Raw genomic sequence first — 56917 nt, forward strand, 5'->3', positions numbered from 1 at the left:
GAGGATAAGGAGGTCTTCCGTTGCCACGCTTAGGGTAATAGGGCTCGATTACGGCCTCTAAGCGTTTCCATGGAATCAGAACCTCCATTCTTTCAAGAAAAATTTCCCTACGAGTTCTGCGTCGCTTCTGGCTGAATTCACTGTCGGAAAAAGAGAGTTGTTGGTCCATGACTACCTCTGATCAAGCTGCTGAGATTATTATCTCATGATCAGGGACTTATTCGCAGGTTCCCTAAAGAATCGCACTCTAAACTCCCTTTCACTTCTGCTTTATTAGCCACTTCTTCGGACTAAACCTATGAGTAGTAGAGGAGAAAGAGTCCATTAAGTTCCTTATTCAGTAATTACTCATAAGAAACAAGCTATTGTCTGGAACTCTATTTGAAAATCACTGTCTAAAACCTGCTCGATGTTTGAATCGATAGTCTGCATCTGGTAAAAAAGCAGTACATCCCATCTTTTCAGGAGATTGCGCCAACATGAACAACTAATACCTGTCATCCAAATAACGTTTCTTTTTCTTTGGATCTACAGGGTTAGTGGGCGCAGCTTCGTCATTATCTGACTCCCTTTTTACACAATAAATCTCATGGGATAGTTGCGTCTGGTGCCCCTGTTTATGCAGGAGGCCATATGGCAATCACTATAAACTCCAAACCTTTATTACAAGCCAGTTGCCTAACGTATCAGTTTGAAAACGGCGAAACTCTTTTCAGCGACCTTTCTTTTACCTTGTCGGCTCGGTTAACTGGGTTAGTGGGACGAAACGGTGTCGGCAAGTCGGCTTTGGCCAGTATTTTGTCAGGTCAGAAAGCACCTTCATTGGGCAGTGTGGTTATTAATGGGTCGTCAGAATACCTTGGTCAGCTCCCTTCACAGTTAATCAACTCTGAGCAAACTCTGGCTGAGTTCTTAGAGATAGAACCTGTTCTTAATGCGCTCAGGAATATTGAGCTGGGACACTGTAATCAACAGTGGTTCGATATCGTCGGAGAGCAGTGGCAGCTGGAGAGTGAGATCGCTGAATTGCTCAAAAGTTTGGGCTTACCCGTAAATACATCCTTGCTCTGTAATGCTCTGAGTGGTGGGCAGTTAACCCGATTACAGTTATGGAAGCTGTTACGCTCAGAAGCTGAATTGCTGATTCTTGACGAGCCCTCCAATCACCTGGATCGATCTGGGAGGCAGTGGCTGGTGGATGAAATACAGAACTTTAAGGGCTCTGTATTATTGATCAGCCATGATCGTATGTTACTGAGAGCTATGGAACAGATCTGGGAATTAAATTCTCTGGGCCTGAGTCAATACGGTGGCAACTATGACCATTATTTTGAGCAAAAGGGTCAGCAGTGTGCTGCTCTGGAAAAGCAGCTGGATTGCGCCAGTAAGGTGCAGAAACAACTGCAGCGCCAGATACAGGCCAGTAAGGAAAAGGCGGACAAGAGAGCATCCCAGGGCGAGCGAGAGCGCAAGAAGGGTGGCATGCCCAAGTGGTGGTTCAATGGCAGAAAGAGCAGTGCACAAGCCAGTGCAGGTAAGCGGAGCAGAATGGCTCAAAGTCGTACGGAGCAGTTACAGAAAAAATCCGATGATCTTAAATCGCAATATGAAGTGCATAAGAGACAGAAACTGTATCTGCCCTCTTCGAAGGATAACTCTCCGACCTTGATGACTATGGAAGAGCTGGTGCTTCCATACGGGAATCCTGACCCTATCACTCTTGTGTTAAATGGTCATGGTCGGTTGCATCTGGAAGGCCGTAATGGCAGTGGCAAGTCGACACTGATGAATGTTCTGCTAGGCAATCTGGATTACTCGGGTCATCTCAGGATCAATACGAACCTGTGTTATCTGGATCAACACTTTTCGTTTCTGCAGTCCGACTCAACCGTTCTGGATAATTTGATGGATTCATGTGAAGGCATGAAGGCAACTGATGCCAGAGTGCTTCTTGCGGGTATAGGCTTTCGTCAAGAAAGTGTGTTTCGAAAAGTTCGGGTGCTCAGTGGTGGTGAAAAAATGAAACTGGCTATGTTGATGGTCAGTCATCAACACGGGCAGCCTGTTTTATTGCTGGATGAGCCGGATAATCATCTGGATTTGGATTCAAAACGGATTCTGGCCGAGGCATTAAGAGCCTATCAGGGAGCCTTCATTCTGATCAGTCACGATGAAGATTTTATCTCTGAAGCAGGGATCAATCAGAAGCTGGTTCTTTGAAGTTTACTGGCAGAGAAACAAACCAGCGAATTTCGCTGGTTTGTCATCTGGCAATATCAGCTATTCAGCCAAAGTCGTATCAGCATACCCAGTTTGGTGGTGAAGCCCGTGGTTACGGTTTCTATTTCACCGTTTCGGATAACAAAAATGGAAGGCGTTACACTGACGTTCCAGTCTCGACTGACGCTGCCATCGTGATCATTTATGACCGGGAAGCGAAGCTCTTTGACACCTAGATATTTCGCTACACGCTCATTATCGCCTGAGGCCAGTGCCACAGTCACCACCTGATAATTTTCACTGAGGTCACTGACGGCGGGGCTGACCCAATGGCAGACCCGGCACCAGCTGGCCCAGAAATACAACAGGACTGGGCCTTTTTCAGAAAGACTTCGCAAATCGACCTGTTCACCGTTAATGGGCATGGCTCGCAGCTCCGGCGCTATACCTGTGGGCATATCTTTCTGAAGATAGGTATTGTATGCCGTCATCACGGCAGCCCCGATTAACAGTGTAAAAAAGGCTTCCCGAATGATTTTTCCGAGTCGTTTGCTCATTGGTGTCCTGTGTATAGATAGAAACGGGTGTTAAGCCAGTGCCTTCTGGATCAAACTTAATGCTTCATCGGGCAGATCCAGTGCAAGGGCTTTCTGGTGAGCCTGTTCCGACATTTTGGCCCAGGTCTTCTGGACTATACGAATAATTTTCTCTTCCGGATGCTTGGCTGCGAAATTAAGGAAATCGGTCTCAATAAAAACCAGACAGGCGCAGTCTTCCAGTGTCTGAGCCTCTGCATTGCGCTTGAGACCCAGCTTGCGAATAATAGTTTCTGCCTGCTGGCAGCTTTCTTCACTGTAGCCTTGGTCTTTCATAACCTCCACAGCTTTGCGGGCATGCAGTTTCCCCAGTTCAGTCCGCCACTTCAGATAGCCAGGGCGATCCATGGGAAATTCTGAGCGGGCTATCTCCCAGCGACAGAGGTGTTGACTGCGAACAGCAATTTGTAGCTCTTCAGAAGCATCGGAGTTCAGCTTTTGCAGCCAGGCTGACATGTTTTCGGCATAGATCAGCTCTTTAGCCTTACCCTCAATGGTTTCCGGGTCTTGTGCATGCAGCGCATCAATCGCAGCAAGAGTTTGTTGAATACGGCTCATAGACTTCTTTTTCTTTTGGATGGGTAATGGTTTCCAGAGCATAGACCCTGAAGTATCGGGAAGAATCGTCCGATTGTATTCCGGAATACAGACTGGGCATCCGTATCCCGGAATTCATCGTTTTCAGGCTGCTTTTTCAGCTTCAGGCAGGTCGGCTAAAGTACCGTATTGTTGTTGTGCATAGATCAGGGGTGTTGAGCCCTGATTCAGGCGAACCTCACGGACATGACCAATGCAGATATGATGAGTACCGGACTCATTGATTTCCTGCAATTCACAGACAACATTGGCCAGAGCGCCATCCAGCATAGGTGCACCGGATTGGGAAGCAGTCCAGTTGCCTGCTTCCTGGAAGCGCTGCTCTCCTCTGGCGCCAGAGCGGCCAGCAAATACATCGGAGACTTCCTGTTGTTCTGCACTCAATACATTGATGCAGAAAAAGCCACTGGCTCTGATTTCTTCCAACGCCTGCACGTCTTGATGGATGCAAACCAGCATGGAAGCAGGTTCCATGGATAGGGAGCATACGGCGGTTGCCGTAAGACCATTTCTTGACTCGTCATGACAGGTGGTAATGATATTGACGGATGCCGCCAGTTCCTGCATGGCCTGCTTAAAGTCCAGAACCAGAGACTGATCACTCATAAACTGCACTCCCGCTTTGAAGGGGATTGAAAATAGATTCGTTTGACAAGGTGGTTATGTCAGATTGAGTACTATGATACCAATCAATCAGAAGTGCCGATAGATAGGGGGGGAGACCTGCAGATACTCAGCAGGTCTGAGAAGTCATTCGTTATGGAAAAAGTCGTTGAGCTTGGTGGCCAGCATCATATTGCCTTCGGTGCGGACTTTTCCGGACATAAACGCCTGCATGCCGTCCAGTTCACCGGTCATGATACCTACAAAAGACTCACTGTCTGTAATCATGGTGACGCTCGGGTCTTCGCTTGCTCCTTCAATAACACGACATGTGCCGTCATTGATGGCGATGTGATAAGTTTCACCATCCGTGATATCAAACTGAAAAATGAGCTGTTGTCCCATTGCAGCACTGGCATCGAAACGGCGTGGCATTTCCTCAAAGATTTCCTGAACCGTGGCCATTGTTATAACTCCATGCATATTGTTCTAGAGCTGGTCCGCTATCGTCATTCGATCATATCCGATTTTTACATAAAGCTCTCATAGATATTACTTTGCTTTACAAAACCGGTTTCAGAACCTTTTCCACAGAGTTAGCCCATGAGGCTCAGGGCATTTATGATGCTGCGTATCAGTATGTACCACAGGGCAATTGAAGCCACGATATACGCTGAAAAACGGAGGTTTACATTATTAAAACTGCATTGGATCAAACTGTGCAGAACCCGGAAGCCCAGGAAAATGTAGGCTGCATAGAGATATCCGCTATCTACCTGTGATGTCAGATAAAGATAAATGCAGAGTCCGTAGAATAATAAAGGCAGCTCTACCAGGTTTCTGAAATTATGACCAGGAGCCGCCACTTTATCCGGAACCATTGCATTGAATTTATCCGGAGAGATGGCTTCCTGCGGGTCAATGTTACTGGCTGTCATATGAACCAGACGCTGAATGAACATGTAGATCCAGACGATAAAAGTCAGCAGCATCATTCCCAGAAAAGGAATAAAAATAGAATCCTGTGTCACAACCTTATCCTTATATTTATTGTTTTCATCCATCAAGGCCAATGGAGGCATTGCTCAAAGCGGTCATCTCTTCCCTGATGGCAGAAATGCAGCTCTTGACCAGTGCCGGTGGTTGATGTCCAAAGGATTGAATAGCATACACAGGAACTGATGAAAATGTATACTCGGGCAAAATGTTAACCAGCTGACTTTTCTGTTGGTAAGTAGCAAAAATAAAGTCAGGAATCAGAGCCAGACCTGCTCCGGCCCTTGCCAGGGCTATGACGGCCGGAAGCGAATTTGCAGTCCGGTTAGCCTGTAAGGTGAACTTCACGGATTCCCCGGTAACATTATTCTGGCATTGGTGGGTTGCATGGCTGCCCTGCCAGATATTGGCTATATAGTCGATATTGTTAGAGGGAGTATCAGCATCAAAAATATGTTCCGGTATTAATGAGTGTTTTGTCGTGTAATCCGGGCTGGCGCAGAGCACTTCATGAAATTCTCCCAGGCGACGCTGCCGGTAATCACTGGATGGCATTTCTCCTACGCGGATGGCCAGATCAATTCCTTTTTCATAAAGATTAACCCGTTCATCATCACTGACCAGTGTGGGCTCGATGTCACCGAAGTTGGCCACAAGTTTGCCAATGGCTGGAGCCACAACGGTATCTGCCAGAGCGTGAGGAGCACTGATTTTGACAGGCCCCCGAGGTTGCTGGTGCGATTCTCTGGCTTCCTGCCAGGCCTGTTCGCTCAGAGTCTGAATCTCGCGACAATGTTTATAGAAAGTCTGGCCTGCTGGTGTCAGCACCTGCCTGCGAGTCGTTCTGTTGAGCAGGTGGACATCCAGGGCTTCCTCCAGATTGGCAAGCATCTGACTGACAACCGATTTGGACAGTTCCAGATGATTGGCAGCCTGACTGATAGAGCCGCTCTCGACAATCTGGGCAAACACAATCATGTGTCGAAGATATTTCATCATATTGTTCGAAAATTAAGGACAGTCTTTTCGGTATTATCCGGTTTTTCATAACGCATAGACAGAGCTATGCTTCAGTCAGTTCGAGATAACATTGGAAAAGCACGTTATGAATGAATCACAAAAAGCCATCGTTGAAGCCGCCGTCTGGAAAGCCAGTGAGGCATGGAAAAACGCATTTAACAGCGGCAATGGCAGAGGTTGTGCTGCTCAGTATGAAGCGGATGCCGTGATGCATGCCCGTCCTTTCGGCACCTTTACCGGGACTGCCGAAATTACTGCTTTCTGGGAAAAACTGATTGCAGATGGTTTTGCTGATGTTGAATACATTGAGCCACAGTTGGAAGTTGTGGATGAGAAATCTGCCATCCTCAAGTCAGGTTGGAAGATGAACAACGCTGGTGGTGTGATTCACAAAGAGCTGTGGGTCCTCCAGAGTGATGGTCGAGCCCTGTTGAGGGAAGATGATTTTGAAGCCAAAGGTTGATCGTTCAATAGAGCCTCAATGTTGACTGATTGAGGCTCACAAAACACGATTGATGCATGAGGCTCTGATACGAGGAGTTGTCATGAACTATTCCAGACTCCTGATTATATTTCTGTTCATCCTAAGCGTCTCGCCTGTCTATTCAACGGATACTTATTCCTACTATTTTTCCTACTACCTGAGTGATAGTTCGGGCGGGTTAAGAGCTGTCTCGACAATTTCTGTTTTTGAAACCATTGATGATAGCTCTACTTCAAGAATGCTGGTGACCCACAGACCTGCACCAAGACAGGAGCTTTCGCTGGATGTTATCAGGCGTTCAACACACGACAGAGTTCTTATTAAACGGGCCACTCCTGACGATCAGGTTTGCGTAAAAAAATATAGGCCCGAGTCATCTTTGATTACGCCTTCTGAATATAAGCCTGTGGGTAGCGAACGAGTGACTGGCAAAGGTAAATTCCACAATCGTACGGAGCGAATCAGGAGGGAGTCTCATATAGCTTCAGAAGTAGTGACCATCATTGAAAAGGATGTCATGCGCGTTGCGGCCTATCAGAAGTCCATGCCAATCAACGCTAATATTCCTGGACCCAATCATCATTTATGGGGGCTGGTCAGACAGTATCTCTCCATTGCAAAACTTGAATGTAGTTCGGCTTCAGAGGCCTCGCCATACTCTGGTTATCGGGTATCTATTCTTGAAAAAAGAGCCTGGACAGAGGATCTGATAAGGAACTTCTCCAGTGCTTTTAGCCGTGAGTTTCTCGATTTCATCTTCGGTCTGGATTGCCGCTACGACATTATTGCCCTGGTGGATAAGAATCTGAATATTTTTGCATTGGAGATTATTGATCAGACAACCGGTGGTCCTGCCGGCTTTTTGATGCTTGAGAACGTGGTGTATGAGGAGATTGAGAGGCTGACATCTGAAAACAGTCAGAAGAATGGCAATGACTCTGATGAATGTCAGAAATTTAAGTGGCTTTTCAGGCATGACTACAGCCATATCGACCCTTAATCATGCTTAATGGTGCTATACCTACAGGCAATGTCGAAAACTTGTGCGACAATTACCTCTTTATTTCCCCAAAGTCACAGATCGCAATGTCTGGGAGGTATCATGGTTTCTGAAATTTTCAATCCTGATCAATGGCAGGAAGTGAAAGGTTTTGAGTTTGAAGACATTACTTATCACCGGGCCAGGCATCAGGGAACCGTGAGAATTGCTTTTAACCGGCCAGAATGTCGCAACGCTTTTCGTCCCAAAACGGTGGATGAACTGTTTCGGGCTCTGGAACATGCCCGGGTATCCAGTGATGTAGGGGTTGTGATTTTGACAGGGAATGGTCCTTCTCCTAAAGATGGTGGTTGGGCTTTCTGCTCGGGTGGGGATCAGCGTATCCGGGGTAAGGATGGCTATAAGTATGAAGGGATGCCTCAGGATGAAGTAGACCCGGCCCGGCTGGGACGGTTGCATATTCTGGAAGTACAGCGGCTGATACGTTTTATGCCCAAAGTGGTGATGGCTGTTGTGCCGGGCTGGGCCGCAGGTGGGGGCCACAGCTTGCATGTGGTTTGTGACTTGACCATTGCTTCTGCTGAACACGCTGTCTTTAAACAGACGGATCTGGATGTAGCCAGTTTCGACTCCGGTTATGGCTCTGCGTATCTTGCCAAGATGGTGGGGCAGAAAAGAGCTCGTGAAATTTTCTTCCTTGGTCTCGATTATTCTGCTCAGGAAGCTTGTGAGATGGGAATGGTCAATAAAGTAGTGCCCCATGCCCAGCTTGAAGAAATAGCTTTGGAGTGGGCTGGCATTATCTGTGAAAAATCCCCTACTGCGGTTCGCATGATGAAGTTTGGTCTCAATATGACGGATGATGGCATGGTGGGTCAGCAGCTGTTCGCAGGAGAAGCGACCCGTCTGGCTTACGGTACTGACGAGGCGCAAGAGGGCAGGGATTCCTTCCTTGAGAAAAGACCTAAAGACTTCTCACGTTTTCCTTACCATTATTAAGCCGGCTTAAGGCGGTTGTCTGTAGTTTCGATGGCTGTGGTCGAAACCTAACAGGAAGAGTCCATGCCAGGGATCCGGCATCATGCAACTATCTACTCAGCTTCGTACTCTGTTAGCCCTCTTTATGCTGTTATCCATGCCTGTGGGGGCTATGGATATCCGCCTGGGCTGGACTCCCTATGCGGGTTCCATGGCCTGGCCCTATGCCAGTCAGGCCGGGCTGCTGGAAAAGTGGGATGAAAAGTACGGCGTTATGACGCATGTCAAAGCCTGCGATGACTATATGTCATGCATTCAGCAGTTTAATACCGGTATTCTCAATGCTATTGCTGTCACCAATGTTGATGCTTTGGGGCAGATTGCTGCATTGGGGGTGGATGCCACTATTATTCTGATTGGCAGTGGTTCTAACGGAAATGATGGCATTGTTCTTAAAGAAGGGAAGCGAGTAGAAGACCTCAGAGGGAAAGTGATTCATTTACCCATGGGAACGGTCTCTCATTTCATGCTGATGTGTGCTCTGACCCATCATGATATGGATGAAAACGATGTGGTTATGGTCAACAACCCCAGTTCTGTAGTGCCTGCTTTTGATGCCTGGGATGTCAACGCTGTGGTGGCCTGGCAGCCAGACCTGGGGGAAATCCTGGCTACTGGCAAAGGAAACCTGGTGTTTGATTCCAGTGAAATTCCCGGTGAAATCGTTGATGTGCTGGTGGTCCGTACTGAAGATCTCCGAAAATCATCCAATATGGGAAAAGCACTGACTGCTATCTGGTATGAAGTCATGGGGCATCTCAAAAATGATGACCCAAAAGTACTGGATATCATGGCTGCTAAAAGTGGACTGTCTCTGGAAGATTTCAAAAAGCAGATGCAGGCAACGACCTTCTATTACACTCCTGACGCCGCTCTTAAAGAGGCTCGGAGTAGGGGGTTTAAAAAAGTCATGAGCAAAGTGACTCAGTTCTGGTCTATGCAGAAAAAGCGTTACCAGAGTCAAAGCCGCCAGGCCGTTGGCATTCTATTTCCAGACGGTGCAACACTGGGTAACCGTCATAACATCAAGCTGAGAATCAATAGTCGCTTTATGAAGTTGGCAAAAGAAAATGAGCTTTGAACTTTTGGTCAACTTATCCTCATTAGATAAATGACTAGTCTGAACGAATTAACCGAAGCCAGGATGAGTATAAATGGCAGCATTTAGGTATTTATACTTATGTTTTATATTAAGTCATGTGTATTAATCTGTAGCCACGCAGCGAGGGGAACTCTTCTGGAAGCAACGTCTAACAAGACTTGTGGGTATTAGAGGGCTTGCTGGTCAGATGGTTCAATATTTCATACCGGTAAAATCTTTTTTGCTGGTAGATGATAAAAAGAACAACGCTGATTGGGTCTGGGTGCATATGGAAACTCAGACTGATGGAGCCAAAGAACCAAAAGTTCTGTCGGTTTTGTCGACTCAGGGAAATAACAAAAATACGTTAAGTAGTACTGAGAATAAAAATGAAAAAGAAGTTATTGGCTCTCGCAGTATTAGCAGCCTCTAGCAGTGTCATGGCTAGTGACACTATGATTGAAACGCCACGTGCCGGTGTTTACGCTGACACAGAATGGGCAACCGCTCACGGTGGTCCAAGAAACGACGATTACATTTCATCCATCCAGGAACTGCCTCGCTACTACGAGCAGTCTGCCGAGGTGCTTGAAGGTGCTGCGGTTCTGTTGGGGCCTACCCGTGGACCTAATGGTGACTTTTATGCCTCTACTGCTCTGGGCAAAGGTCATTCTAACCTGACTGCGTTTGATGGCGAAGGTAACATCAAATGGCAAACACCACCTTGGCAGGGTGCGGATGATTTTGATCCAGGTGGTGTAATCGCTGCACCGGCTGTTGATAAAGATGGCAATGTCTACATCAGTGATGCTAACCAGATGTGGTCTTTCGATGAAGACGGTGAAGTTAGATGGGTAACACCTTTACCTAAACCAACCGTTGACGTAGAAGGTGTTTTCGATGAGCTGAATCTGGGGATGGAAGCAAACTCCATTACTAACCCGTTCTTCACTATGCCGGTTAATGGTGACGAGTCAACCGCATATGTGGGTGGTATCACTATGTTTGGCGATGTCATGATCTTTGATCGCAAAACAGGTGAGATTGTAGCTGGGCCCGTAAACATGCCTGGTGAGTTTGAAACTCATGTGTTGTCACCCGCTCCTGGTGCAATGAGTGAGCCTTATGTAGCAGAAGGTTGGGGATCTGTTATCTGGACTTACTTCCACGGTGGTGTTGAGTCTGCAAACGTTCCGGCTGTGCATCCTGAAACCGGCATGATTTATGCCACAGGTACCTCCAGCAAAAACTATGGTGATGGTGCGGTTCACGGTTTCACCTTTGGTCCTGAAACCAAAAAGATTGAATTTGTTTATGAAGCTCAAATGGGCCCAGGTAGTGGTTCAAGCCCGGCGATCTCGAGCGACCTGAAATACATGTACGCCAGTGATGCGGATGCCACACTGTACAAATTCAGAACAGACTCGGACAAAGAGCCCGTCTGGACAACAGATGTAGCTGGTCGACCTGCTTCTGCTTCGTTGGGTGGTCCTGGCGATGACAAGATCTATGTGTACGACGAGCGATATGTGTATGCGGTGAACCCTGAAACCAAAGAGGTTGACTGGGATATTGACATGCTTGAGTTTGCCAAGGAAATGCTGCCTGCAGGACCCATTGATGATCCTCAGATCTGTGACTTCAGTGGCTTCCACAACGGTATCGTAGTGAGCACAGCCAACGAACTCTTGATCACTGGTGTACTGGGTTATAACTATGCACTGGGTGGTGGATGTCCAACTGCTGATTCTGGCGAAGGTGTTGCTCAGACTGAAGGCGGTGGAATGGTGATTCCTACTGCGCAGATCCAGGGTGTATGGGCGGTCGATCCGAAGACCGGAGACATTCTGCGTGACGGTCAGATGATTCCGGCGGAAGATACTAACGAAGCCTTCACGGTTCCAACTACCGATGGCTACCTGTTGATGGATCGTGGTGTACTGAGCTCTGGTATTAACAAGACCTTCTACCCACTGACCCAGTCCAAGTTTGGTGATGACAATAAGCCGATTCTGCCACAGGGCGGTATCGAAGTTCTGCAGGGTCAGGACGACATCAAGATTACTGCAGCGATCTCAGGCCGTGTAATGTTTGATGAGGCTTTTGCCAAGCAGGATTCTACCCTGCGACTGGAGCGCAAAGGTAGCAGCAACAACAAAGAGCTGAAAGGTCAGGCCGAAGGTCAGAATGACATCAGCTACGAAGTGGATGTCAAGTCTGTAGGTAACGGCAAGTCCCTGAAAGGAGACATTGAAGTTAAAGAAGGCAAGAAGACTGTCCACAAGATCGAAATTGCTCACGGTTCCTTTAAGGATCGCAGTGTTGAAGGTGTTGGTGTAGACAAGAAGACCGGCAAGAAAGTGAACTTCTACATTGCTGACTGGAGAGCTTCTGGTGAAAAAGGCGACAAGTAACAGTTATCCGCTGTAGCTTGATTGCGCAGGCCCGCTGATTACCTTCAGCGGGCCTTTTTTTGCTTTATATAGAAAAGTTGCATTACTACCGGTACCGGGTTTGATCATCCCGTTTTCCTTCCTGTGATACGTCATTCAGCTTCACTGTCCCATTTTGCAAATGCTTGTTTCTACCCTGTTAATTCTCCCTGATGTACATAAAAGCAGAGCTTTCTGAGTGTCTGGTTATTCCAATAGAAAGCCAAAAGAAGTGAGTGTAGGTGATTTTCGAGGTTGGGTTGGTGTGAGTACTTGTTTTTAAGTATTTGTGCTTATATCTGTGATTAATGTATCTGTATTAATCTTTATTTGTGAGCGGAAGCATTGCTAAATAAGAGGTAGCATTTTTTTTCGTATTTTTTTGCAAGCTCTGTGACTCCGTTCATTTACAGAAAATAAAAACAATATCGTGAAGTATATATCCGGGTGCACATGGAAACCTGGATCGATAGGGGAAGCGAAGTATTTCTTCGAAAATTCTGTCTACTCAGGGAATAACAAAAATAAACGTTAAGTTGTACTGAGAATAAAAATGAAAAAGAATTTATTGGCTCTCGCAGTTTTAGCGGCCTCTTCCGGTGTCATGGCTAGTGACACCATGATCGAAAATCCTCGTGCTGGCGTTTATGCTGACACGGAATGGGCTACTGCACATGGTGGCCCCCGCAATGATGATTACATTGCTGCTATCAAAGAATTACCTCGTTATTATGAGCAGTCTGCTGAAGTGCTGGAAGGTGCAGCGGTCCTTTTAGGACCTACTCGAGGCCCGAATGGACACTTCTATGCCACTACCGGTATGGACAAAGGTCATTCAAATATGACCGCCTTTGATGGTGAAGGTAATATCATCTGGCAAACCACACCTTGGCAAACCGCCAGTGACTTTGATCCAGGTGGTGTAATTGCTGCTCCTGCCGTGGATAAGAATGGTGGCATCTATATCAGTGATGCCAACCAGATGTGGGCTTTTACACCAGAAGGTGATGTGAAGTGGGTAACAGAGCTGCCGGAGCCAACGGTAGGTCACAGTGAAGTTTTTGATGAATTAAATCTGGGTGTTAAGCCTAACTCTATTACTAACCCGTTCTTCACTATGCCTGTAAACGGTGATGAATCAACAGCCCATGTAGGTGGCATCACAATATACGGCGATGTATTGATTTTTGATCGTGAAACCGGTGAGCTGGTAGCAGGGCCTGTAAACATGCCTGGTGAGTTTACCACTAAACTGTTGACGCCAGCCCCAGGTGCCATGAGTGAGCCTTTTGCGGCCGATGGTTGGGGTGAAGTGATCTGGACCTACTTCCATGGTGGTGTGGAATCAGCCAATGTTCCAGCCGTGAATCCTGGTACGGGGATGATCTACGCTACTGGTACGTCAAGTAAAGTCCCTGGTGATGGTGCCATCCACGGTTTTACTTTTGATCCAGAGACCAAAAAAATAGACTTTGTGTACGAAGCCCAGATGGGGCCTGGCAGTGGATCAAGTCCTGCTATTTCCAGTGACTATCAATACATTTATGCCAGTGATGAAGATGCAGTTCTGTACAAGTACCCTACCAGCGATGACAAGGAACCTGTGTGGACGTCTAACGTAGCAGGCAGACCTGCGTCAGCTTCTCTGGGTGGGCCAGGTGATGACAAGATCTACGTGTACGATGAACGTTATATTTATGCTGTAGATCCGGAGACAGGAAAAGAAACCTGGAGTATCGATATGCATGACTTTGCAGATCAACTGCTTCCGGAAAAAGTGGGAAGTACTCCGAATCTTTGTGAATACAATGCGTTCCATAACGGAATTGTTGTGAGTACGGATAACGAACTCGTGATTACAGGTGTCCTGGGTTACAAGGTCGGTCTGGAAGGGTGTCCAGAAGCATCAATGAGCAGTGATACCGATGAAGGGAGTGACCTGTTGCAGACCACCCAGATTCAGGGAGTATGGACTGTTGATCCTGACACCGGAGAGATTTTACGGGATGGTCAGATGATTCCGGCTGAAGACACCAATGAGGCCTTCACTGTACCTACTACTGATGGTTACCTCCTGATGGATCGTGGTGTTTTGAACTCAGGGGTTAACAGAGCTTTCTATCCTATGACCGAAGGGCTCTTTGCGGAAGGTAACAAGCCCATCTTGCCACAAGGTGGTGTTGAGATTCTGCAAGGTGCTGATGATATCAAAATTACTGCAGCGATCTCCGGGCGTGTAATGTTTGATGAATCTTTTGCCAAAGAAGACTCTACCCTGCGTTTGGAAGGCAAGAGCAGTAATGGCAAACTGGAACTGAAAGGTGATGCAGAAGGTCAGCGTGATGTGAGCTACAAGGTAAACATCAAATCCAACAAAAATGGTCGTGATGTAGGCGGTGACATCGAAATCAAGAAGGATAAAAAGACAATCCACAAGATTCAGATCAGTCAAGCTCGCTTCAATGATCGTAGTGTAGAAGGCTTTGGTGTAGATAAGAAGACTGGCAAGAAAGTGAACTTCTACGTAGCAGACTGGAGATCTTCAGGGGAGAAAGGCGATAAATAAACTTTAGTGTAAAAATACTACTTAACAAAAAAGCCCGCTAATTATTCTCGGCGGGCTTTTTCTTTTCTTTTTGATTTTCCTTTTCTTTTGAAAAATTCCCTTTGTTAATAATTAGTTATAAGTTTTTTAAGTAGGCTTATTTTCAGTTTAGTCTTTTTATTAATCGAATGGTCTAAATGGACTAGTGCGTTTGTGTGTCAGTATATACGACGTAGTTTAAGTACTTTTAATTAGTTTGATTTTAAGTCGATCGACTTATTCTTTAGTTGTCCAATGGATAGCTATTAAAAGGTCAGGGCAGACATTTTTTTAAAGCGTTTTGGAGAAGCTGTCCATTGGCAGATAAGAAACAAAGAATGTTCTTTTTTTGAATCTTATCAACTCAGGAAATCAAAATGATCTTTCTTAAGAAGTACTGAGATTAATAATGAAAAAAAAACTACTGACCCTCGCAGTGTTAATGATTTCAACAACTGCAATAGCCAGTCAAACTGAAACTAAAACCTATCGATCTGGTGTTTATGCTGATACAGAGTGGCCTACAGCTCATGGTGGGTCACGTAATGATGATCACATTGGATCAGTTAAAGAATTACCTCGCTCTTATGAGCAGTCCTTCGAAGTTCTTGAAGGGGCGGGTGTTTTAATGGGCCCCTCAAAGGGGATTGATCCAAAAACAGGAGAGGCGTTCTTTGTTGTAGCAACGGCATTGGATAAAGGGAATTCAAACCTTACGGCTTTCAATAAAAAAGGTGAGATACTCTGGAGCAGTGAGCCTTGGGAAGATAAAAATGACTTTGATACCTGCGGTGTTATCGCTTCACCGATTATCGATTCTGAAGGTGATATTTATGTCAGTGATTGCAATCAAATGTGGTCATATCATGCAGACGGTTCTGTTAAGTGGGTACAGGAAATCCCTGAGCCTGTAGAAGGTTATGACCCTGTCTTTGATGATCTTAATCTGCCTGTAAAGCCCAACGTGATTGGCAATGCTTTCTTTACCAAACCCAAAGCGGGTGATGAAAGCACCGCCTATGTAGGAGGGATTACTATATGGGGTGATGTCACCATCTTTGATCGGGAAACAGGAAAGATTCTTGATTCCCAGAAAAACCTGCCCGGTGACTTTGAAGCGAGTATGCCGGTGAAACCACCTTTTCTCTGGCCCGAACCCTATTATGCCAAAGGGTACAATGACCTGGCCTGGTCTTACTTTCAAGGTGGTTTAGAATCAGCAAATGTGCCTGCAGTTCATCCAGAAACCGGTATTATCTATGCCACCGGCCCCTCATCAAAAGTACCGGGCTCAGGAGCAGTGCATGGCTTCAGTGTTGATCCATACAGTGGCAAGGTTGAGTTTGTTTATGAAGCAGTGACTGGCCCGAAGAGTGGTTCCAGCCCAACGATTTCCGGTGACTTGAAATATATTTTTGCCAGTGATGGTGAAGGGACTCTATTCAAATATCGCGTCAATTACGATGAAAAGCCGGTTTGGAAAAATCCTACGGGTTTGAGTCGTCCAATATCTCCCTCTCTGGGCGGTGTGGGTGATAACAAACTCTATGTTTTCGATGATCGCAAACTTTACGCACTCAGTGATGAAACCGGGGATCTGGTTTGGGAAAAAGGTACGCATGAGTTGGCTAAAAAGCTGCTGCCTTACGAGCCTATTGCTTCTGAAAGCACCATTTGCAGCTACAATGGATTTCCCAATGCTATTACTTTAGCCATACCTGGCCAGATATTAATGACGGCAGTACTCGGTTATAACTGGTCTCCAAGTGGTGATTGCTCAAGTGGTTCCGGATTACCGGTTGCTGTTAAACAGGGTGTATGGGCTTTGGATCCGGAAACGGGTGATTATCTGCGTGATGGAGAGATGATTCCAGCAGAAGATACCAACGAGGCATTCTCCTATCCAACCGTGGATGGATTAATGTTTATGGATCGAGGTGTCTTGAGTTCCGCAATGAATGAAGGCTTTTATGATCAGATGGAAGCGGCTTTTCCTGAAGGTTTTAAACCTATCCTGCCTCAGGGGGGAGTGGAAGTTCTGGAAGGCAAAGACGATATAAAAATGACCGCAGCAATTTCTGGTCGTGTGTTATTCGATGAGTCCTTTGCCAAAGAAGACTCCACCCTGCGTCTGGAAGGCAAGGGCAACAAAGGCAAGCTTGAGCTGAAAGGTGAAGCTGAAGGCGAACGTGATGTGACCTACAAGGTGAACATCAAATCTAACAAGAATGGTCGTGACGTAGATGGCACTATCGAAGTCAAGAAAGACAAGAAAACCATTCACAAAATCAAGATTGGTAAGGCTCGCTTCAATGACCGCAGTGTAGAAGGTTTTGGTGTAGACAAGAAGACTGGCAAGAAAGTGAACTTCTACGTAGCAGACTGGAGATCTTCAGGGGAGAGGGGCGACAAATAAAAACAAATACTACTACTTGACGAGAAGGCCTGCTGAGCGATCAGTGGGCCTTTTTATTTATGTTCTCTCTTACTAAACAACAGTGGTCGGGTTGACGAGTGGGGTACACCTTTTTAGAGTGTTAACTGGTGTTATGACAGAGAGCATCTTCCAGGATGGATACATCAAAGAGAGAAGGCATTACCATTCTTGGTGCCGGTTGCATCGGCTGCTACCTTGCAGGTCAGTTCATGGCTGAGTCCATACCGGTACGAATGCTGGGCAGAGCCAGGTTTGCCAACGAGTTGTCCCAACATGGCCTTACCACTGTTCAACCTGATGGCAGGCGTCATTCATTTTCTTCTGACGTGATTGATTTCCATACCGAACCCGAAGCCCTGACAGGAAGTCAGTTGATTTTACTCAGCGTTAAGTATTCAGGCCTTGAAGAAGCCGCGAAACAAATTCAGCAGTATGCACCGGAAGCAACAGTGATCAGCCTGCTGAATGGCCTGAGCAGTACTGAGCTTTTGAAAAGGTATTTGCGTCCTGAGCAGATTATAGGAGGCTCAGTCGTCTATGGTGTGACCTATCTGGAGCAGGGAATCTTTAAAAAGACCAGTGAAGGTACTTTGCACCTGGAAGCTCATGATGCCTTGAAACCCTGGCTGCCTGCTCTGGATCAGGCTTTGGGTAAAAGTCGATTGCATGATGACATTATGGCCGCACAGTGGAGTAAGCTTCTGCTGAACCTTAATAATTCGATCAATGCCATGAGTGGTGTCCCGTTAAAAGAGCAACTGAAACAACGGCATTACCGAAAGCTATGGGCAGAGTGTATGAATGAAGGTCTGGCTGTGATGAAAAAGAGTGGTGTTCAGCCTGTGAATATTGGAACAGCCATTGCACTCGAAAATATGCCTTTTGTTTTAAAACTACCCGATTTCCTTTTTAAGGTAGTAGCGGCCAAAGCTCTGAAAATTGATGACCGGGCGAGAATGAGTATGTGGGCTGACTTGCAAAGAGGCAGGGAAACAGAAGTGGAAGAGTTAAACGGTGAAGTATTGAAATATGCTCATAAGCTGGGCATTAAAGCCATTACCAATCAGAAAGTGTACGACGAAATCAAACGTCTTGAGAAAAAAGCTCAGTAGCTAAGGATCGGGGCCGCTTGTTGCATATGAATGTGCCAGGGTTGAGTGCCTTTATAAATAGACAATAGTTCAGAGAGCGTTTGGACTTTTAATTTCATTTCACTGCCATGAACAGAAAGATAAAGAGAGCGACCCAGGTACAAGGCAGCATGATGAGAAAAGAAAGAAGGGTAACTGGGAATGTCGCCTTCACCTGATCCTTGAGGAGACAAAATTAGAATATCTCCGGGAGCGGGTTGAATGTTTTGTGTCAGTGGGTACAAAGCCAGAGGTGAAAAAGGAGAGTACCAGAAACAGTTCTCATTACAGTGTATGTAACGAAAATCAAAGAATAAGCGTGGTACTCTGAATACCTGAGCCAAAAGATATTTACAGTCAGGGATTTCATAAAGCTGATGAGATTCGGGCTCTGCCATCGGTGATAAAGAGGGCATGGTGAGTTTTCCGGAAAAAATGCTGATCAAATCTGCTTCAAGCTGTCTTGGTAGCCACTGACAGATTGATTGGAGTTGATCATTCAAACAGAGTTTTTCAGGAAGTTTTACTGTCCCGGGAAAGGGGTCTGTTAAATCAATGTTATTACCGCAGAATAGTTCTGACTGGTTATTAAAGAGACTGAATGCCCGCTCTTTAATATGCACTGACAGCAAAGTGGTTGCACCATGGCAGTGCCTGCTGAGAATCAAGGTAATGATCAGTGTTTTCGGTATTTTGGCGAGATTTAACATTTAACCCTTATGGACTAAGAAAGTGGTTAAGTTTCAAGGCAGTATAGGCCTCAAGCTCACGAAGAAGTGAGCTTGAACAAGAATAAAAATGGCTAAAGAGCCAGTGTTCAGAATACCTGTTTCAAGTGTTGAATAAAGAAGAACAAGAATAGTATCAGGAACAGAATTTGCTTAATTAATCGCGTAATAGAATATTTATTTAATTTCCCCTGCCTGACGGGATACCGGATTCGCCCTCTGACTGTTCGTTGTTATCAGTGACGGTGAAAAAGAGCACAGTTGTTGAGGTTGATCCTTAGCGATGTGCATGTCAGGTGCCTTTGCCCCGGTCATCGTAGATGGCTCGGGGCTTTTTTTATTGGGCCAAGAAGAATAGAGTAAGCGGGTTCCAATAATAAAATTGCGCTCAAAGGTGGTGAATGTGTCTGACAATAATGTAGTGCTTGAGCAAAGTGGTGCGGTTCTGATTATTACCATGAACCGACCGGAAAAAAAGAATGCCCTCACCAGTGCCATGTATACGGCAATGGCTAATGCTCTGGCTGAAGCAGATAAAAATGACGCCATTCGTGTTGTTATGATTCAGGGCTATACCGATGCATTTACCGCAGGTAATGATCTGGGTGATTTTCTGAAAGAAGGTCTGGGTCTGGATTCTCCGGTCATGACTTTCCTTCGCCAGCTGGTTGCTTTTGAGAAGCCGCTGGTCGCTGCCGTGAGTGGTGTGGCTGTTGGCATTGGTGTCACTATGCTGCTGCACTGTGACCTGGTTTATGTGGCCAAGAATTCCAAGCTGAGACTTCCTTTTGTAAATCTGGCACTGGTCCCGGAAGCCGCTTCCAGTCTGCTGTTGCCCGAAGTTATGGGTCATCAGCGTGCTTCTGAACTTCTGATGCTGGGTGATTTCTTCAGTGCCGACACAGCCAGGGATTACGGTATAGCCAATGATTCAGTAGACACTGATCATGTATTTGAAGAAGCTCTGGCAAAGGCTGAACTTCTGGCCACCAAACCCGCAGAAGCGTTGAAAGCGACCAAAAAGCTGCTCAAGCAGTCATATAGAAGTGACGTAGAAAAAAGAATTGCGGATGAAGGTATTATTTTTGCTGAACGCCTGCAGTCTGATGAAGCAAGAGAAATTATGAGTGCCTTTATGGGAAAGGCCTGATGGTAAGTCAATAAAAGGAAGTAGAACAATGGAGTGGCAAAAGGGATCATTCATACTCAGTACTGACAAAGCTTTGCTGAAAATTGATCTGATTCATGAGTTTCTCAATAACTCGTATTGGGCTGCGGGTATTCCCCGAAGTGTTGTCGAGCAGTCCGTAGAGCATTCGATGTGTTTTGGTTTATATCAAGATGACCGACAGATCGGGTTTGCCAGAGTGATTTCGGATCATGCCACTTTTGCTTATCTTTCCGATGTTTTTATCTTGCCTGAAATGCGAGGGCTGGGTTTAAGTAAATGGTTGATGGAGTGTATCCAGTCTATTGAAAGTCTGCAGGGAATCCGGCGTTTTATGTTGGCCACGGCAGATGCCCATGGCCTTTATGAACAGTTTGGTTTCCAGTCTCTGGAAAAGCCGGAGCGGATAATGGAAATCATGGTGTCAGATATCTATCAGAAGGCCTCATAACAATAAAAAAGACAGAGGGTCAGGTGCAGACAGAGAATATTCCAAAGGGGGTTGCCTATGCGCTGGCGACTGCCGTAGTGGCCAGTACCGCCGGTGCTGCCAGTAAACTGATTTCCAGTGATGTGCCCGTTCCGGTCATTGTGCTGGCGCAATATTTCATCTGTTTGCTGCTGATGCTGCCCTGGTTATTGAAACGATCGGTTGCCAGTCTTAAGACTGAACGTATGGGAGCTCACCTGGTCAGAGGCGTGACGGGTTGGCTCTGCTTTTATGCCTACTATCAGGCACTTGCCTATATTCCACTGGTGGAAGCAACGCTCTTGAGAAACACCGGGCCTCTGTTCGTACCATTGGTGGTCTGGTTGTGGATGAAGTTCAAAGTGCCCGGAAAAGCCTGGGGGCCTATGTTGTTAGGCTTTATCGGTGTTCTGATGATTCTGAAACCTGATTTTAATGGCATCAGTATCTGGCATCTGGTGGGGCTGACCTCGGGCCTGTTCCTGGCGTTTTCCATGGTAGGCACCCGAGCTTTGTCGTCTACAGAACCCTCCAGTCGGATCATGTTCTTCTATTTCCTGATTTCTTTTTTGTGCAGTTTGCCTATGGCCATTTTGCACTGGAGAGAAATACCACTCTGGACACTGCCTTATCTTTTATACGTCGGTGGATCAATTTGTATCACGATGTGGCTATACACACAGGCCTATACCTGGACCAGAGCCAGTGTAGTGGCTCCGGTTAATTATTGCGGGGTCGTTTTTGCCGGCCTTCTGGGCTGGTGGGGCTGGGGACATATTCCCGATGCTGTGGCTTTTATGGGTATGGCGCTGGTCATTTCGGCAGGACTGTTATCGATCTACATCAACAGCCGGCCTGAAAAAAGTGTTGATTCGGACACTGATCAGCAGAAAAGGCCTTCAACCGTCTCATGATCGGATGATGTAATCAAACCAGTCAGAAGGATCTGACAACTCTTCTTCTGAAACGATGGGTTTTCCTGCAACGGAATAACCCGCTTCGTGCACTGAGTTTGGGTCGCCCGTGACCAGAGGGTGCCATTCTGGAAGATCGTAGCCATCATGCAATAACCGGTAGGCACAGCTGTCAGGTAACCACTTGAGGTGCTCATGCAGGGTTTTTGGAGTGAACATGATGCAATCTGGCACAAACTTGCGGCGATGTTTGTAGTTTTGACAGCGTCCTGTTTCCAGATCCAGCAATTTGCAGGAGACCGCTACCGTATGAATTTCATGGGTGTTGTCGTCCACCAGTTTGTTCAGGCAGCAGCGTCCACAGCCATCGCAAAGGGATTCCCATTCGTCGCGGGTCATGGCTTCCAGGCTTTTGGAGCGCCAGAACGGTTCTTGTTCAGGAGTGGACATAAGCAGAATGGTTGATGGTGTTGAAAGTGTGAAACCTACCTGAATTGCCCCGTTATGGAAATAGGTGGCTTCACACGGGTTAATACCCGTTCGTCCTGGCTTGTCGAAGGATGCTGCTGATGCACTTCGACAGGCTCAGTGCGAACGGTTTGGTGAGTAGCTCTTAGCTGCACCAGAGCAGTGATCCTTTTTACTGGGTAGGTGACAACAATCCGGTCCATTGCCACCATGTCATGGCAAACAGTACAAAGGTCAGCAGGCTGGCCAGCGTCAACAGCAGGCCTATACGTACAAACGTTTTTGCCTGAAAAGTACCTGTTGAGTACGCCACCATGTTTTGGGGAGCGTTCACCGGCAGAATCATGCCAAAGCTGACGGCAAACAGTTGCAGTAACACCAGCCCCATGGCGTTGTGCATCATGCTGTCCGGCAGAGTGTCCGAGAAGGCCAGAAAGACCGGCAAAACCGCAACCGTCAGGCTCATGGCGGAAGCAAAACCCAGGTGCATAACTACCGTGAACAGGGTCATAACAAAGACCAATAAAGCGATGGACATGGTGTGAATTTCCATTGAGGAAAAACACATTTCAGCCAGCCAGGCGGCGGCTCCTGTATTCACCAGCTGTTGGCCCAGGCTGATGCTGACACCGAACATCACTATCACACCCCAGGGGATTCGCTTTTCCACTTCTTTCCAACTGTCAAAAACCCCAATGCCCGGCAACAAAAGACTGACGGCCATTAATAACATCGTGGCGGGAACGGTGATGTGATGAAGAGTGCCCTCTGTTACCCAAAGGCTGATCAGGAGCACGGTAAATAGAGCCAATTTTTTTTGCCGGGTAGTCCAGGGGTCAGAGGATGAGTGCAGTGAGTCGGCAATATTGTTTTTGATTGTGTGCCCATTCATTTCCATTTTCAGAATGAAAAACAGAATCACCGTCATCAGGGCAGACCAGGGACCCGCATTAATCAACCACTGAATCCAGGTCATGGTGAAGCCGCTGTGTTCATACATTAATTCAAGCCCTGCCACGTTGTGGCCTGTGGCTGTCATGACGCCTACGTTCCAGATGGTACTGACCTGGGCAGCGCCAATGACCAGTATGGCGGCCAGTCGGCTTTTTGGATCCAGCCCAAGTGTTGCGACCACACCTGCCAGAATAGGCACCTGAACTGCTGTACGTCCGGTAGGTGAGGGGATCATAAATGAAAATACCACCCCTACCAGCAAGCAGCCTGCAATGATCGCTCCGGGACTGGGATGAATACGGGAAAGAATGGCCAGAGCAATTCGCTTGTCCAGTTCGGTGGATTGCATGGCAGCGGCCATAATCAGAGCCCCGGCAATCACAATAATGCTGGGGGATGAAAAGCCTTTCATGGCCAGCCCAAGTGCTTTACTGGTGCCAAGAACGGCGCCTGTCTCACTACTGGGAACAATGCCGATGAGCAGAGTGACCAGAGCTGCAATCAATAATGCACTGATAGGGTAAGCCAGCGCTTCTGTCACCCAGAGGATGACGGCCATTACCAGAATACCCAGCATGATCTGCCCGTAGGCAGTCAGACCTTCCAAAGGTAAAGAGATCACCAGCAAGAGTGCGCAGAGTGACAGGGGAACGGCCAGTCGGGCTGTCCATTGTTTAAAGGCAGAGGGGTTTTCCAGATGGCTGGACACGATACAACCTCATTCGATTATTAGTGTTGGTTGAGAGGGGAGAAAACACTAAAGTTTAATCAAGGTTTGGCAGCTTGCAGGATTAATCCTCGGCGGTGACAAAAGATTGCAGTTTTTCATAGTGTCCTTCCATCAGGCCCGTATCTTCGAGCAGGTTTTCAAGGTCATTCAGATGACCTGCCGGGGTGTGATGCTCTGACAGTTTTTCAGTCAGCTCCTGACAGCGAAAAATATGCTCTCTGGCTGCACTCTGATTAGCTTCTGCAGACAAAGGATTATTGACTGCTGCAGGTCCGATGGCGGTTATGGTCAGAATAGTACTGTTGTAGGCTTCCAGGGTTTCCACAGGGGGGGCGAGATAGGTATGTTCGGGTGTAAAGGTTAATAAAGAATCATCTATTAGATGTTCAGGCCGTATGCCTCTTTTGGGTAAATGCATCTGGACGGCAACCGTCTCGAACCATGCGGCCAGGATTTGCTGTTGCACGATTGCAGACTCTTCTGGAGTGGCCTCCAGGTGTTGGAGATAAGCGTCGGCAGCCTGAAGAAATTTTATCAGTGGGGGAGGGAGTTCCATATCCAGCTGAAGAGAATCCCGATGTTCAGAATGAATGGTTTTCAGATGCATCGGTGTATTCTTCATGGCGACATACAGGTTTTTTATCTCTTGCACAGGTTTATATTGGCTTCTGTTCTCGAAGTTGACCTTGTGTTCAATCAGTTCCAGCTGGATACCGGATTGTATGTGTTCTCTTACGTTGGGCAGTGGCTGAGCTCTGTGCCCGAGTCTTTCCGTCATGTTTCTGACCAGAGACTGTCTGAAGGATTTGTCTGGAACAATAACATCGAAAGGGCTCTCTCCCAGAGGCTTTGTCAGGGTAGGGGATTGGGATACTGAAAAAGCACACCGACAGGCGAGGCGCTGGGTTGGTGTGGCTTGTACATGGCTGACAACCTTCTGTGTCTTGTTGGTCGCGGTCTCTGTTTCCAGGTATTTCGAGCTGGGAGCGTTGGGTGCTCTTCGAGCATTAATCAACAGGTCTACCGGAGTCTTGTTTCTATGAGGTGTGGATTGACCCTGGCGCTCAAGGTGGACAAGGTATTTACCATCAGGCTGATCAGGTTCTTCAATATCTGTGACTTGGGCGTTGGATATCATGGTAAGTGGCGTTGAGTCTTTCTTTGTGATTTCAAGGACCTGATTCCAAAGAGCCTGGTGAAGCGAGCCTGCTGAAATTTCCCCAAACCCGTCTTGATGAATCAGACCCGAACTTTTGCCTGCATACTCGAGAGCAGGTGCAGAAGTGAAAAGTTGATAGAATTGTCCACCCAAATAAAAGCGCAGCGATTCTATCCACTGAGGATCCAGCCTGACGGTTTCGGAAGGGTTGAAGAGAATTTCCGGACTCAGCAGCAGGGTAACATCTGCACCAGCTTCCACTTGTGTTAGAGCCGCCAGCAGACCATGGAAGCTTGAGCCATCTATGAGTACTTTTGGGTGGTATTGGGCTTGGTGATGTTTGTTTACAATCCAGTTGCTTAATGTGGCACTTATTTCAGGGCTATCCAGGCTGGCAAGTTCATATAGCTTATACAGTGAAGGTCTTGCATCATCATCAGGCCAGTTACGGCCATCCAGCAGGAGTGAATCGCCCCATTTTCTTCCCAGAATCTGGGCAATTTCAAGTTTCTGTTTTTTAGCGGCGACAACGGCCTGCAACTCTTCAGGGTCCAGCCTTTCACCTTCTCTGACTTTTTGTCGGACTCGTGAAGGGTCAATCTCTTTCAACTGATCAACCAGCTGAGCGAAAGATTCATGATCTGTGCTGTAAGTTAACAGTTCATCCTTGAGCTGTGCTCTGACGTTGACTTCCTTCGACCTGACTTTCAGTGGCTTATCGCTTTCATCAGGATCGTAAACTTCAAAGCCAAGGTCTTCCATTAATTCATCGGTATCTTTGACTTGCTCAAGAAACTCTAACTGAAGAGCATCCACTCTTTTGGCTGGATCGCCATTGGGGTGAAGTACTTTACGAAAACTGTTTTCATGGATGTCCCTGACCAGGTGACCTGTGAGTTTTAAGCGCTGCGGAGTACTGATCTCGCTCATAGCATTCAAATGTTCGCTGAAGGCCTTTGGAGGCATGTCAATTTTCAACATCCGGACAGCCTGCCACATCTTTTCGGTTTGCAGTTTCTTGTAGTGAGAAGACAGACCGGCAGCCTCGAAATCTTCATCCAGCTGCTCTTTCAAAGCTACCGCATCGTCCGAGCCTTGCTCAAGAAACTCACTTGTGTAATACAACCAGAGAAAATGCCCAGTGTCGTTCAGGTTGATATTAGGTCGTTTGCTCGCTAATTCTTCACAGGCATCCTTAAGCATTTCTGCAGGTTTTTTCGGAAAAATAACCGGTTCTTCAAGGTTATCCAGAGGAACCAGGTCAATTGGTCCAGAGACATTAAAAACGGGGGCGTGGGCAGCCTCTTCGGGTAAGTCCACAGGTGTGGGTGTATATGGAATACCGCCTGAGCTCATTGGAGTCGGTATGATTTCGGAAGAGGTTGGTTGCAAGGGGGTCGATTCAAAATCAACCAGTCTGGATGAATCCAGCTTTACCTCTTCTTCAGTCGGAGGCGTTACCACTACGGTGGGCGGTGTAAATGGAATGGGAGGCTTTTCTCTCTGGTCTTTCTTGTGGATAACTTTAGCCGGACGACTCTCTTTCAAAGCGTCAGGAAACCGGTGTCGGTTGGGGTTTCTGGGTACCCGTTTGGCGGGTCCGTTGGACTTCATGGCATCAACAAGCTTGATTCTTCTTTTTGGGAGAGGCTTTGAAGGTGCTGGTTTTTTCTTCTGTACCGGGGCCAGCAGCAGGGCTTCGTTGGCGATGATTGTGCTGGCATCGCTTTTTGTAAAAAAGGAGTAGCGGTTGGCTTTGGCACCTTCAACGATCTGTTTTCTCAGAGAGAGGCTGGTGTCAGGTTGGCCGATCACCTCTACGACCATATCCCTGAGCTGCTTTTCGGCTGCTTTATTCCGGCGGTGGGACAGCTGCCAGGCTTTTTTTCTGGCAGCGTTGGTGGGCGAAGTTTCAACAACCAGTTTTCCCTTGTGCAGCGTCACGCGACTGGCCCTGCCTTCCTGGGCGGCCTGATCGAGTTTTTGCAGGTTCTGGCTCAGCTGCTGTTCAATAGTGAGCATGGTTGTGTCTGGCCTTTTGGGCGGAGTCCATCACTTTATTTAGCGGCAGGGTGGCGGGTCGGTAAAGCGGGAAAAGAATATCCATAAATATATTGTGGTTATTAATACTGGCTATATAATGCCCAACGACTTCAGCCGTTGGGCTTCAGGGAGTAGTTGTCCTTTCCGGCGGTGACTTATCCAATAAAAAAACAGGAAAAGAACAAGAATGTACAAGTGGTGGATGCTGCTGACAGGGGTATTCAATATGGCTGTGGCGTCAGACTCTGTAGTCTTGCTGGACATGGCCAAAAAGAAAATGGCAGATCCTGCAACCTATGAACAGGCACTCAGGCTGGGTGAAGACCGGGTCGTATTGTGCGGTTACTGTCATGGTAAGGACGGCAACAGTGTCAGAACTTATATTCCTAATCTGGCTTCCCAGACGCCGGAATACCTGATCAACCAGTTTGAGAGTTTTGCCCGGGGAGAAAGGGAAAGTCCGGTTATGTCCAAGCTGGCCAACATTCTCAGTGATGATGAGCGGGTCAATATTGCGCTTTACTACAGCCAGCTGAAAGCTGAACCAAGAATGAGTCAGCAGCCGCAGCATGTGGCAGAGGGGGAAAGACTCTATTCAGGCAAGTGTGCTGTTTGCCACGGTGTTGATGCTAATGGTAATCATGCTATGCCCAGGCTTGCGGGTCAGCCTGAAGATTATCTGATGAATACTCTTGAGGCTTTTAAGGAAGGGAAAAGGCGCACCAACTCTCCCATGAGACCTGTGGCGGCAGAACTGGAAAGCTCTGATATTCAAGCACTATCGGCCTATCTAACCACACAGCCTTAACGTTGATCTGTCAGGCTGATAGAATCTCTGCCCGTATTTTTTCTTTCGCTATGAGCATTCGGAGGGAGGCAAAGTTCCTTCCGGCTTACTCAGAGTCAGGGCGTGGTTATTATGGCCAAGACAATAGGACTGGTGCTGGCAGGCGGCCAGTCCTCTCGCATGGGGCAAGACAAAGCCCGTCTGATCTGGCAGAACATTCCTCTGTATCAACACATGCAAAATCTGTTACATGAATCCGGTGTGGATGACGTGTTGCTCAGTGGTGCCCAGTTTGGCCGTTTGGCGCTGCCGGATATTATTCCTGGTAAAGGTCCCCTGAGTGGCATTCATGGGGCAATAGCCGGTTTGCCTGACGGGGTATGCCTGTTAGTGGTACCGGTGGATATGCCATTGTTGCCAGCCGCTGCCTGCAAAAAACTGGTATCATCCCTCGCGATTCCCGAAAACAGGGCCAGACAAGTCGGGGCTGTGATGTTTGAAGCATTTACCCTGCCTCTGGTTCTAACGGTTAATTCTGATCTGCGTACCGCTGTTGAAAGTGCGTTGAGCAGTCAGAACCACAAAGATTATTCTCTCAGGCGCCTGTTTGATCGCTTACAGGGTGTCACTATTCCTCTTCCTGACGAAATGGAAGAGCGTTTCCAGAATACCAACACCCCTGAAGAGTGGCAGACAGCCAAAACCGCCCTGGGCGAAGAGAACACGGTTTAAACGGAGAGCATAATGGCTCATAAGCAAGTCACTGAATTTGTACCCCTGAATGTTGCGGTACTGACTGTTTCTGACACCCGTACCGAAGAAACGGATACCTCAGGCCATCTGCTGGTGGATAACCTGACGGCTACCGGCCATAAGCTGGCAGACAAGGCCATTGTAAAAGACGACATCTATAAGATTCGTGAAGTGGTTTCACGCTGGATTGCCTCGGAAACGGTTCAGGCCGTTCTGGTGACCGGTGGCACCGGCTTTTCTGGTCGTGACAGTACTCCTGAAGCGCTGCTGCCTATTTTTGACAAGGAAGTAGACGGCTATGGTGAATTGTTCCGTCAGCTTTCCTACGAGCAGATTGGTACCTCTACCATTCAGTCCAGAACGGTTGCAGGGTTTGCCAATGGCACAGTGATCTTTGTAATGCCCGGCTCCAACAATGCCTGCAAGACAGCCTGGGAAGGCATTATCAAAGAGCAGCTGGACAGTCGTCACCGTCCCTGCAACTTTGTCGAACAACTGAAAAAGGTTGAAGGCTGATGTCCCTGACTCATACCAACGACGAAGGAAAGGCCAGCATGGTAGACGTGGGTGACAAAGATGTTACCCGCAGAGAAGCCCGTGCTGAAGGCTTTGTGGTGATGAAGCCGGAAACATTGGCTCTGGTAGCAGACAACGGGCTGAAAAAAGGCGACGTTCTGGCGGTAGCACGCATTGCCGGTATTCAGGCTGCAAAGCAGTGCGGCAATCTGATTCCACTGTGTCACCCTCTGATGCTCAACTTTATTGGTGTTGAGTTTGAACTGGAGCCTGAGCAAAACCGTATTCGTATAGAAACCTGTTGTCGTCTTAGTGGAAAAACCGGTGTGGAGATGGAAGCACTTGCTGCCGCTTCTGTAGCAGCCCTGACCATCTACGACATGTGCAAGGCGGTAGACAAGGATATGCGGATTGAAGGGGTGCGAGTCCTGGAAAAGAGCGGTGGCAAGAGTGGGCACTATCAGGCAGAGCAGCAGGCGGAGAATCCATCATGATTAAGGTTCTGTTTTTTGCCAGTTACCGCGAAAAGCTGGGGGTTGATAGCCTGGAGCTGGATCAGATGCCTGCCAACCTTTCAGCCCTGCGTGAATTGCTCAGTGCAAAAGGGGCAGACTGGCAGGAAGTTGTCAATGATGCCCGCACACTCGTGGCTCTGAATCAGAGTATGACCCGAAAGGACTTTGAGCTGAGTGACGGTGATGAAGTGGCTTTCTTCCCTCCGGTCACCGGAGGCTGATCATGATCTCGATACAGCAGGAAGATTTTGATCCGGGCTATGAGCAGGATCAGCTCAGCCAAAGTACGGGGACTGGTGCTGTTGTCACTTTTTCAGGTTTGGTCAGAGACGAGAATCTGGGTGACGATGTCGGTGGGCTGTACCTCGAACACTACCCGGGGATGACTGAAAAAGCTCTGCAGGAAATCATTGAGGAAGCGGCTGAACGCTGGCCGCTGCAGGCGATCAAGGTGATTCACAGGGTAGGGCAGTTGCATCCTGGTGACCGGATTGTTTTTGTGGGTGTTGCCAGTGCCCATCGCAAAGCGGCCTTTGAGATCTGTGAATTTGTCATGGATTACCTGAAAACCCGTGCACCTTTCTGGAAAAAAGAAACCACTCCGGAGGGGGATCGCTGGGTAGATGCCCGTGAATCTGATGATGTAGCAGCGAAACGCTGGAATCAGGAGTAATAGTGAAGTATTGGTTGGCTATTCTGACGGTGCTGTTCAGTATGAACAGCATGGCGGTTGATCTTCGAGTGGCGGTATCGGCTAACTTCAAGCCGGTTCTTGAACATCTGGCTGAACAGTTCAATCAGCAAACCGGTAATAAGGTGACGGTTTCATCCGCTTCAACCGGTGTGCTGTATAACCAGATTATGCATGGAGCGCCTTTTGATCTGTTTTTCTCTGCAGATCAGGCTAGGCCGCTGGAGCTCGAAAAAAACGGCAAAGCCTTTGCTGACAGTCGCAAGACTTATGCTTACGGTCGTTTAGTATTGTGGGATCGTTCTAAAGACCATAAAAAGCCGTATACCGTTGAGCAGTTGAAAGGCTGGAAAGGTAAGTTGGCCATTGCTAACCCTAAAACGGCTCCCTATGGCCTGGCAGCTGAACAGTCTCTTGAAAAGCTGGGGTTGTGGCAAGGCTTCCATGGACGTTTAGTTCAGGGGGCAAACATCCAGCAGACCTGGCAATTTGTAGCCAGTGGGAATGTTGAGATGGGACTGGTGGCTTTATCCCAGCTAAAGGGCGATGAACTCAAACAGATCACTCATGTTCCTGAAAAGCTATATGAGCCGATTCGTCAGGATATGGTGATCCTGAAAAGTACAAAGAATGGTAAAGCGGCCAGAGCCTTTTCTGATTTTGTACTGTCCTCACCATCCCAAAACTATATTGCCGAGCATGGTTATTTTCCTTCAAAGGATAAGGCTGAATAATGCTGACAACAGCCATTTGGCTGACCATTAAATTAGCGCTGATTACCACGGTTCTATTAATGCTGGTGGGGATTCCTCTGGCCTGGAAACTGGCCAATATGAAGAGTCGTTGCCGGCCATTGATAGAAGCATTTGTTGGCTTGCCCCTGGTGTTACCGCCCACCGTTCTGGGCTTTTATCTACTTATTGCCTTCTCACCTGAAAATACGTTGGGCCAGTGGTGGGTTGATTTAACCGGTTCAACGCTGGCGTTCAGTTTCTCCGGCCTGGTCGTGGCTTCAGTACTGTATTCATTGCCTTTTGTCGTACAACCCCTGCAGAGAGCGTTTGAACAGCTGGATCATGGGTTATTGGAAGCGGCCTCAATGCTGGGAGCCAGCAGACTGGATCGCTTTATGAATATTGTTTTACCCAATTCTATACGTGCATTGTTGCTTGCAGGTTGTATGGGATTTGCTCATACCGTGGGTGAGTTTGGTGTTGTGCTAATGATTGGTGGCAATATTCCTGGCGAAACCCAGGTGCTCTCCATAGCTCTTTATGATGCAGTTGAAACCCAACAGTTTGACCAGGCTCATACCATGGCAGCCGGATTGCTGGTATTTGCCCTGATGATGCTGGTAGCCCTGTACAGCATTGATAAAAGGCATGTTTCAGGAGTGAGAAACCACTGATGTTGAAACTGGATATTCAACTACCCAGAGACCGGTTTGATCTCGCTGTGAATGCGTCCCTGGAGCTTGATGCTGTTTGGGGCATTATGGGCCCATCGGGTTGTGGTAAAACCTCTCTCCTGCGCACTCTGGCTGGTTTGGAAAAACATGCCAAGGGGCGGATTCAGTTTAACGATCAGGTTTGGATGGATAGTGAACAGGGACTGTTTGTAGCGGCTGAACAACGAGGGATTGGTTACATATTTCAGGAAGCAAGGTTGTTTCCTCATCTCAGTGTTCTGGGCAATCTTCAGTTTTCTATGAAACGAGCCCGCTCTGATCGAAAAGGCCTTGCATTTGATGATGTGGTGAATCAACTGGGCATTGATCATCTATTGAATCGAGGCATCGAAAAGCTGTCTGGTGGAGAAAAGCAGCGTGTTGCTATCGCCCGAACATTGCTCAATGCACCTCAACTTTTATTAATGGATGAACCTCTGGCATCTCTGGACTGGGAATCCAAAGCGACTATCTTGCCTTGTTTAAGAAATATCCATCGGGATTTTGAAATCCCCGTCATAATGGTTAGTCATTCCAGGGAAGAAGTCGCGAGACTCACCGATCAGGTCCTGTTACTGAATCAGGGCGTCGTCACCGGAAAAGATAAAAGTCAGGTACTTCTTAATAATGCTTTGGCAGTAGACGACCAGCATGAACCCTTGTTGTCCATGTTGGATACCGTGGTTGTGGGTCATGATACAGGCTATGGGTTAACGCTCATTGAAGCAGAAGGGCATCAGTTGCAAGTCCATGAAACTGGACTGGAGCTGGGAGCTAATGTCCGGATGATTATTCCAGCCCATGAAGTCAGCATAGTTCTGGATGATTTCTGCGACACCAGTGTTCTAAATCGCCTACCGGTAGTGATTGAATCTATAGAGCAGCACGATGACTGGCATCAGTTAATCACACTGGCTTTTGGCAATCAGACGTTAATGGCTATGGTGACTCGTAAGTCAGTTGATCGGTTGAAGTTGAAAGTGGGAGTGGATGTTTTTGCTCACTTCAAGGCTTCCGGGTTGGAAGTGGTTTGAAGATAGGAGTTAGGAGTCTACAGAGTTCAGTCTGCAAGGCACTGCAACTAAAAACAGTGCCCTCTTATGAGTTTGGGAGGGCTCTTTGCATAAATCCTGCAAACTCAGAACTTTGAACTTGTCTCATGGTCCAGCTCATCAATGATTGAGTCCAAGCTGTACTCTGCGTCTCCACTCTCTTCCCCTTCTATCAAGAGCTGCTGAAGGGCTTCCACATTTGCCTTCAGGCTTGAGCGAATTAAATCCGTAAGTTCATCATTGCTCAGATCGTCCTTAGGGGGTGGAGAAAGCATAACGATAGCCTTTTCATCACGGGTGACTAGTCCAGTTCTATACTCCATACCGTTCGCACTGAGCTTGTCGAAGTGCATTACCAGCATCCTTCGACAAGCTCAGGATGAACGGAGTATGTATGAGTATTAACGTTTGGTTGTACTGGCTATCTGATAATTATCAGACTATTATCAGTTTACTGTATGTTTCAAGGAGGTTCTCACTCATGTCTGCATTATTGGACTCAGCAGATCAGGCTCTACCAGTGACACAGTTTGCCAGGCAGCTTAAAGCGTATCTGGATAAAATCAGTAATCAAGAGAGTGATAAGTACGTAGTTATGCGAAATAACCAGCCAGCGGCTGTTTTGTTGAGTGTGGAGAGGTTTGAATCCATGGTTGAAGAGCTTGAAGAGTTAAGGGTTGAAGCACTTGCCAGAGAAAGGCTCTCTGCATTTGATGCTGATGAGGCTGCTGAGACCATTAGCCACAGCGATATGCTAAAAAGGTTTGAGGATTGAGTGTGTGGCCTGGCGTATTGATTATCTGCCTGAGGTGTATTCGGATTTGAGATCTTTGGGTAAGCCTGAAGCCCGTCGAATACTGAAAGTAATAGAGACCCGTATTGCTGCAGGAGAGCCGGATAAACTGGGTAAGCCCTTGAGGTCTTCATTGGCTGGCTGTAGACGTATACGTACGGGTAATACCCGAATTGTTTACAGGGTCGATAATGAAAAGGTTTCAATACTGGTGGTTGCAGTAGGCATGCGCCGGGGCAGTGAGGTGTATAAATCAGCAGAAAAACGTCTTTCGTGATGATTACATTGCATCAACAGTAGGAGGGATATCTGATGGCAGAGCCTCTTTACAATTCAGATTTTTACCGGTGGGTCAATCAGCAGCTTGATCTGTTCAGGTCAGGGGAACTTGATAAAGCGGATGTTGAAAATATTGCATTGGAAATTGAAGCTGTGGGAAAAAATTTGTATCAAGAAGTGGTCAGTTTTTTAAAAACTCTCTTGATGTATCTATTGAAGTGGCAGTATCAACCAGGCCTGCAGTCCAACAGTTGGCGATATACGACTATCGGCCAGAGAGAAGAACTTGCTGATCATGTTAAGGATAACCCTAGCCTCAAACCCCGAATTCCTTCTGCTTTGGAAAGAGCCTACCGTTATGCTTTGATTGAGGTTGCAAAAGAAACGGGTTTACCCGTAAAAACATTTCCGTTAACTTCTCCTTGGAGTTATGAGCAGGCAATGTCTGCTGATTTTTGGCCAGAGTGACAATCACTCTGGTCTTCATGGCTTTGATCTATTTTGAGACCTAACTCTGCTTTGTCATCGTAGCATCACATTTCTCTGATACTGCATGTTTTTAACGCTTTCTTTTCTTTTTTAGCCCTTGGGAGAGTAGGCGGGTGCCTTACTCGCTGTCTGCGAATAAACGTCAGAAACCACCCTTTGTGTCAAGCCGAAAAAGTTGACCTAAACAACAGAAATGCCTAAGAAAAAGGTTGCTTTTTTTGCTGTGAACTATATCGTACTGGGGTAAGGAATTACCCTTATTTATGTGCTGTTTCTGCAGTTGGATAAGGTAGGTGAAAAGCTTTCGCACAGGGTCTCATTAATAAAAATCAGACTGAAAGCTCAACATCAAAAGCTCTCAGCGAGCAGTCAGGAAGACATTACAGCCATGAGTGGTTGTTTTTCCACCATATTCTAAAAATTAAAAAGGGAGTTGGTGGGGAAATATTTATGGAAGCGTCACTGTCGGGCACCGCGGGTAAACAGTGCAAACCAGGATGATGTGAGTCGTCTCTGGTCAGTACTTAGGCCCGGCAATGGCAGTTTGATCGAACAATAAAAATGTATGTCCTCAGGGGGCTAAGAATAATGAAAAAACAACAAAGCGGTTTTACGCTGATTGAATTGATGATCGTGGTGGCGATCATTGGTATTTTGGCAGCTGTGGCTATGCCTGCTTATCAAGACTATTCTGCACGTGGCAGGGTTGTTGATGGGTTGAGCTTGGCAAAAGGAGCTCAAACCATCGTTCTGGATAATGCTACGAATGCAACGCCTGCTGGACTGGGTGGACTTGGGGCTGGGTTTATGACAAATGCGGCTGTTGGTGCTCCATTAGTTCCTTGTACAGGTGCTGTACCTACATGTATTGTTACCCTTGGTGATGATGGAGCTACTGCTGGTAGTTCTCTTAATGTGAACCAGATTCTAATTAATAATGCGACTGGCGCTGTAGAAGTTACGTATTCGGCGCGTGTTAGTGGCGTTGGTGCCAACGTGCTCGTGCTGGTGCCAACGTCTAATACAGCTGCTTTGGCTGTAGGAGCAAGACCTGCTGGTTCTGTGACGTGGGATTGTTTTTCCGCTGAGCGTTTAGCCGCTGGTACAGGTCCTAACCTTGTTTCTGCAGGTTCATTGGCTGGAGCGGGTAGTGCTACTTTACCATCCAATCTTGCCCCAGCTGAGTGTCGAGGCTAACCTTGGTTAGTTTAGAATATAAACATACTGTATTTATATTCCTAAAAAAGAGTCTTCTATAGGCTCTTTTTTTATGAGTAACAATGTACTTAAGTAGTAAGTATTAGCATGATGCCTTCTAAAAAAAAACTCTATTTATCAAAATTTAAAGCTGCAGCAGTTCATGGTGCTATTTCGCTCATAATTGCTGTACTAATTGGCAATGTTATTTTTTTTTTCTGGTATCCATCTCAGATGTCAGAAATGTTGGAAGGCACAAAAATTTATTGGCTGATTCTCATTGTTGAAATTTGTCTTGGTCCATTAATATCTCTTGTTATTTATAATCCTGAAAAATCAAGAAAAGAGTTGCTCAGGGATTATACTATAGTTGCTGTTATGCAGTTATCAGCTCTTTTTTATGGTTTGTATGCTGTTGCACAGTCTCGTCCAGTTTATATTGTCTTTGTCAAAGATCGTATAGAGATTATGACTCCTGTAGAGTTAGATGATATTGATTTACAAGAAGCATCTCTACAGTATCAAAATTTCTCCTGGTATGGCCCAATACAGGTTTGTACAGAAAGTCCAACTGACTCCGTCGAAAAGTCAGATCTGATTTTTTCTGCCTTATCCGGAAAAGACATTCAACATTATCCTAAGTATTATAGAGCTTGTAAGGAAGAAGAGATTATAGAGAAAACATACCAAGGGAAAAGACTTTATAAAATACTTGAGGAGAGCAGTAAAAGGGATATTGATTCTTTGCCCAGCTTTGAGTTTACATGGCTACCTGTAAAGCACAGGTTTGGGGTTTGGGTTAAGATCTTTCCTAAAGGGCAGAATCAAGGAAGTTATTTCTTGCCAATAAATCCTTTTTCGAACTAGGGAAGTGTGAAAAAGTCCCCTGTGAGCTAATCTTCTATCAGTTCATGCTTGGAGTTCATCATAAAGAATCTGCTCACTTTTTCCGGTTGCGAGTTCACCCATAAAAGCTACAGACTCGTAAAGAGAAGTTCTTACATCGAATGGAGAAGCTGATTCCCTGATCTCGCTTAGAAGCAGTCATTGAACCTTTTTATCTAAAGCCAGGTAATGGAAGCCGTCCTTATCTGAAAGCGACTATGTTACGTATTCACTACTTGCAGCACTGGTATAGCCAGCAATATTAATATTAAAAGGACACCCAGTGCGCCGAGATAAATCGGCAAGAGATTGAAGGTGAAAGCCCTTCATCCGGTAAGGTCTAGCAAACCGCCGGAACCCCGAGTCATGGGCGGTTGTCAGTAATGGCAATGGTTAAGCGTTGACAGGGGAAGATACAGGCTCAGTATTGAGCTCCGAAATCATTATCGAGAACGCCGACCTTGTTGGGTGAAAGGGAAGGCAAAACGACAAAGGAGCGTTATCGCAAGCACCTTTGTTGGTTCTCCGGAGTCTGTAGACCTGGTGCATGTATTGATGTCTCTTGTGCGGAACTCGGGAGGCCCTGTTTGCGATTCGCACTATTCCATGCGGGTCAGGTTCGGTGAAGTCTGTTTGACGAAGACCGAACATCTTTGCAGGCAGGGAGTCAGATAGTTTCATAGTAGTGAAGAAACCGGCGAACAAAGKGAAGGTAAAAACACCGCAACACGGCGGAGCCGGKGGAGCGAAGGAAACTAACCATCAAGAACGGCGTGACAAGCCGATCCAGACAGTGACACAGAGCATGGAAGGACGGATGTCAGGGCTATCACGTCTGCACACAGCAGCAAAACGGGAACGGTCGCTGCAATTCAATAACCTGCTTCATCATATAACCCCTGAACTGCTCTTGAAAGCCTATCAACGGTTAAACAGAAATGCAGCAAGGGGGGTTGATGGTGAAAGCTGGCAAAGTTTCGGTCAGAATCTGGCCGAGCGGGTGCAAACACTTCATACGCGCATTCATACCCAAGCCTATAAACCCCAACCTGTGCTCCGAATCTGGCTACCCAAACCAAACGGCGAACGCCGTCCAATAGGTGTGACTGCAGTGGAGGACAAGGTGGTGCAACAGGCACTGGTGTGGGTGCTGGAAGCGATCTACGAAGCAGACTTTCTCGGGTTCAGTTACGGCTTCAGGCCGGGACGAAATCAACATCAGGCACTGGACGCAGTGTACATGGCGATAACCACCCGGAAAGTCAGTTGGGTAGTAGACGCAGATATCAGCCGTTTCTTCGATCAGATTGACCACGGTTGGATGATGAAGTTTTTGCAGCACCGGATTGCAGACAAAAGGCTACTCAGGCTGGTAGAGCAAACGCTCAAGGCAGGGGTAGTCGACGATGGCCGGAAAATCAGGACAAGGCTTGGAACCCCTCAGGGAGCAGTGATTTCACCACTACTGGCGAATATCTACCTCCACTATGTTCTGGATTTATGGGCACACCAATGGCGCAAGAAACAGGCCAGAGGTGAGGGCTACATCGTCCGCTTTGCGGACGACAGTGTGATGGGCTTCCAATATCGCTCAGACGCGCTCAACTTCATGACTCTAATGAATAAGCGGTTGGAAAAGTTTGGTCTGGAGCTGAACAGGGATAAAACCCGACTACTGGAGTTTGGCCGATTTGCAGAGAACAATAGAAAACAGAAAAACCGGGGCAAACCGGAAACCTTCGACTTTTTAGGGTTCACTCATATCTGTTCAACAAGGCGCTCAGATGGGGGCTTTACGGTAAAACGGTTCACCGGTTCGAAAAAGCTGACAGCCAAACTGAAGGAGATCAAACAGATCTTGCTGAGAAATCGTCACAGAGATATCTTCGAACAGGGTAAATGGCTGAAAAGTGTCGTACAAGGACACAATAACTACTTTGCAGTGCCCGGAAACCTGAAAGCGATTAATCTCTTCAGGAGGGAAATCTGCCGTTACTGGCTGAGAGCCCTGCGAAAACGCAGCCAGCGCCACACCCTGACGTGGACAAAGATGACGAAACTCATCAAATACTTCATCCCGAGCAGTACACTCACACACCCATACCCAAATCAGCGAATGTGTGTTTGATTGATGGTAGGAGCCGTATGCATTAGTAGTGCACGTACGGATCTGTGCCGGAGGGGTGATGAACTAATGGTCTAAAAACTGTTGGTAAATCAACCCTTTACGGCGATCACATTTGTGTGGGTTTTTCTTTAGTAGCTATAAAAAGCCACTTCTTATCTTTGACAATCTAACCGCTTGCTCTACGCAGCTTCCAGCTTTCCAGCCAGAATTGTCCTATATTTGACATTTATGACTAGTCAGACTGGTTTTATTGAGGGGCATCATTCAGGAGATAAAAATGGATAATCAATGGCAGTTGCAAGAAGCGAAAAGCAAGTTTAGCCATATTGTGGACAGAGCTAACGAGCATGGACCGCAATTTTTGACTCGACATGGGCACAAGGCAGCTGTGGTAATCTCATTTGAAGATTATCAGAAAATGTCTGCACCGGAGGAAAGTCTGAGTGACTTTCTCAAGATGCCTCCCTTTGCAGATTCTGATTTTGATGTGTTTGATAGAGCCAAAGAAGTCTCCAGAGATATAGACTTGTGAAAAAATGGAACACCTATGCCAGTCATTGATGGGCTCATAGCAGTCACTGGTTTAGTACATGACTGCACTGTAGTCACTCGTAATACAAGCGATATGCGATTGTGTCAGGCTCAGTTGTTTAATCCTTGGGAGAATGATTGACACCGAAGCATCGTGACGGACTGCTTTGAAAAATGCTTATGACGGCTTTTTCATCCCAAGGTCTTTCTGAGCATCCTTATCAAAAGAAAAGATTTCCTCGCAGCCTGCTTTTTGGCATTTTATTGCAATTAAGCAGTCATTTAATTGTGGTTTCACCTTCTTATATAATCTTAATGCTGCCTGCATGTCGGATGAGTTTTCAATGATTAACTCTTTAGTAGCGAGGAGGCTTTCCAGAATAGCAATCAAGTCTGCTTTTTCCAGCTTATAGCCTCTTTGCAATGTGAAATAGAGTTCCAGTATGACAGGTTCCGAGATATAACCCTGATATTCAGGAGTGAGCTGTCTGAACAGCTTTGAAGCTTGTCTGGAATGAGTTTTGTGGTCTTGAGTCAGAAATCGGAGCAAGATGTTTGCATCCAGGCCAATCATATTGCCATCCTTTTATCTTGATCATCGTTATCGTCTTTTCCTGAAAAGCCTTCTGAAATACATGCTTTGATCTCGTCATCTGAAAGGCTTATATCGGTTTTTATAACACCACATAGAGACATAATACTGAGATTTTTAGGGGCAATTTGCCAAGAACCATCATCCTGTTTGATGAACTCTAGTTGGTCTCCTTCGTTTAGGTTTAGATCTGCCCTGACTTTGGCGGGTATAGTAATCTGACCTTTTGAGGTTAATTTTGCTATTGTCATTTCTGACTCTCTATTTTTTGGAATTCCTTACATTGTAGTAAGGAATTATTAAATTGCCTTATTTCTGCATACTGAATAAAGATTGTAGGTAAGGCTCCTATAGAAATAAGTATTGATAGTGGGGTGCTCCTATCGATCTAGCAGCCGATGACAGTCCAATCAACGGTCGATAACCCATACCTATGCTGACTAATAGCACCAAACCATTAGGGTCAAGCCTCATAGTTACTGTTATGGGATTTGTCTTGGTTATTATGTGGAGTACCCACCTGGTATTGGATGTGGAGTTATCCAGCTATAACTTCCGTAGGGTTGTGCAGGTTACTTTCTTTCTTCTTGTCTTGATCTTGTGTTTATCCCGGTTCAGTACGCTGAAGATTTTTGATTATCTGCCTTTGTCTGCAAAGTTGATGATCTTGATTGCTTTGTTTTTAGGCTCTGTCTCCGCTTTGCAAAGTCAGTTTCCCATGAAAGGTCTTCAGGAAGTTGGACTTTATTGCTTTCTGATATTGAGTACATGGGTTGTTGCAGACAGTGTTAATGAAAAAAATCTGGTAAGGGTCGTTATAGTCACAGGATCGGCGATTGGGCTGTATGGCTTTGGCTACCTTTTTCAATACGCCATTCATTTGCAATACCCGCCGGATTCATGGATGCATACTGTTTATGGTTTTACTAATCCCAGAACTTTGAATCATGCCCAAAACTGGTTAATTCCATTGTTAGCCCTTCTGCCTTTACTTGCGAATGAAAAAACAACACTGTTAAAGAGACTGAGCTGGCTTCCACTGACTGTGATGTATTTTTTCCTGTTTTTGTCTGAAAGCCGTGGTGTTGCACTGGCACTCTTAACCAGTGCTGTTATTTGCTATGTCTTTGTGCAGGGTTCAATGAAACCTCTGTTGCGAATCCATTGCAAAGCTCTGATAGCAGGGCTTCTTATTGATATGTGCATTAACTACCCGAAAACGTCTCCAAACATGCATAGGCAGTATGCTCTGCTCTAAAGAAACCAAGAATGATACCTTGACTCCTCTGAAGCTTCTTAAGGCCTGATGAAATGGCTTTAAGGAATTGATCTTTCGTTCTTAAGATCATTCTTCCTATACATCCTGATTTCAGGAATCCCCAGACAAATTCATCAGGATTGAGCTCTGGGGAATAGGCAGGCAATACATGTATTCCCAATAATCGAGATTCTGATTTGAGGTAATTCTGAACTTTCTTTGCTTTGTGTGCCGGGTGACCATCGACTACTACTATGACTGGACGATCATGGCCTTTCAGCAACTGTTTCAGGAAGCGTATAAAAACATCTGCATTGAAACGGCCAGGTATTGTCATATATTTCATAGTGCCTTCGCCGCTCACTGCTGAAATCATATTTATTGAAAATCGAGCCCCTGTTGCTGGAACGATTGGAGTCCTTCCTCTATGAGCCCAGGTGGTACCACTGTGGTAATCTGAGCGAATACTGGCTTCATCTGCGAAGTAAATGACAGCATTCTGTTCCTCAGCTTCTTTTCGTAGCTCGGGGTAACGTCGGGTTAACCAGTCATTGACTTTTTTTGATCCTGTTGCCAGGCTTTTCGTACAGGCCTCTGAGGACTGAGACCCAACCGTTTGAGCATTTTACCGACGGCTGCTGGGTGCATAGACACTCCAAACTCAGACTTGATGACAGAAGCTACAATATCCCGAGTCCACATAGCCTTATAAAACCCAAAGTCAGTGGGGAGCTTTGATGAAATAATCAGTGTGAGCTCTTCTCTCTGTTGCAAGCTCAGTTTGGAAGGCCGACCGTTGATAGGTCGAGTTTTCAGGGCTTCCAAGCCACCTCGTTCATAACGATCAATCCAGTCGTAAACGCATGACCTGTGAGTAGAATACTTTTCGGATAGCTGATTGACAGTGGCGCCCTCCAGCCATAGGTGTATAGCCTCTAAACGAATAGATTCTCGAACATCATGGGAAATTTTACGGCCGTCGACTTTGCTCATGTACACCTCAAATATGAGGTGTCAGTTATACAGAAACTCTTGTCGGGAAGTTTTGGCCCAGATCAATATACAGAAGTCTTTGTCGGGATGTTTTGGCCCATATCAATAAATACTTGACGCAGAGCCATAGTCACTTGCTATAACCCTTGCACTTTGTGGCTTATTTTAAGTGTTTGTTCATCGTCCAGAGTAACAACTAACCAGTCGAACTGAACTTCACTAGATTCACCAAGCTGACCGTATATATAGTTACTAGTATTAGCAAGCTCATCAAAAAAACGATCTTCTTTTGCAGCCGTAACTCCATCAATGATGCTATGTGCAAAAGCCAGAAATTCTTCTTATGTGCCAATTAGGTATGACTCGTTCCAGCCAGTTTGGGCAGCAATGACTGGACCAGAATTTTTTCTATTGCTCATATTTGAATTACAGAACTCTAAAAGGTTATAACGCTTCAAACAGTAGTTTATCTACTGCTTTGATTTGTTAAAGCTAATTTTAAATGGTTCACATGGAGTACCTTGATGAAACAGCATTTGCCAAATTCCTCCATTCAATTTCCAAATCGAATTTCGTATAGAATAAGATATAGATTCCTCATTTGGCCTTTGTATAGTTGCTTTATAGATTAACTGTGCTAAGCCCTTATCGAGTATTCTAACCTCGTAATCTTGCTGGGTAAAAATTGGAGAAATTTCACCTGGAATTCGACTCAGCGCATGAGATTTATCATAAGGCTTACCTGTGCTTGGTATTTCCATGAAGTCATCAGCTAGTATTTTTTCAAGTTCTTGTCTAGAAGAACGAACCTCAGGCTTTAAGCAATACAGCTCTAACTCAATCAATGTATCTCTAAGTGAAGTCAATTTATTTCCTTACGGCTTTAGCACCGCCGAGGCCCAGCCACCTTTGCTGGCGTTGCTGCTTGGCCTTGTTACATGTTGACGTACTTTCTATATTTTGGTTTTTCAAATTCATCATCTAGGAAGTGAGAAAGTTTATTTACCCACTTACTACCTTCTTCGCAGAAGCCCATTACATAAGCGCCCGACCAATTGTCCCAGCCGAGCCCCAGCTTAATACCGTCCTTTTCGACCTCAGCCACAACTTCGTCTAGGCTGATCGCTGGCTTTGATACTGGCTCAAACCCAAAATTCTCTTGAAGCAGCTTACTTATTACAGGAACCAAACTAGCAGAAGCATAAAATACCTCATATGTTTGCTGCCCATTTGCAGCCGTATATGTTTTTCCGCCTAAATCTTTGAGCATACTCATGACATGTAACGCCGCCAGCACGCGTAGCGTGCGAATGTGGTTGGCCTTGTTATGTACGTTGATAGACCTTGTTAAAGAATAACAATGGTAAAGCAATAGCAACTACCAATGACCATGTGTATATGAAAATAGCTGCAATGGTATGTGTGAGAACTAGGAGCATTGCCCTATTTTTTTGTTTGCCAGCTATTAAGAGCAAGCCGGTAGTAAAGCTGATTAGTATGGAAAGCAAGGTAGACAGAAATAACCAGCGATTAGGTTCGGCCGGAGAAAGGACATACTTTACGGCTTCGTAAGCCAATTCATATGAGTTAAAGCATTCAGGGCGGGCAGAGAATAAAAATATCCACCAAATTCCTAAGAGTGCGGCGGCACCGAGAAGGCTAAGTGTTCCTGCGATCTTGCTATCCATTGCGGTCTCTTAATGCATAACGCCTCAATAAAGGGCCGGAACGCAGCGGCGAAGCCGCGGAGTGGAGGTCCAGCCCCGCAGGGGCGCCTTTGATTGATTTGGTACGCCCGACATGGGCATGAACTTATGGGGTGCAAGTCCCCTGTGGGAGAACCGGCACCGGTAATTTTTTTTTCCGGTGATAACCACTAGCCGACGGCAAGTGTAGTCTCGCGAGGGGCTGTGCGGAGGAAGCCCGAGTGCAAAAGTGCGAGTCGACGAACAGAAACTGCATATAAGGCCGAGCCTTGGAGGCGAGCGGGCCAATGATCGCGAAGCCTTTTGGTTCACGAGGTGCGGTAAATGCAGCGATTGTGCACTGACAGTTCATGTTCTTATTCGGGGAGGTCTGCCTGACAGGCGACTGTGATTATTCCCCAGTTTGGCCACTGGTTTAACAGGCCGGGCATTTCGGCCTCATCAACCGGAATGAGCGAACACGATGAACTCACGGTAGCGCACTCAGGGGCAACTCAGTGTGTGTTCAGGCAGAAGTCAGCAGAGGCCATACGACTGCATGGATGCAGGAGCTAGAGTAACGCAGGAGCAGTTACCGCGTAGTTGTTCGGCAGGAGCCGCCAACGAAGGGCCGAACACCGGAACAGAGAGGAGGCCTGCTCATCTCCAGATCGAAGCGCCGGAGAGCCTTGACTCGATTTGGGCGACAGAGCCTGTACCCGACTTTTAACCCGAATCTATTTAACTGCGTATTGGAACCGGCCAACGTGCACAAGGCATGGAAACAGGTCCGGTCGAATAAAGGGGCCCCCGGCGTGGATGGTATGACGCTGGAAGCTTTCCCGGATTTTGCCAAACGACACTGGTCATCCGTACGCCAATCCCTTCTGGAAGGGACTTATCAACCTCAACCGGTCAGGCGCAAAGCGATACCGAAACCGCAAGGGGGAGAACGGATACTGGGAATACCCACGGTGATCGACCGGGTGATCCAGCAGGCCATTGCACAGGTGTTACAACCTATCTTTGACCCTTCGTTCTCCAACAGCAGTTTTGGCTTTCGCCCTGAGCGTTCGGCCCATGATGCAGTACGTCAGCTCAGGCAACATATCAGAGACGGTGGTCAGGTTGCCGTAGACGTTGATCTCAAGCAGTTCTTCGACAAGGTAAACCATGACGCCCTGATGGTGCGGGTAGCCCGCATGATCAGGGGTAAACGACTGCTGAAACTGATCGGTGCCTATCTGCGGGCCGGAGTCCTGGTTGAGGGCCAGATTCAGCCGACACGATTAGGGGTTCCGCAAGGCGGCCCACTGTCTCCGTTGTTGGCCAATATTATGCTGGACGATCTGGACAAAGAACTGGAGAGACGAGGGCATCATTTTGTGCGCTATGCCGATGACTTCGTGATTCTCGTTAAGAGCCAGAGTGCTGGAGAACGGGTGATGAACAGCATCTGTCGTTTTCTGGAGCGTCGTCTCAAGCTGCAGGTCAATAAGGACAAGAGCCGGGTAGTCAAAGCAACAGACTGTGAGTATCTAGGCTTTACTTTTCCCCGCAATCGCATTGTCTGGACAGATAAGTCTCTGAACCGTTTCAAAAGGAAGGTCCTTGAACTGACCCGGCGCAGTTGGGGTATCAGCATGGTGAAACGGATGCATCTACTGGCTCATTATCTGCGAGGCTGGATGGGTTACTTTGCGCTGTCAGAGTATTACCGACCCCTTCCCGGACTGGATGAGTGGATACGACGCCGAATCCGATGCTGTTTTCTGAAACAGTGGCGTTATCCCCGGACAATCGTCCGTAAACTAGTCAATCTGGGAGTTAGTTTGAAACAGGCCGTGATGCTGGCAGGCAGCAGTAAAGGGCCATACAGACTCGCGAAAACCTATGCGGTACAGCTGGGTTTAAATAATGGTGTTCTAGCCTCGTTGGGGTTGCTTTCAATGAAAGAGTTATGGATCAGGTTTCACCATTCTCGGTGAACCGCCCGGTGCGGACCCGCATGCCGGGTGGTGTGGGGAGGGCTGAAGAAAAGTCAGCCCTTACCCGATTTATATTTCACTTGCTCGATCTCACCAACTCTTTAGCAGTATCAATTAAATTATTGATTGTATCAAAAGCCTGTTTGTTATTAATCTTCGTATCACTACTTTGCTTTATTCCTTGAACAGGTGACCTATAGATTTCCATCACAGATTCTAAAATCAGTTTGTCCTTATTATCATTATTTTTTAACTGATCAGCATAAGAGTTTACTGTTAAAGCTACAGCGGATTTAAAAGCATATTCTTCTTGAAAATTACGCTCTTTAGTATATTGAGAAATAGAGAATAGAAGTAAAAATACCGCCGGAATTGATTTCAAAGAATTTACAGCAAATACGTAGAGTGAAATTGTTTTTAAATCTGTATCTCCAAACAAGAAAAATATCCAGAATACTGTCAATACTGCAGATATCGGGACCACCCACCTCCAAAATTCAACAGGTTTTGATAGCTCGCTTTTTCTTTGCTTAAATGTCTCAAAGAGAGATGCGCCTACTTCGCGACCAATCAAGTCATTAAGATAGTTATTTCTTTCTTCAAAATAATCTGTTTTACCTTCAACAACGTTCAGTTTATCTTCATATCTTTCATCTTTTTGCTTTAATCTATCGAGCGTATTTTCAAAATCCGTTAAAACACTTTCGCTCTTACTGTTATGAGCTTTAAAGTTATCTTTTTCCTCGCTGAGAAAGCTTTTTATTTCTTCTGTTTTTTCTTTTCCTGATTGATAGATCGAAGATATTTTTTCAGCATTTACTGTGGCTTGATTTAGTGTTAAATTGATTTCCTCAGCATGATTTCTTGATCCTGCTAGTAGAGATTCAATTTCAGAGATCTCTTTTCTTTTTATCTCTAAGAACTCTTCTACCTCATTACAACTTTTCTCTATTCTATTAATAAATTCAGTCCTGCGTTCATTAGCAGAATCCAAGCTCTCAGAAATCAAGCTTATCCTTTGCTGCTCTATAATTAGATCTTCTTCCTTCGCTCGGAAATATTTTCTTTTCTGCTTTTCCCATATTCCAGATACTGCTTGATATTGAATCAGTCTGTTGAGAGGTTCTATAATATTTTGTAGCTGCCCATTTCTAAGATAAGAGATCAAATAAGTTAGATCATTATTTAAACTCCCTCCACCATACTCATTATTAAAATTATACTGAAAAGGTAAGGCTTTGATGTATAGTCCATTTAACTCTTCACGAAACTGAGCAAAAACTTTATTAATGAGAATAACCATTTCATTTATTGTGTATTGGTCATTTACTTTCGCTTCGAGTTCGTCAGGTTTATACCTTTTTCCGATCTCTTTATTAATGTTTAATGATTCAAACTCTTCAACTAGTTTTTGGATTTCTGTTATTTGATATTGATTCATAAATTACTTTTTAGTGAAATATAACGCTTAGTTTAACCGCCCACTGCAAGTAATCGAAGCGCCACAAGACTTAGGCAAAACACTCTGAAGTTCATTGGGTCGGATTACAACGTCTTGTTGGACGCGCCCTTGCACGGGCCCTTCTATGTATTTATCTTTGTACGACTTGAGTCGTTATTGAGCCTCAGCCACGAGATTTATAATCCCAGGGCCGGTGAATGGGATCATTTTTGAGTATAAATATCCCTTATTATATTCTGCTTTCATGCCTTTTACCGCGCTAATATAAACGTTGCCCTTATCTGGCTTCAGGCAGTCAGATTCAGTGCTGTCAGGTTATTCAGTATGAAGACCCATTGAGTGGTTGGGTCCCTGCCTCTGAACAGTCGTTCTTTCTGTTGCAGTTTTTGCTGGCAGACAGGGCATAACACCTGTTCGCCGTAGCCCTTACTGATCAGATAGTCTTGCCAGTTCTCAGGTTCTTCATCATGGCTGACCGGTGCTTGCTGGTGTACTGCCCGAGCTTTATTCAGTGCCATTCGTTTGCCACTGGTATAAAGACCGTAAAAACGCAGTGTTCTTTTGCCCCTGTCCGGTACATGAATCAGCAATTGTCGGATAAAGCCGGCTTTTGAATAACGATGGACTTCTCGCTGACCTGTCTGATGGCTCTGATACCTCAGTAGTATTCTGTCATCCGCTTCATCTAGCTGTTGATTCGTGATGGGTCCGCCTTTTACGTAGCGTGCCAGATAATTAATGACACCTTCGCCATGCTCATAGGGCTCCATGATCTCAACGTGCCAGTCTTTCCGGCCCAGCTGGTTGACCAGATTGTTGAAACGAACAGGGGGCAAATTGTCCGGCTTTCTTATCAAGTCCGCGTGTCTCTTCAAGGCCGCACAGAATTTCCCTCTGAAGAGGCGCATGATGACACGATAAGGCAGGAAACATTTTTTGACCGGTTGAACCCAGTCTCCCTGAGCACTCAGCCCACCATTACTGATCAGACAGTGCAGATGTGGATGAAGGCTAAGGTTACGTCCCCAGGTATGCAGGTTCAGCAGAAAACCGGTATCAGCCCCCAGGTATTTTTTGTCGTTTAATAGTTGTTTAAGTGTTTCACTGGCGGTCTGGAACAGGATATCCGTCATCAGGCTACTGTTCATTAGCCAGAGCTCATTCAATTCATGAGGAAGAGTGAATACCAAGTGGCGATGAGCCGTATCCAGAAGGATATTCTTTTTACGGTCGAGCCAGCGTTCAATTTGTATTTTGTTGCATTGAGGGCAGTTGCGATGTCTGCATGAGTTGTAACTGATGCGTTCAACATGCCCTTCGGGGCAGGCTTGTATATGGCCACCCATAGCGGCCGTTCTGCAGTTTATGAAATCATTAGCCGCTTTATATTGATGCAGTGGCAGTTTTTTATTCTTGCTATAGAATTCAAAGTCCTGCCTGAATATTTTCTGAACCGTTGTGTTCATGAGTTCCATCGGATGATCAAGAACTCTCAAAGATAGAACACAATCCTGTTATTAACTTCCCCCAGCGCTAGCTGGGCGCGTGCAACAGCTATTAGAACTCAAACGAGTGATATTAGATATTACACTCACACGCGGTATATCCCCCTAAATCAGGGACAATTAACTCACTTGAGATATATCCAACTTTTCATTGTGTTGAAAAGTCATTAATTATCAATAGGCTATAAATTATTTTGCCTGCTGCTCTGAATAAGCTGCGAGTGAGTTATTTGCAATTTTGGCATTCTCTTTAATAATACTGTACAAAATAACAGTAGTTGAGTTTATCATGCCTTCTCCTTTTATGACTGAAGTACGCAACACCCTGAGAGTGAAGCGCTATAGCTATAAGACTGAACAGTCGTATTGTTATTGGATCAAGTACTTCATACGCTATCACCACATGAAGCATCCACAGAATTTAGGGCCTGATCATGTCAGACAGTTTTTGACTTATCTTGCCGTTCAACGCCGTGTTGCAACCTCAACGCAAAACCAGGCATTGAATGCTCTGAACTTTTTATACACGCAACTTTTAGGTAGGCCCTTGGGAGATGTCAGTAATCTGGTCAGAGCTAAGAAGGCCACCAAGATTCCTGTGGTGTTTGAACGCGATGAAGTAAATGCTATTTTCTCCGTGATCAGCTCTGCACATAAGTTACCGGCTCAGCTGATGTATGGCTCAGGGCTTCGGATCATGGAATGTCTTCGCTTGCGTATTAAGGATATTGATTTCAATCGCAAGGCGATTCTTGTTCGCAGTGGCAAAGGCAATAAAGACCGGGTAACCATCTTGCCTGATCCCCTTATTCCCGACCTGCAGGCTCGCATAAGCGAGGTTCGTTTATTTCATGCCTTAGATAGAGAGGCCGGTTTTGGTGAAGTATGGATGCCGGACTCTCTCGCAAAAAAATACCCATCAGAAGCAAAAAGCCTGCACTGGCAGTATCTTTTTTGTTCACACAAGCGATCTATCGATCCCAGAGATGGCTGCGAACGGCGTCATCACATTGATGACAGCACTTTGCAAAGAGCTGTAAAGCGAGCCATTGAATTATCAGGTATAGAAAAGCAAGGAAGTTGTCATACTTTCAGGCATTCTTTTGCCACTCATTTGCTCGATGATGGTTACGATATCCGGACGGTCCAGGAGCTTCTTGGGCACAAGGACTTAAAGACAACCCAAATCTATACTCATGTACTAAACCGTGGTGGTCATGGGGTTAAGAGTCCGTTGTGCAAGATATAAAAGACACGCTACCGCCCAAAGACTTTAACTGTATAAAAAATACTGAGCGTTTGTCCCTGAGCTCAATGTGCACCCTGCTTTTCTGAAACGGGTTCAGTTTTTATAATTGAGCGACATTGTGCCAGTATCTGAAGCGAAAGGATAGGTGTTAGTACTTAGAAGAGTCTACTCTGCTTCCTGAGGGGAAACAGAGTAGAGAGAGGCAGGAATTACAGGCTCTTGGTCACTACTTCATAAATATCGGTAGACAGATCAGGCACCGCCTTGATCCGCTCCAGAGCTTTTCTCATACGCTCACGAATCGTTGGCTCGTACTTTTTCCAGCGTGTCAGCGGTGTCATCAGTCGAGAAGCGGTTTGCGGATTCTGTTTATCCAACGTGATGATCCAGTCCGCCAGGAACTCATAACCTTCACCGGTGCCAGAATGGAACTGTTTCATATTCCCGCTGGCAAATCCCCCAATCAACGCTCTCAGCTTGTTCGGGCTGGTGCTGTCGAAGGATTCATGCTCCATCAATGACTTCACATGCTCCAGGGTGCCCAGGGCTGGACTGCCACTTTGCATCATGAACCAGCTGTCCATGACCACCGAGTCATCTTTATAACGACCCAGATAATCATTGAGCAGAGAATCAATGGTGGCCCGACTCTGGTAGCTGGAATTAATGACGGCCCCCATGGCCGAACGCAGGTCGGTCATGTTGCTGGCATTTCTGTACTGATCTTCTGCCAGTTGCTGCAGGCTGTCGTCTTCCAGTTCGGTCAGGTAGCCAAGGCAGATGTTTCTCAGGGTACGCTTGGCAATATCACCCGCTTCTGGACTGTACTCTCCTTTCAGTTCCAGGGCTTGATAGAGTTCCAGCAGTTTGTCCTTATGGGCCACAGCAATGGCCTTGCGAACACGTCTTCTGGACTCACAGATCTGCAGGGGATGAATTTCTTCAGCCTGCTCCGCCAGACTCGCCTCAGAAGGCAATCTCAGCATTTCAGCTTTAACCGCTTTATCCAGCTCATCATCCGCCAGAACAACACCAAAAGCGTCGATCAGTCTGGAATCAATCTCGGCTTCTTCACCCTTCAACAGTCCGCTCACCAGATCTTCGATGACAGTTGTCGCCAGACGTTGACCAGCATCCCAGCGATTGAAACCATCGCTGTCGAACTTCATCAGAAATACCAGATCTTCACGACTGTAGTCGTAGTTAACACGAACCGGCGCAGAGAAGTTTCTGAGAATAGACGGCAATGGATTTTCTTTCAGACCTTCAAAGCTCCAGGTTTCTTCTGCAGCCGTAACATGCAGAACCTGTTCAGTCTCGCCCGCTTGGTTCAGAGGCAAAGCCTTGCCATCCTTGTCCAGCAGAGCAACCGCTACAGGAATATGGAAAGGCAGCTTGATGTCCTGACCCGGAGTGGCCGGACAACTCTGGCCAATGGTCAGGGAGTACTGTCCTGAGTCCTGATCAAAACTGTCTGTAACCGCAATGACCGGCGTTCCCGCCTGGTTGTACCAGTTACGGAACTGGCCCAGACCAACGCCGGAGGCTTCTTCCATAGCTTTGACAAAATCTTCACAGGTAGCCGCTTCACCGTCGTGACGATCAAAGTACAGGTCTGAACCTTTGCGGAAATTATCTTTACCGACAATGGTCTGAATCATCCGAACCACTTCACAACCCTTTTCGTAAACGGTCAGGGTGTAAAAATTGGAGATCTCGATAAATGACTGCGGACGAATAGGATGAGCCATGGGGCCAGCATCTTCAGCAAACTGTGCAGTCTTCATGTATGAAGCATCTTCAATCCGCTTGACGCCTCGTGAGTTCATGTCAGCCGAGAACTCAGCATCACGAAAAACGGTAAAGCCTTCTTTCAGGCTCAACTGGAACCAGTCACGGCAGGTCACCCTGTTGCCGGACCAGTTATGGAAGTATTCGTGAGCAACAATCGCTTCTACCCGCTGATAGCTGTCGTCCGTCGCTGTTTCGGGGCTGGCCAGAACGCAGGAAGAGTTGAAGATGTTCAAACCCTTGTTTTCCATCGCGCCCATGTTGAAATGATCCACAGCTACGATCATAAAGATGTCCAGATCGTATTCACGGCCATACACTTCTTCGTCCCATTTCATGGACTTTTTCAGGGAGAGCATGGCGTGGTCGCACTTGTCGATATTGTGGGACTCGGTGAAAATTTGCAGCGCCACTTCTTTGCCACTCATGGTGGTAAAACTGTCTTCCACCACTTCCAGGTCGCCCCCTACCAGGGCAAACAGGTAGCTGGGCTTTTTGAACGGGTCTTCCCAGGTTACCCAGTGTCGTCCACCTTCGAATTCGCCACGGGCAATATCGTTACCATTGGACAGCAGAACCGGATAACGGCCCTTGTCAGCAATCACCTTGGTGGTGAATTTGGACATCACATCCGGACGGTCCAGGTAGTAGGTAATCTTGCGGAAGCCTTCTGCTTCACACTGGGTGCAGAACATGCCGTTGGACTTATACAGCCCTTCCAGAGAAGTGTTTTCCTGGGGACGGATGCGGGTCACAACGGTCAGGGAGAATGCCTTGCTGGCTACCGGCACAGTCAGGCTTTCTGAACCAAGAATATACTGCTCGGAAGTCAGCTCAGAACCGTCAACGTAGACACTGACCAGTTCCAGGTCGATGCCTACCAGAGTCAGATTCGGGGTATCGTCCCCATGATCTTCATTACGACGCACGCCTAGTACCGAGGTGACCAGAGCATGATCTTCAAACAGATCAAAAGTCAGATCGGTAGTCTCAATCCAATAGTCCGGAGCCTGATAATCTTTCAGATAAATGGCTCTGGGTTGCGCGTCTTTCATTTTCAACCTTCCTTTACCATGGCCGTGCTTTGTTGTTATTCGAATCCAGCTGAACTCAGGCTCCTGGTGCAGCCAAGCGTTTAACTCCGTTCATCCTGAGCCTGTCGAAGGATGCTGGTTATGCACTTCGACAGGCTCAGTGCGAACGGTATGGGGTTTAGCGCTTCGCTTTACTCGTCACCTACCTGGACATTTATGGCACGACACGGTCATGGCTGTTTTCGTGTGAGAGCTTGTGGCTCGGGATTTGAAGGACACAAAAAGCATGCCCTTCACACTGATCAGGCAGCAACCGATACGTTGACCTGATAAGAGGTATGCTTGCGAATATTGATCACACCGGTATCAAGGATCAGGTACTGCCCCTTGATGCCCATCAACACACCTTCAATAACCGGTTTTTTGTCAAAGGACATAGAAGTCACTTTGACAGGATATTGCTCTACCGGATAACGAATATCAACGATTTCCGGATCATTGACCGGGGTAATCGCCTGCAGACCAAACTGTTCCTGAAACGCTTCCAGCCGGGTGCGATTCATATCCAGCAAGTCACTGGCCTGGGCTTTGAGATCCAGAGGATCAGCGGGCCCTTTCAACATGGCGCGCCAGTTGGTGCGGTCATTAACAAATTCTTTGAACAGGGTTTCGATCAAGCCAGACTGCTGTCGTGTAGACACCCGAATAAAAGGCAGAGCCTGAGTCGCTCCCTGATCAACCCAACGGGTAGGAACCTGGGTAGCGCGGGTTATGCCGACTTTAAGGCCGGATGAATTGGCCAGATAAACGACATGGTCTGTCATACAGAACTTTTCGCCCCAGGCCGCATCCCGGCATGTGCCTTCGTGATAGTGACACTTCTCCGGACTCATGATGCAGGAGTCACACTGGGGCAGCTTTCTGAAACAGGGGTAACAGAATCCCTGACTGAAACTTTTCTTGGTCTTTCGACCGCAGTGGCAGCAGTTGATCTCGCCCTGGTATTCGAGCGTCAGCTTTTTGCCCATCAGTTCATTCAGAGGCAGCAGGCCATCGCCCACAGGTAGCTGGTAATCAACCGGCTGACCGTCTTTCAGCACGGATTCCATCTTGCGCAGTGCGCCACTCAGACTTTGAGTCAAGTTCTATACCTCAGTCTTTAAAGCGCAGAATGGTGGTTTCAGACTCATCCTGTTTGGATGAACTCTTGCAGCCCACAGGCATGTAACCAATACGCTCTTCTTCCGGAAGATTGTCATGCTCCCAGGCAATCAGGGCTTCCAGAATGCCTTCTCGCTGGTCCGGCATCAGCTTGTCACCATTGGGCCAGCGGCTCAGCTCCAGTGACTGTTTCATGTTCTGGTAGATTTCCGGCGTCATCTGGGCCAGAAAGTCCTTAAGCTGCATCAAATCCACTTACCCTCATCTGAATAGTTCCTGGCGGACAGGCCGTTATGACTGGCTCAGGGCCACATCCAGGAAAAGAATTTTACCTTTCAGGCTTTTTAGCCCGTTACAAGGCAAAATAAATATGAAAGGATAATACTATCAAATCGCCACAAGCGAAGATGCCCATAGCGTAAAAAAATGCCTATAGCGGTAAAAAGTGCAGTCTGCATCACCTTACCGGGATGTTTGCTGTAATTCCCAATAAAAACAAGCCTTAAGCGGAAAATGAATCCTACTCTGTATCACGAAGTTGGGGCATTTTCTTGATAAAAAGGACACATTAATGGCTAACCAGATTCCTGTTATGCAGCGTCTGTCTCCCGTTCGTAATTCTACCCAGGCTCAGAATGCCGACGCCCTGGCCACTGAGCAGCTTCAACATTTTGGTATTCAGCCTGATACCCCCTTTGGGCAATCTTTACTCAGTGCTGCCAGCAGTCTTTATCAGGCAGGCTCCGACATCAGCCAGTTCGAAAACCTTTGCCAGGCCATTGCTTCACTGCCTGAGTCGGACAAAATCAGCCATTTCAATGCCAAAAAGTTTCTCTGTTTCCAGCTGGCCAAACTGATTGATATGCTGCAACCCAGCATGAAGCACGCCTATCATGCCCTGGAAATGGATGTCAGCAGTCTTGCCGTAAAAGGCGACTACCCTTTATTTGCCAATGTCGGCGCCCTCTTCTCTGCGACCCCTGCGGTCGTTAAGACCGCCACTTATCTATATGCCTGCACTGAGTGGGTTGAAGATGCCTTTCACGGCAAAGAAAGCACTCACCCGATTTACAGCCGCCTGCTAAATCCTACTTCTATCTCTCTGGCCAATACCCTGACCGCTCTGGAGGCAGGGGAAAATGCCGGTGAGTACATGACCTGGAATTTCAACAGTGGCATGGCGGCCATTGACGCCCTTCTTGCCAACCAGCTCAGGCATGGTGACATTCTGCTCAGTTCCCGTAATGTTTATGGCGGCACTTTCCAGCTGATGCAGGATTTCTATGCCCGACCTGATCGCATGGCAGTAAAGTTAGAGTGGTTTGACGGATTCTGTGGCGAAGCGTTCAGCGAGAAGCTCAAGCAGGTTGAAAAGAAGTATCAGCAGGCTCTGACAGAGGGAAAAAAGATTCTGGTTTACCTGGAATCCCCATGCAATCCCCACGGCAATGTGATTGATGTCGCCAACATCTGCCAACAGAGTCATGAGAAGGGTTATCTTGTGGCTCTTGATTCAACTCTGGCCACGCCCTTCCTGCATCGTCCTCTGCGCAACAAGGACAAGAGCAAGCGACCTGACTGGGTCATCCACAGTTACACCAAAGATATTTCCGGCTCTGGCAGCGCTACCGCGGGCGGCATAATTGGCGAAAGTAGCCGTATGTTTTTGCCGAAAAATACCGAACATGATGGCATTCGCTGGGATGAAACCCTGTTCTGGGACGTTTACTACATCAAAGGTGCTTTTCTGGATGCAGATAAATCCCTGGACATCATCAATGGTCTGAAAACCCTGGAAAGCCGAATGCTGTCCAAGTGCATCAACACTCTGGTTTTCAGTCACTACCTTGATGCCCATGACCAGATCCAGGTCAACAGCCATGCTCTAAACAGCCACCCCAACTCGGATTTACGGGAAGAGCAACTCTATCTCGGCCTGCCCAGTCCGTTGTTCAGTATTGATATGGAAAAAGCTCACATTCCCAGAGAAGCTTTCATCCGTTTCTTTGATGCCCTGGAACCGGCTTTTGGCCATATGGTCAGCCTCGGCCAGAGCAATACCTTGATTCTCTGTCCGGCCTTAACCTCTCATTCCGAAATGGATGAAGCCGCCCAGAAAGAAGCCGGTATTTTCCTGACCACCATTCGTGTAGCCATGGGAGATGAAAATCCGAGGGATCTTATACGACAGTTTAAAGCTTGCGCCAAACTCCATCTGGATCCAGTTATGCCCGGCTTTTCTGATCAGTTTATGTCGGACGAAGCACTGGAAACCATGATTCGGGAGACTCACCTGGATGTTCACCGCAGGCACCTTGAGTTTATGAGTCAAACGTAATTCAAGTTCGATAAAGTAAGTAAGCCATCACAACCTGACTTTGGCATTTGAGAATTAATTCTCAGAACAAATAAAAAGACGGTGCACAACTGAAATATTTGTTCGATAACTTCTGATATGAATCATCAATCAGAACCCAAGGATCAGGTTGGACCGCTCATGCAGGAAAATCATGAAAGAGCAGCCTTAGCCGCCCATCGGTTTGGATACGGTGCCAGGCCCGGTGATCTGGAAAAGATTCTGCCTGATCCTGAGAAATGGTTACTGGATCAACTGGTGATTCCTCGCCACTCCATCACTCAGCCCTCATCGGGAGAATTGATGAGGGCTTTGTACGACTTCAGCAAGGCCAGGAAAGACGCCAAAAAAAGCATGGCTGAAATGCCTAAAAACCCGGCACGCCGCTTCTATATAGAACAATCCGCAGCCACCGTTCTGGAAGCCATCAACAGTCAGACTTCATTAAGCTGGCGCCTGCTCGACTTCTTCTCGAACCACTTCAGTGTCAGTGCCCAGGGCAACAGAATGCGTATGTTGGCGCCTACTCTGGAGAGAGAAGCCATAGCCCCTCACATGCTGGGACATTTTGAAGACATGCTGCTGGCCGTTGAACAGCACCCAGCCATGCTGATTTATCTGGACAATGAGCGCTCTATTGGCCCGAATTCAAGAGCCGGAAAAAGGAGCAAAAGAGGTTTAAATGAAGGCTCTTAATGGATTCTGGGGAGCTGGTTGAGGACGAGTTATTTGACTATGAATAGAAGACGTTTTCTTGTACAAAAGTGTCATGAAACTTTATGACCTCCTCGACAACGCCAAGTGCTTTGAACAGATACGCCAGATTCGCTGGCCTGACGGGGTGAAATGCCCACACTGTGCCAGCTCAGACATAACCCGCCAAGGCAAGGACGATTCACAGCCTGACAGACAGAGATATTCTTGTAAAG

At 46.8% G+C, this 56917-nt stretch carries 58 protein-coding genes; 34 read left to right on the forward strand and 24 right to left on the reverse strand.

The window, feature by feature from the left end; all coding sequences use genetic code 11:
- Positions 1–169, reverse strand: a 169-nt coding sequence (locus WG89_RS32205; protein WP_062260605.1) for a transposase, incomplete at its 3' end; no start/stop codon positions are given.
- A gap of 464 nt (positions 170–633) precedes the next feature.
- Between WG89_RS32205 and WG89_RS17825 the strand changes: the two genes are divergently transcribed.
- Complete coding sequence (locus WG89_RS17825) at positions 634–2220, forward strand: ABC-F family ATP-binding cassette domain-containing protein (RefSeq protein ID WP_062268485.1); 1587 nt, start codon at positions 634–636, stop codon at positions 2218–2220.
- 56 nt (positions 2221–2276) lie between these two features.
- Here the strand turns inward: WG89_RS17825 and WG89_RS17830 are convergent, their stop codons facing one another.
- The 6 genes from WG89_RS17830 to WG89_RS17855 form a co-directional block, all read right to left on the reverse strand.
- A complete protein-coding gene (locus WG89_RS17830; protein WP_062268486.1) occupies positions 2277–2777 on the reverse strand; it encodes a protein disulfide oxidoreductase in 501 nt (166 codons plus the stop codon).
- A 30-nt stretch (positions 2778–2807) separates the two neighbouring features.
- Positions 2808–3374, reverse strand: a complete 567-nt coding sequence (locus tag WG89_RS17835) for a DUF4202 domain-containing protein (protein WP_062268487.1) — start codon at positions 3372–3374, stop codon at positions 2808–2810.
- A gap of 123 nt (positions 3375–3497) precedes the next feature.
- Positions 3498–4019 carry a flavin reductase family protein gene (locus tag WG89_RS17840; protein ID WP_062268488.1) on the reverse strand — a complete coding sequence of 174 codons (522 nt, stop codon included), beginning with the start codon at positions 4017–4019 and terminating at the stop codon, positions 3498–3500.
- A gap of 144 nt (positions 4020–4163) precedes the next feature.
- Positions 4164–4481: an SCP2 sterol-binding domain-containing protein gene (locus WG89_RS17845; protein ID WP_062268489.1), complete on the reverse strand. Its 318-nt coding sequence runs from the start codon at positions 4479–4481 to the stop codon at positions 4164–4166.
- A 131-nt stretch (positions 4482–4612) separates the two neighbouring features.
- Complete coding sequence (locus WG89_RS17850; protein WP_172806848.1) at positions 4613–5047, reverse strand: MAPEG family protein; 435 nt, start codon at positions 5045–5047, stop codon at positions 4613–4615.
- A 25-nt stretch (positions 5048–5072) separates the two neighbouring features.
- The gene (locus WG89_RS17855) at positions 5073–6011 is read right to left on the reverse strand and encodes a LysR family transcriptional regulator (RefSeq protein WP_079253900.1); all 939 of its coding nucleotides are present in this window, start codon (positions 6009–6011) and stop codon (positions 5073–5075) included.
- A gap of 106 nt (positions 6012–6117) precedes the next feature.
- Here WG89_RS17855 and WG89_RS17860 point away from each other — a divergent pair, with 106 nt between their 5' ends.
- From WG89_RS17860 to WG89_RS17900, 8 genes are all read left to right on the forward strand, one after another.
- Complete coding sequence (locus WG89_RS17860; RefSeq protein ID WP_062268535.1) at positions 6118–6495, forward strand: nuclear transport factor 2 family protein; 378 nt, start codon at positions 6118–6120, stop codon at positions 6493–6495.
- 82 nt (positions 6496–6577) lie between these two features.
- A complete protein-coding gene (locus WG89_RS17865; RefSeq protein WP_153301663.1) occupies positions 6578–7516 on the forward strand; it encodes a hypothetical protein in 939 nt (312 codons plus the stop codon).
- Between the two features lie 102 nt (positions 7517–7618).
- The gene (locus tag WG89_RS17870) at positions 7619–8515 is read left to right on the forward strand and encodes a 1,4-dihydroxy-2-naphthoyl-CoA synthase (RefSeq protein ID WP_062268493.1); all 897 of its coding nucleotides are present in this window, start codon (positions 7619–7621) and stop codon (positions 8513–8515) included.
- Between the two features lie 82 nt (positions 8516–8597).
- The gene (locus WG89_RS17875; protein WP_062268494.1) at positions 8598–9635 is read left to right on the forward strand and encodes a type 2 periplasmic-binding domain-containing protein; all 1038 of its coding nucleotides are present in this window, start codon (positions 8598–8600) and stop codon (positions 9633–9635) included.
- A gap of 389 nt (positions 9636–10024) precedes the next feature.
- The gene (locus WG89_RS17885) at positions 10025–12049 is read left to right on the forward strand and encodes a PQQ-binding-like beta-propeller repeat protein (protein WP_153301664.1); all 2025 of its coding nucleotides are present in this window, start codon (positions 10025–10027) and stop codon (positions 12047–12049) included.
- Positions 12050–12620: 571 nt separating this feature from the next.
- Positions 12621–14633 (forward strand): outer membrane protein assembly factor BamB family protein, encoded by a 2013-nt coding sequence (locus tag WG89_RS17890; RefSeq protein ID WP_062268497.1) that lies wholly within the window; start codon positions 12621–12623, stop codon positions 14631–14633.
- A gap of 427 nt (positions 14634–15060) precedes the next feature.
- Positions 15061–17067, forward strand: coding sequence for an outer membrane protein assembly factor BamB family protein (locus WG89_RS17895; protein ID WP_062268498.1), 2007 nt, complete (start codon positions 15061–15063; stop codon positions 17065–17067).
- Positions 17068–17222: 155 nt separating this feature from the next.
- Positions 17223–18200 (forward strand): 2-dehydropantoate 2-reductase, encoded by a 978-nt coding sequence (locus tag WG89_RS17900; protein ID WP_062268499.1) that lies wholly within the window; start codon positions 17223–17225, stop codon positions 18198–18200.
- On the opposite strand, the gene WG89_RS17905 is transcribed toward WG89_RS17900, so the two are convergent.
- Entirely contained in the window at positions 18194–18928 is a 735-nt protein-coding gene (locus WG89_RS17905; RefSeq protein WP_062268500.1) for a hypothetical protein, read from the reverse strand. The genes WG89_RS17900 and WG89_RS17905 overlap by 7 nt on opposite strands.
- A gap of 421 nt (positions 18929–19349) precedes the next feature.
- On the opposite strand from WG89_RS17905, the gene WG89_RS17910 reads away from it, so the two are divergent.
- Genes WG89_RS17910 through WG89_RS17920 form a run of 3 tightly spaced genes read left to right on the forward strand, consistent with a single transcriptional unit; the run spans position 19350 to position 21497 of the window.
- The gene (locus tag WG89_RS17910; protein ID WP_079253901.1) at positions 19350–20096 is read left to right on the forward strand and encodes an enoyl-CoA hydratase; all 747 of its coding nucleotides are present in this window, start codon (positions 19350–19352) and stop codon (positions 20094–20096) included.
- Positions 20097–20124: 28 nt separating this feature from the next.
- Positions 20125–20565, forward strand: a complete 441-nt coding sequence (locus WG89_RS17915) for a GNAT family N-acetyltransferase (protein ID WP_062268501.1) — start codon at positions 20125–20127, stop codon at positions 20563–20565.
- Positions 20566–20588: 23 nt separating this feature from the next.
- Positions 20589–21497, forward strand: a complete 909-nt coding sequence (locus WG89_RS17920; RefSeq protein ID WP_062268502.1) for a DMT family transporter — start codon at positions 20589–20591, stop codon at positions 21495–21497.
- On the opposite strand, the gene WG89_RS17925 is transcribed toward WG89_RS17920, so the two are convergent.
- From WG89_RS17925 to WG89_RS17935, 3 genes are all read right to left on the reverse strand, one after another.
- Positions 21492–21947 (reverse strand): YcgN family cysteine cluster protein, encoded by a 456-nt coding sequence (locus WG89_RS17925; protein WP_062268503.1) that lies wholly within the window; start codon positions 21945–21947, stop codon positions 21492–21494. The two genes, WG89_RS17920 and WG89_RS17925, sit on opposite strands and share 6 nt — an antisense overlap.
- Positions 21948–22137: 190 nt before the next feature.
- Positions 22138–23628, reverse strand: a complete 1491-nt coding sequence (locus WG89_RS17930; protein ID WP_062268504.1) for an SLC13 family permease — start codon at positions 23626–23628, stop codon at positions 22138–22140.
- 82 nt (positions 23629–23710) lie between these two features.
- The gene (locus WG89_RS17935; RefSeq protein WP_062268505.1) at positions 23711–26830 is read right to left on the reverse strand and encodes a hypothetical protein; all 3120 of its coding nucleotides are present in this window, start codon (positions 26828–26830) and stop codon (positions 23711–23713) included.
- Between the two features lie 208 nt (positions 26831–27038).
- Between WG89_RS17935 and WG89_RS17940 the strand changes: the two genes are divergently transcribed.
- The 9 genes from WG89_RS17940 to modC all read left to right on the forward strand — a co-directional run bounded on the left by WG89_RS17940 (position 27039) and on the right by modC (position 32594).
- Entirely contained in the window at positions 27039–27659 is a 621-nt protein-coding gene (locus WG89_RS17940; RefSeq protein ID WP_062268506.1) for a c-type cytochrome, read from the forward strand.
- A 111-nt stretch (positions 27660–27770) separates the two neighbouring features.
- Positions 27771–28370 carry a molybdenum cofactor guanylyltransferase gene (mobA, locus tag WG89_RS17945; RefSeq protein WP_062268507.1) on the forward strand — a complete coding sequence of 200 codons (600 nt, stop codon included), beginning with the start codon at positions 27771–27773 and terminating at the stop codon, positions 28368–28370.
- Between the two features lie 12 nt (positions 28371–28382).
- Positions 28383–28907 carry a molybdenum cofactor biosynthesis protein B gene (moaB, locus tag WG89_RS17950; protein WP_062268508.1) on the forward strand — a complete coding sequence of 175 codons (525 nt, stop codon included), beginning with the start codon at positions 28383–28385 and terminating at the stop codon, positions 28905–28907.
- Positions 28904–29401 (forward strand): cyclic pyranopterin monophosphate synthase MoaC, encoded by a 498-nt coding sequence (moaC, locus tag WG89_RS17955; RefSeq protein ID WP_153301666.1) that lies wholly within the window; start codon positions 28904–28906, stop codon positions 29399–29401. Before moaB ends, moaC begins: the two co-directional genes overlap by 4 nt.
- A complete protein-coding gene (gene moaD / locus WG89_RS17960) occupies positions 29398–29643 on the forward strand; it encodes a molybdopterin converting factor subunit 1 (RefSeq protein WP_062268510.1) in 246 nt (81 codons plus the stop codon). Before moaC ends, moaD begins: the two co-directional genes overlap by 4 nt.
- A gap of 2 nt (positions 29644–29645) precedes the next feature.
- A complete protein-coding gene (moaE, locus tag WG89_RS17965) occupies positions 29646–30095 on the forward strand; it encodes a molybdopterin synthase catalytic subunit MoaE (RefSeq protein WP_062268511.1) in 450 nt (149 codons plus the stop codon).
- Between the two features lie 2 nt (positions 30096–30097).
- Positions 30098–30847: a molybdate ABC transporter substrate-binding protein gene (gene modA, locus WG89_RS17970; RefSeq protein WP_062268512.1), complete on the forward strand. Its 750-nt coding sequence runs from the start codon at positions 30098–30100 to the stop codon at positions 30845–30847.
- Positions 30847–31521, forward strand: coding sequence for a molybdate ABC transporter permease subunit (modB, locus tag WG89_RS17975; protein ID WP_062268513.1), 675 nt, complete (start codon positions 30847–30849; stop codon positions 31519–31521). The genes modA and modB overlap by 1 nt, the downstream gene beginning before the upstream one ends.
- Positions 31521–32594, forward strand: coding sequence for a molybdenum ABC transporter ATP-binding protein (gene modC, locus WG89_RS17980; protein WP_062268514.1), 1074 nt, complete (start codon positions 31521–31523; stop codon positions 32592–32594). The genes modB and modC overlap by 1 nt, the downstream gene beginning before the upstream one ends.
- Before the next feature lie 104 nt (positions 32595–32698).
- Here the strand turns inward: modC and WG89_RS17985 are convergent, their stop codons facing one another.
- Positions 32699–32935, reverse strand: coding sequence for a type II toxin-antitoxin system ParD family antitoxin (locus WG89_RS17985; RefSeq protein ID WP_216638514.1), 237 nt, complete (start codon positions 32933–32935; stop codon positions 32699–32701).
- A gap of 158 nt (positions 32936–33093) precedes the next feature.
- On the opposite strand from WG89_RS17985, the gene WG89_RS17990 reads away from it, so the two are divergent.
- The 7 genes from WG89_RS17990 to WG89_RS18020 all read left to right on the forward strand — a co-directional run bounded on the left by WG89_RS17990 (position 33094) and on the right by WG89_RS18020 (position 38915).
- Positions 33094–33387 (forward strand): type II toxin-antitoxin system prevent-host-death family antitoxin, encoded by a 294-nt coding sequence (locus tag WG89_RS17990; RefSeq protein ID WP_062268516.1) that lies wholly within the window; start codon positions 33094–33096, stop codon positions 33385–33387.
- 4 nt (positions 33388–33391) lie between these two features.
- Positions 33392–33682, forward strand: a complete 291-nt coding sequence (locus WG89_RS17995) for a type II toxin-antitoxin system RelE family toxin (RefSeq protein ID WP_062268517.1) — start codon at positions 33392–33394, stop codon at positions 33680–33682.
- A 35-nt stretch (positions 33683–33717) separates the two neighbouring features.
- Complete coding sequence (locus tag WG89_RS18000; protein WP_062268518.1) at positions 33718–34152, forward strand: DUF29 domain-containing protein; 435 nt, start codon at positions 33718–33720, stop codon at positions 34150–34152.
- Positions 34153–34761: 609 nt separating this feature from the next.
- Positions 34762–35370, forward strand: a complete 609-nt coding sequence (locus WG89_RS32210) for a pilin (protein ID WP_062268519.1) — start codon at positions 34762–34764, stop codon at positions 35368–35370.
- A 108-nt stretch (positions 35371–35478) separates the two neighbouring features.
- Positions 35479–36237, forward strand: a complete 759-nt coding sequence (locus tag WG89_RS18010) for a hypothetical protein (protein ID WP_153301667.1) — start codon at positions 35479–35481, stop codon at positions 36235–36237.
- Positions 36238–37072: 835 nt separating this feature from the next.
- Positions 37073–38383, forward strand: a complete 1311-nt coding sequence (gene ltrA / locus WG89_RS18015; RefSeq protein WP_079253906.1) for a group II intron reverse transcriptase/maturase — start codon at positions 37073–37075, stop codon at positions 38381–38383.
- Between the two features lie 277 nt (positions 38384–38660).
- Positions 38661–38915 (forward strand): type II toxin-antitoxin system Phd/YefM family antitoxin, encoded by a 255-nt coding sequence (locus tag WG89_RS18020; protein ID WP_062268521.1) that lies wholly within the window; start codon positions 38661–38663, stop codon positions 38913–38915.
- Positions 38916–39092: 177 nt separating this feature from the next.
- Here the strand turns inward: WG89_RS18020 and WG89_RS18025 are convergent, their stop codons facing one another.
- Both WG89_RS18025 and WG89_RS18030 read right to left on the reverse strand, forming a co-directional pair.
- Entirely contained in the window at positions 39093–39488 is a 396-nt protein-coding gene (locus WG89_RS18025) for a PIN domain-containing protein (protein ID WP_062268522.1), read from the reverse strand.
- A complete protein-coding gene (locus WG89_RS18030) occupies positions 39485–39757 on the reverse strand; it encodes an AbrB/MazE/SpoVT family DNA-binding domain-containing protein (protein ID WP_062268523.1) in 273 nt (90 codons plus the stop codon). Before WG89_RS18030 ends, WG89_RS18025 begins: the two co-directional genes overlap by 4 nt.
- Positions 39758–40002: 245 nt before the next feature.
- On the opposite strand from WG89_RS18030, the gene WG89_RS18035 reads away from it, so the two are divergent.
- Positions 40003–40764, forward strand: a complete 762-nt coding sequence (locus WG89_RS18035) for a hypothetical protein (protein WP_172806850.1) — start codon at positions 40003–40005, stop codon at positions 40762–40764.
- Here WG89_RS18035 and WG89_RS32960 read toward each other — a convergent pair.
- From WG89_RS32960 to WG89_RS18055, 5 genes are all read right to left on the reverse strand, one after another.
- Positions 40712–41341 (reverse strand): IS630 family transposase, encoded by a 630-nt coding sequence (locus WG89_RS32960; protein WP_079253905.1) that lies wholly within the window; start codon positions 41339–41341, stop codon positions 40712–40714. The two genes, WG89_RS18035 and WG89_RS32960, sit on opposite strands and share 53 nt — an antisense overlap.
- Entirely contained in the window at positions 41305–41757 is a 453-nt protein-coding gene (locus WG89_RS18040; RefSeq protein ID WP_062260948.1) for a winged helix-turn-helix domain-containing protein, read from the reverse strand. Before WG89_RS18040 ends, WG89_RS32960 begins: the two co-directional genes overlap by 37 nt.
- A gap of 470 nt (positions 41758–42227) precedes the next feature.
- Complete coding sequence (locus WG89_RS18045) at positions 42228–42623, reverse strand: nuclear transport factor 2 family protein (RefSeq protein ID WP_062268525.1); 396 nt, start codon at positions 42621–42623, stop codon at positions 42228–42230.
- A 68-nt stretch (positions 42624–42691) separates the two neighbouring features.
- On the reverse strand, positions 42692–43033 hold the full coding sequence (locus WG89_RS18050; protein WP_062268526.1) for a hypothetical protein: 342 nt from the start codon (positions 43031–43033) through the stop codon (positions 42692–42694).
- Between the two features lie 49 nt (positions 43034–43082).
- Complete coding sequence (locus WG89_RS18055; RefSeq protein WP_062268527.1) at positions 43083–43445, reverse strand: hypothetical protein; 363 nt, start codon at positions 43443–43445, stop codon at positions 43083–43085.
- A gap of 764 nt (positions 43446–44209) precedes the next feature.
- Between WG89_RS18055 and ltrA (WG89_RS18060) the strand changes: the two genes are divergently transcribed.
- The gene (gene ltrA, locus WG89_RS18060; protein ID WP_479686495.1) at positions 44210–45430 is read left to right on the forward strand and encodes a group II intron reverse transcriptase/maturase; all 1221 of its coding nucleotides are present in this window, start codon (positions 44210–44212) and stop codon (positions 45428–45430) included.
- A 76-nt stretch (positions 45431–45506) separates the two neighbouring features.
- Here ltrA (WG89_RS18060) and WG89_RS18065 read toward each other — a convergent pair whose 3' ends face one another.
- Positions 45507–46871 carry a hypothetical protein gene (locus WG89_RS18065; RefSeq protein WP_062268528.1) on the reverse strand — a complete coding sequence of 455 codons (1365 nt, stop codon included), beginning with the start codon at positions 46869–46871 and terminating at the stop codon, positions 45507–45509.
- Positions 46872–47179: 308 nt separating this feature from the next.
- A complete protein-coding gene (locus WG89_RS18070) occupies positions 47180–48358 on the reverse strand; it encodes an IS91 family transposase (RefSeq protein WP_172806851.1) in 1179 nt (392 codons plus the stop codon).
- Between the two features lie 328 nt (positions 48359–48686).
- Between WG89_RS18070 and WG89_RS18075 the strand changes: the two genes are divergently transcribed.
- Positions 48687–49646: an integron integrase gene (locus tag WG89_RS18075; RefSeq protein ID WP_062268530.1), complete on the forward strand. Its 960-nt coding sequence runs from the start codon at positions 48687–48689 to the stop codon at positions 49644–49646.
- Positions 49647–49855: 209 nt separating this feature from the next.
- Here WG89_RS18075 and pepN read toward each other — a convergent pair whose 3' ends face one another.
- The 3 genes from pepN to WG89_RS18090 form a co-directional block, all read right to left on the reverse strand.
- A complete protein-coding gene (gene pepN, locus WG89_RS18080) occupies positions 49856–52492 on the reverse strand; it encodes an aminopeptidase N (protein ID WP_062268531.1) in 2637 nt (878 codons plus the stop codon).
- Positions 52493–52773: 281 nt separating this feature from the next.
- On the reverse strand, positions 52774–53613 hold the full coding sequence (locus WG89_RS18085) for a DUF2797 domain-containing protein (protein WP_245662933.1): 840 nt from the start codon (positions 53611–53613) through the stop codon (positions 52774–52776).
- Between the two features lie 10 nt (positions 53614–53623).
- Positions 53624–53878, reverse strand: coding sequence for a DUF1315 family protein (locus tag WG89_RS18090; RefSeq protein WP_062268532.1), 255 nt, complete (start codon positions 53876–53878; stop codon positions 53624–53626).
- A gap of 325 nt (positions 53879–54203) precedes the next feature.
- Between WG89_RS18090 and WG89_RS18095 the strand changes: the two genes are divergently transcribed.
- The 3 genes from WG89_RS18095 to WG89_RS32965 form a co-directional block, all read left to right on the forward strand.
- Positions 54204–55970, forward strand: a complete 1767-nt coding sequence (locus tag WG89_RS18095) for a trans-sulfuration enzyme family protein (protein WP_062268533.1) — start codon at positions 54204–54206, stop codon at positions 55968–55970.
- A 117-nt stretch (positions 55971–56087) separates the two neighbouring features.
- Complete coding sequence (locus WG89_RS18100; protein ID WP_062268534.1) at positions 56088–56684, forward strand: DUF1800 family protein; 597 nt, start codon at positions 56088–56090, stop codon at positions 56682–56684.
- Positions 56685–56757: 73 nt separating this feature from the next.
- A partial coding sequence (locus WG89_RS32965; RefSeq protein ID WP_172806691.1) for a transposase occupies positions 56758–56917 on the forward strand: 160 nt, incomplete at its 3' end.

Origin of the sequence: Endozoicomonas arenosclerae (assembly GCF_001562015.1) — a bacterium.
Classification (GTDB): domain Bacteria; phylum Pseudomonadota; class Gammaproteobacteria; order Pseudomonadales; family Endozoicomonadaceae; genus Endozoicomonas_A; species Endozoicomonas_A arenosclerae.

Excerpts from the sequence above, each read along its gene's own strand:
- WG89_RS17825 (WP_062268485.1), top strand. The coding sequence starts at position 634 with ATGGCAATCACTATAAACTCCAAACCTTTATTACAAGCCAGTTGCCTA.
- WG89_RS17830 (WP_062268486.1), bottom strand. The coding sequence starts at position 2,777 with ATGAGCAAACGACTCGGAAAAATCATTCGGGAAGCCTTTTTTACACTG.
- WG89_RS17835 (WP_062268487.1), bottom strand. The coding sequence starts at position 3,374 with ATGAGCCGTATTCAACAAACTCTTGCTGCGATTGATGCGCTGCATGCA.
- WG89_RS17840 (WP_062268488.1), bottom strand. The coding sequence starts at position 4,019 with ATGAGTGATCAGTCTCTGGTTCTGGACTTTAAGCAGGCCATGCAGGAA.
- WG89_RS17845 (WP_062268489.1), bottom strand. The coding sequence starts at position 4,481 with ATGGCCACGGTTCAGGAAATCTTTGAGGAAATGCCACGCCGTTTCGAT.
- WG89_RS17855 (WP_079253900.1), bottom strand. The coding sequence starts at position 6,011 with ATGATGAAATATCTTCGACACATGATTGTGTTTGCCCAGATTGTCGAG.
- WG89_RS17860 (WP_062268535.1), top strand. The coding sequence starts at position 6,118 with ATGAATGAATCACAAAAAGCCATCGTTGAAGCCGCCGTCTGGAAAGCC.
- WG89_RS17865 (WP_153301663.1), top strand. The coding sequence starts at position 6,578 with ATGAACTATTCCAGACTCCTGATTATATTTCTGTTCATCCTAAGCGTC.
- WG89_RS17870 (WP_062268493.1), top strand. The coding sequence starts at position 7,619 with ATGGTTTCTGAAATTTTCAATCCTGATCAATGGCAGGAAGTGAAAGGT.
- WG89_RS17875 (WP_062268494.1), top strand. The coding sequence starts at position 8,598 with ATGCAACTATCTACTCAGCTTCGTACTCTGTTAGCCCTCTTTATGCTG.
- WG89_RS17885 (WP_153301664.1), top strand. The coding sequence starts at position 10,025 with ATGAAAAAGAAGTTATTGGCTCTCGCAGTATTAGCAGCCTCTAGCAGT.
- WG89_RS17890 (WP_062268497.1), top strand. The coding sequence starts at position 12,621 with ATGAAAAAGAATTTATTGGCTCTCGCAGTTTTAGCGGCCTCTTCCGGT.
- WG89_RS17895 (WP_062268498.1), top strand. The coding sequence starts at position 15,061 with ATGAAAAAAAAACTACTGACCCTCGCAGTGTTAATGATTTCAACAACT.
- WG89_RS17900 (WP_062268499.1), top strand. The coding sequence starts at position 17,223 with ATGGATACATCAAAGAGAGAAGGCATTACCATTCTTGGTGCCGGTTGC.
- WG89_RS17905 (WP_062268500.1), bottom strand. The coding sequence starts at position 18,928 with ATGTTAAATCTCGCCAAAATACCGAAAACACTGATCATTACCTTGATT.
- WG89_RS17915 (WP_062268501.1), top strand. The coding sequence starts at position 20,125 with ATGGAGTGGCAAAAGGGATCATTCATACTCAGTACTGACAAAGCTTTG.
- WG89_RS17925 (WP_062268503.1), bottom strand. The coding sequence starts at position 21,947 with ATGTCCACTCCTGAACAAGAACCGTTCTGGCGCTCCAAAAGCCTGGAA.
- WG89_RS17935 (WP_062268505.1), bottom strand. The coding sequence starts at position 26,830 with ATGCTCACTATTGAACAGCAGCTGAGCCAGAACCTGCAAAAACTCGAT.
- WG89_RS17940 (WP_062268506.1), top strand. The coding sequence starts at position 27,039 with ATGTACAAGTGGTGGATGCTGCTGACAGGGGTATTCAATATGGCTGTG.
- mobA (WP_062268507.1), top strand. The coding sequence starts at position 27,771 with ATGGCCAAGACAATAGGACTGGTGCTGGCAGGCGGCCAGTCCTCTCGC.
- moaB (WP_062268508.1), top strand. The coding sequence starts at position 28,383 with ATGGCTCATAAGCAAGTCACTGAATTTGTACCCCTGAATGTTGCGGTA.
- moaD (WP_062268510.1), top strand. The coding sequence starts at position 29,398 with ATGATTAAGGTTCTGTTTTTTGCCAGTTACCGCGAAAAGCTGGGGGTT.
- moaE (WP_062268511.1), top strand. The coding sequence starts at position 29,646 with ATGATCTCGATACAGCAGGAAGATTTTGATCCGGGCTATGAGCAGGAT.
- modB (WP_062268513.1), top strand. The coding sequence starts at position 30,847 with ATGCTGACAACAGCCATTTGGCTGACCATTAAATTAGCGCTGATTACC.
- modC (WP_062268514.1), top strand. The coding sequence starts at position 31,521 with ATGTTGAAACTGGATATTCAACTACCCAGAGACCGGTTTGATCTCGCT.
- WG89_RS17985 (WP_216638514.1), bottom strand. The coding sequence starts at position 32,935 with ATGGAGTATAGAACTGGACTAGTCACCCGTGATGAAAAGGCTATCGTT.
- WG89_RS17990 (WP_062268516.1), top strand. The coding sequence starts at position 33,094 with ATGTCTGCATTATTGGACTCAGCAGATCAGGCTCTACCAGTGACACAG.
- WG89_RS18000 (WP_062268518.1), top strand. The coding sequence starts at position 33,718 with ATGGCAGAGCCTCTTTACAATTCAGATTTTTACCGGTGGGTCAATCAG.
- WG89_RS32210 (WP_062268519.1), top strand. The coding sequence starts at position 34,762 with ATGAAAAAACAACAAAGCGGTTTTACGCTGATTGAATTGATGATCGTG.
- WG89_RS18010 (WP_153301667.1), top strand. The coding sequence starts at position 35,479 with ATGATGCCTTCTAAAAAAAAACTCTATTTATCAAAATTTAAAGCTGCA.
- ltrA (WP_079253906.1), top strand. The coding sequence starts at position 37,073 with ATGTCAGGGCTATCACGTCTGCACACAGCAGCAAAACGGGAACGGTCG.
- WG89_RS18020 (WP_062268521.1), top strand. The coding sequence starts at position 38,661 with ATGGATAATCAATGGCAGTTGCAAGAAGCGAAAAGCAAGTTTAGCCAT.
- WG89_RS18025 (WP_062268522.1), bottom strand. The coding sequence starts at position 39,488 with ATGATTGGCCTGGATGCAAACATCTTGCTCCGATTTCTGACTCAAGAC.
- WG89_RS18030 (WP_062268523.1), bottom strand. The coding sequence starts at position 39,757 with ATGACAATAGCAAAATTAACCTCAAAAGGTCAGATTACTATACCCGCC.
- WG89_RS18040 (WP_062260948.1), bottom strand. The coding sequence starts at position 41,757 with ATGAGCAAAGTCGACGGCCGTAAAATTTCCCATGATGTTCGAGAATCT.
- WG89_RS18050 (WP_062268526.1), bottom strand. The coding sequence starts at position 43,033 with ATGAGTATGCTCAAAGATTTAGGCGGAAAAACATATACGGCTGCAAAT.
- WG89_RS18055 (WP_062268527.1), bottom strand. The coding sequence starts at position 43,445 with ATGGATAGCAAGATCGCAGGAACACTTAGCCTTCTCGGTGCCGCCGCA.
- WG89_RS18065 (WP_062268528.1), bottom strand. The coding sequence starts at position 46,871 with ATGAATCAATATCAAATAACAGAAATCCAAAAACTAGTTGAAGAGTTT.
- WG89_RS18070 (WP_172806851.1), bottom strand. The coding sequence starts at position 48,358 with ATGAACACAACGGTTCAGAAAATATTCAGGCAGGACTTTGAATTCTAT.
- WG89_RS18075 (WP_062268530.1), top strand. The coding sequence starts at position 48,687 with ATGCCTTCTCCTTTTATGACTGAAGTACGCAACACCCTGAGAGTGAAG.
- pepN (WP_062268531.1), bottom strand. The coding sequence starts at position 52,492 with ATGAAAGACGCGCAACCCAGAGCCATTTATCTGAAAGATTATCAGGCT.
- WG89_RS18090 (WP_062268532.1), bottom strand. The coding sequence starts at position 53,878 with ATGCAGCTTAAGGACTTTCTGGCCCAGATGACGCCGGAAATCTACCAG.
- WG89_RS18095 (WP_062268533.1), top strand. The coding sequence starts at position 54,204 with ATGGCTAACCAGATTCCTGTTATGCAGCGTCTGTCTCCCGTTCGTAAT.
- WG89_RS18100 (WP_062268534.1), top strand. The coding sequence starts at position 56,088 with ATGAATCATCAATCAGAACCCAAGGATCAGGTTGGACCGCTCATGCAG.